The sequence below is a fragment of the Nostoc sp. NZL genome (assembly GCF_015714705.1).
In the GTDB taxonomy this organism is placed as follows: Bacteria; Cyanobacteriota; Cyanobacteriia; order Cyanobacteriales; family Nostocaceae; genus Nostoc; species Nostoc foliaceum_A.
Map to the genome: position 1 here is coordinate 1 of NZ_WBKL01000032.1, position 47,754 is coordinate 47,754.

Sequence of the window (47,754 nt, forward strand, 5' to 3'; positions counted from 1 at the left end):
GAATGGGGAATGGGGAATCGTTATTTTTGCTTGTGCCCTTACTCCCTACTCCCTACTCCCCACTAACTAAGCGAATAAATTTTAGCGTAGCTTGAGCGTAGCTAATTTTGTGGGAATACTACTTATTGTTGGTGTTTGCTGGTAGGGAACAATTAACGTATGAATTTGCTGCGACTGAGAATGCATCACTTAATCGAGCAGTTAGCCGATGAAGATTTGCAAGACATTTGGGACGTTCTCGAAGCTTTACATTGTGACTTTTATATGCTTAAAGCGATACAACAAGTTAAGCGATCGCAGCAACCGTGGGATATCTTAACCCATGAAGAAGCGGTACGACTGTTGATGTTCTTCTGATTCAGCAGCGCTTTCTTTTCTTGTGCCAGTGGCCCTGAAGTTTTGGTTAAGGTAACGCCTAGTGAGTCTGGAAATGCGCTATGCAAGGTCTTTTTTGTTAGACCTGAAGAATTTAGAACCTGCCGCCTACGAGCGGGTGCATGATTTTGTCTTTATTGAGTTAGCCCAAAAGTGGCAACTGACTGATTTAAAAGAACTGCGACAGCTTGATAGTGAAGGCATTTTTCACCGCTTCACCCTGGATAATTACCTAATTGGTATAGAAATTAGGGGGGAAATTGTGAAATTTCTGCGTGTCATCCCTATGCCAGATGTTTAAAGTGAAGAGTCAAGCGAACACTTAAAACTGTAAACTGTATAAGGCTAGGCAGGGATCGCTATAACCTTCCATTAAACTGGTTTTTGAAAAACACTTTATTTGAGATTTCCCTATGGATGCTAGGGCACTTTGGCAACGATACCAAAACTGGTTATATTTCCACGAGGGATTGGGATTGTACTTAGACGTAAGTCGAATGCGGTTCGATGATGCCTTTGTGGATTCGTTGCGGCCGAAGTTTGACAAGGCGTTTGCGGATATGGCTCAACTGGAGAAGGGTGCGATCGCAAATCCCGATGAGAACCGCATGGTTGGACATTACTGGCTGCGAAATCCTGATTTAGCGCCAACTCCAGAACTTACACAAGAAATTGTCCAAACCCTAGAACAAATCGAAGCCTTTGCGGAAAAAGTCCAAACAGGTGCTATTCATCCTCCCAGAGCAAGCCGCTTCACGGATATTATCTCCATTGGCATTGGTGGTTCCGCCCTCGGTCCCCAATTCGTCGCTGAAGCTCTCGCTCCTGATTTCCCGCCCCTGAAACTTCACTTTATCGATAACAACGATCCAGCAGGTATCGATCGCGTGATCAATCATCTGCGAAATAGCCTCGCCAGCACTTTGGTATTGGTGATCTCCAAATCTGGGGGAACACCGGAACCTCGCAACGGCATGATTGAAGTTAAAAAAGCTTACGCCGGACACAATTTAGAATTTGCTCAATATGCGGTAGCTATTACCAGCGTTGACAGCAACCTTGATAAACTGGCTAAAGACGAAGGTTGGCTGGCCAGATTTCCTATGTATGACTGGGTAGGAGGACGCACCTCAGAAATGTCTGCTGTGGGGCTAGTACCAGCTGCATTGCAGGGCATTGATGTTCGCGCCATGCTAGATGGTGCAAAAGAAATGGATGACGCTACCCGCGTCCCAGATGTGAAAAATAACCCCGCAGCCTTGCTTGCTTTGTCTTGGTACTTTGCTGGTAACGGAAAGGGCGAAAAAGATATGGTTGTCCTACCTTATAAGGACAGCTTATTTTTATTCAGTCGTTATTTGCAACAGCTGGTAATGGAATCCTTGGGCAAGGAAAAAGACTTAGACGGGAATGTTGTCCATCAAGGCATCGCCGTTTATGGCAACAAAGGCTCAACAGATCAACACGCTTATGTCCAGCAGTTGCGTGAGGGTGTAGCCAATTTCTTTGCTACTTTCATCGAAGTGTTGGAAGATCGTCAGGGCCCATCCACTGAAATAGATCCGGGAGTAACATCAGGCGATTATCTTTCCGGTTTTCTTCAAGGAACCCGACAAGCGCTTTATGAAAATCACCGCGATTCAATTACAGTCACGATTCCCCAAGTTAATCCCCGAACTGTAGGGGCATTAATTGCTTTGTATGAACGTGCTGTTGGTTTATATGCTAGTTTGGTTAACGTCAACGCCTACCATCAACCAGGCGTAGAAGCTGGCAAAAAAGCAGCCGCTTCCATTCTCGATTTGCAAACACGAGTGTTAGCAGTCCTACAAAAAGAAAAAACTCCCATTTCTCTTGACGAACTCGCAAAGAAGGCAGGCGCATCAGAGCAAGTTGAGGCAATTTACAAGATTTTGCGTCATATCCATGCCAATCAGCGAGGTGTAGTTTTGCAAGGTGATCTTCAGAAACCCGGCAGTTTAACCGTTTCTGCTAGCTGATAACTCTAGTCTATATATCACATTTTGTCCATAATTGTTGTATCAGCAACAATTTTTTATGGTGAAGCATCCTAGATAGAAGATATATCTTCAGTCTAGGATGTTTCACTATTCTGTATCCAATTCATAATTCATGATTGATGCCACAGAGCAACTAAATTTATTTATCCACCGCTATTTCTGAATTGCAATGAGCCAAAAGTCCCAGCTGTTGTTTTGTTCTAAAAATAAATAGTTTTGGTAAATTCTGTGCTGTCGAGTATAAATAGTGGTGTTATCTGACGCATAGACGCAAAACTGTTCAAATTTTAGGGTGGGTGATGTGTGTTTAAATCTTTCACGAAACTTGACTACCTGCTGAAAGAAACTTTCCTCGGGTTACTACGGGGAGGTTGGATGAATTGGGCAGCAGTAAGTACTGTTACGGTGTTACTGTTTTTATTTGGCTTGAGTTTGCAAACCTCTTGGCAAGTCGAAAAACTTCTCTATCAGTTCGGTAGCCAGCTAGAAGTTTCAGTTTATCTCGAACCAGATACACAAGCCGAAAGCATTGAGTCATTGATCGCAAAAATGCCAGAGGTAGCGGCGATGCAAACCATTACCAAAGAACAAGCTTGGACTAAGTTAGTTAAGGAAATGAGAATTTCTGATATTGAGGGTGCTACCCAGCAGCTAGGTGAGAACCCTTTAGTTGATGAGATGAAGGTAAAAGCGCGTAATTCTCAAGTTGTACCAACCTTAGCAACGCAATTGGCCAAGTTACCGGGAGTTGATACGGTGCAGTATGTGGATGAAGCAGTTAAACGTATTGCCCAATTGCACCAAGGTTTGAACTGGATTACTTTAACAATTACGATTATTTTGACCTTAACAGCGATCGCAGTCACTACTACGACAATTCGCCTGATTGTCATGGCACGACGCCAGGAAATTGAAATTATGCAACTAGTGGGAGCAACGTCTGCTTGGATTTACCTGCCATTTATTTTACAAGGAATTGCTTTTGGTTTAGTTGGTGGTGCGATCGCTTGGAGTTTCATTTCTGTGATTCAACAGTTTCTCGGTAAGTTGCTAGCCAATCAACCCGAGTTTATTCAAGTTATCACCAACGGGGTGCAACTCACTCCAGCCCAAATTTTACTATTACCCCTGATTCTTTTAAGTTTCGGTGCAGGTGTAGGATTAATGGGAAGCTTATTTGCTGTCCGACGTTTTGCTAAAGGTTAGTCATTGGGCATGGGGGAAATGACAAAGGACGAAATCGCAATGAAATCGCAATGGGAATGTTTTCTGCAAAATCTCGGTGTATGGGAAGGTTCATTCACCAATTTTTCTCCCGAAGGTACACTTCTGAACGATACTCCTAGCCATCTTTCCCTAGAAGGTTTGAACAATAACCAGACAGTGCGCCTAACCCTAAGCCGTTCAGGACGAGATGATTTAGTCAAAGAATATAGTTCTGTGGGAGGGGGTCTCCTATTTTTTGAAAATGGTTCATTTTCTGAAGGTGTAATTCAGCTAGGCCCATTTTCCGAATTTGGGGCAGAACTTGCTTTTGTTTATGGAAATCGCCGCTTACGTCTGGTGCAAGTATTTGATAAGACTAGTCAGCTAAGTAGACTAGTTCTAATTCGAGAACATCTAGCTGGAACCGCAGCAGCAGAACGTCCACCCTTGCAGATAAATGACTTGTTGGGAGAATGGCAAGGAAAAGCAGTGACAATATATCGAGATTTGCGATCGCCTGATATTTACTCTACAACTTTGAAAATACAACTTGATGATACTGGGCGATTAATTCAAAGTACCTCTTTTGGGGAACGCACAATTACCTCAACTGCTACCATCAAAGGTTCCATCATTCTCTTCGACCAAGATTCCCAAAAGCAAGTACAAGTATTATTGTTACCTGATGGCGCTTCTGCAACTTCTCCTCTAAAGGTGCAATTATGTCAACCCTTATTTTTGGAAGCGGGTTGGTTAATCCAGCCAAATCTGCGCCAGCGGATGATTCGCAGCTATAACGATAAAGGTGAATGGGTTAATCTGACATTAGTTACTGAAGAAAAGGTGTAAGGAATTTGTTAGACTGCGATCGCTTATCCCCGGTAATTCAGAGTAACTCTTTGCAAAACCCAACCTTTTTGCTCCAAAATCTTACACAGTTTTTTGCCAGAAACGGATTTCATACAGCAATTTCAACAACCTGATCGGTTGAATTAACTGCATTACTGCTGTTGGCACCGTCGAGCCAACCTTTAATGGCATCCTTCAAATTAGCCATAACTTCTTCCATCGTGTCACCTTAAGTAATGCAACCGGGAAGTGCAGGAACCTCTGCCCAATAGCCGCCTTTTTCTGCTGAATGAATGATTGCTCTAAGTTTCATACGCCTATTGAGCTATTTGTTGACATTATGCTAACAACCATAACTAGTTGCTCTCGACTATGACTGATGAAATCAATAAGGCAACTGAACGTTGAAAACTGCTGCTCTCATCAAAAACTTAAACAGGTTAACGGCAAAGTTCGACCGCGCCAACTGATTGATCCATCTGTAAAATAACAAATAGCAGTAGTACAACTTACCCCTAGTAAGAAAACCTTAAATGGTACAGACCCCTGCTAAACCCCTGACTCTAAGTGAATTCCTGGATCTGCCAGAGACAGAACCTGCTAGTGAATACATTGATGGGCGTATCATCCAAAAACCGATGCCGCAAGGAGAACACAGCGCAATTCAGACCGAGTTAGCACCTGCAATTAACTTGGTGGTAAAACCCAAACAAATTGCGCGGGCTTTCTGTGAGCTTCGCTGTAGCTTTGGCAATCGCTCAATCGTACCTGACATTTCTGTGTTTATGTGGGACAGAATTCCCCGCAAAGAAAATGGTGGGGTTGCTAATGTCTTCTCTATTCCCCCAGATTGGACAATTGAAATTCTATCTCCTGATCAAAGTCAAACTAAAGTTACCAAGAATATTCTGCATTGCCTGAAGCATGGAACTCAGATGGGATGGCTGATTGATCCTGAAGAACAATCTGTGTTTGTCTACTTGCCAGATCAACCAACCAGTTTTTACGAAGAACTAGGAGCACATTTACCAGTGCCAGAATTTGCTAAAGATTTCAGCCTGACAGTAGAAGGTTTATTTAGCTGGTTGCTGGAGTGATTGTAGTTTCGCCATTTCTTCACGAATAATCTCAAGGTATCGTCTCACAGATAACCTAGCGATCGCACTTCTCCTACTGAAAGTGTTTAAGATTGTGAGTGGAAAAACATGTTGGGTTTCCTAGCGTTAACCGAACCTACAATATTAGCGATCGCACTAACGCTTCAGCAGATATTGCAAAAGCTCTAATTAATATACTAAGGAACAACGGCGTTGCAACGCTTGCTTAAGTAGCATTTGATATTCTTTATCCCCAACCCGATAAGCACCAAACCTTTCCAAATGCGGATTCATCATTTGGGCATCGAAAAACACAAATTCGTTCTGGCGCAATCTTTCCACCAACTTTACCATCGCTACCTTCGAGCCTTCAGGAATGCGATAAAACATCGACTCGCCAATGAAAGCGCCGCCAATAACAATCCCTAAAATTCCCCCAGCTAATTCGTCACCCTGCCAAGTTTCAAAACTATAAGCATAACCACTCTGGTAAAGCAGCCAGTAAATCTTTTGCAATTCCGGTGAAATCCAAGTTGTCTCTCTGTCAGCACACCCAGCCACCACAGCTTGGAAGTCCCGATTAATGTCCACTGTAAAACGCTCTTGATTCAGAACACGCTGTAAAGACTTGGGGTAGTGAAACCGTTCATCCAAAGGAATAAAAGTTCGATCGCGACTTCCGTACCAACTCAGGCGATCGCGTTCATCAGCCATGAGAAAATAGCCTTGTGCATAGCCCTCAACAATAGCGGCGATATCATATTGCATAAATAAATATAAAAAAACACTAGAGAAACGCAATTTGATGCTAACAGTCAACCTCAGCGTTCCTCTGCGTTTCCCTCCGCGTCCCTCTGCGTTAAAAAAAATGACTCAACCAATTCCACCCATCACCCTACCACCCCCTGAAAATCCGTTGCTCGAAGGTGAATGGTTACGAGAGCGTTTACAACGGTGGCTAGATACAGAATTTATCCCCGAAGCAGTAAACCAAAATATTGCCCAACGAGCAGCACAGATTTTTGTGCGTCAACGGATGGAAGGAGAAAACGACCTTGGTTCTCTGGTAATTGCCATTGTCACAGAGATGCAGTCGTATGATTTTTCCAATAGTTTCTACGGAGAGTTTGCGATCGCTAACGCCGTCAGCGATCTACTCTTAGAAAGTCTGGGGATTGATAAGTGTTGTGGTCAATAGTAGTTAGGAGTTAGGAGTTAGGAGTTAGGTTTGTCTCAATTCATAACTCATCACTCATAACTCATCACTCATAACTTTTTACCAGCTAGACTTAACAACTCCAGGCAATAGACCTTCATGCGCCCATTCCCGCAGCACGTTACGAGACAGTCCAAAATCGCGGTAAACACCTCTAGAACGACCAGTTAACCAGCAACGATTGCGGTGGCGGGTGGGCGCACTATTCCGGGGTAGCTGTTGAATCTTCCGGTGGATTTCCAACTTATCTAGGGGAGATTGTGCACTTCTGAACTCTTCCAGAAGGGCTTCCCGCTTGTCAGCATACTTTTCTATCAACCTGGTGCGCTTTTTCTCGCGCTCAATCATGCTCTTTTTTGCCATACATTTTTTAATTTGTTTAAAGACAGCATTTTCTATTCTACAGTCTCGCCATCAATTCTAGGGTTACTTGTAGCGCTTACTGGTCTGTCAAGTTGAAATTGATCGATACAGGTTAAGGCTGACAAGGGGACGCAGAGAGTTCTTTCTTTGCGTCTCCTCGTATTTGCATCGATCTTCTTGATCAAAACTACCCTACAACCACTGGCTTATTCGCAGCAGGGCACAAATCGGCAAGCTCACAAGCGACGCAAGCGGGAGAGCGGGCTTTACAAATAGCACGACCGTGATAAATCAGTCGAATTGACCAATTTTCCCAATCAGGTTGCGGCAATAAACCCATTAAATCTTGCTCAATCCGAACGGGGTCTTTTGCTTCAGTTAAACCCAAACGCTCGCTGAGGCGCTTGACGTGAGTATCTACTGTCACCCCAACATTAATGCCATAACCATGACCCAAGACGACATTTGCTGTCTTCCGCGCCACACCTGGAAGCTTTAACAACTGTTCCATTTGGTTGGGGACAACAGAGTTAAATTCGGTAACAATCATCCGACAGGCGGCTTGAATGTTTTTGGCTTTATTGCGATAAAATCCAGTTGAACGCACCAAGTTTTCTAATTCTACTAAGTCAGCGATCGCTAAACTAGCAGCATCAGGAAACCGCTCAAATAAAGCTGGTGTCACTTTATTCACCCGCTCATCAGTACACTGAGCAGAGAGAATCGTTGCCACCAACAATTGTACTGGCGTTGAGTAATTCAAAGAGCAAGTAGCATCTGGATAAAGACGCTTCAGGCGAACTAAAATTTCTATTGCCCGTTGCTTTTTAGATAACAAATTGCGAGTAATGCTCACTGGAACAATTTTTGTACCCACTCCAATTGGCTAGTTAATTGAGTAGTTTCTTTGACTATCAGGAAAATTCCTAACCCTAAGAGTAACACCAAACCGGTTTGCATTACACCTTCTTGAATCCTCGCAGGCACTGGCTTACCGCGCAAACCTTCTATCAGCAGAAAAGCAAGTTGTCCACCATCCAAAGCTGGCAAAGGCAAAATGTTAATAATAGCCAAGTTAATGCTGATGATTGCAGCAAAAGACAACAAGTTTACGGTATTGTCCTCAGCTAATTTGGCACCGATTTTGACAATATTGACTGGCCCAGAAACTTGTCCAGCAGTTTGTTGAAAGTTGGTAATCAACTGGCCAAAACCGCTGAGTGTACCAACAAATAATTGTTGAAACCTGTTAGCAGCAATGCCAAAAATTTCAAAAGGACTATTAGGACGGCGATAAGTTGCTGTAGCATTTGGACTAAGTGCTACACCAATTACACCTTTGCCGTCAGCTCCCAATTTTGGCGTTAATTTCAGGGATTGTTGTTGGTTTTCACGCTGAATTTTCAGTTCGATTTGCTGATTGGGATGAGTTTGAATTTCTTTTGTCAGCAAGGGAGTTGATTTATCAGAAGCCGGGAGTTCCTGACCGTTAACAGCCAGAATAATATCTCCTTCCCGAATTCCTGCTTGATAGGCAACAGATTCCTGATTAACAGGCTGTACGGCGACACCAGCTTTATAGTTTAATTCCTTGGGAATACCGACGATACCCAATTGCAGAGCCAACACCAAATAGGCAAATATTAAATTTGCTATCACTCCGGCACTGATGACGATCGCCCGGTCTAAAATTGGACGGTTACGCAGCAGATTTGGGTCATTGGGTGGAATATCGCTATCGGGGTCATCATCGGGAAAGCCCACAAAGCCACCTAAGGGAAAAGCACGGACAGCATATTCGGTTTGTGAACCTTGGTACTTAAAAAGAACTGGGCCAAAACCCAAAGAAAAACGGTTAACGAGAATGCCTTGAGAACGTGCTGCAACAAAATGTCCCAACTCGTGTACTAAGATCAAAACAGCCAAGACTGCGATCGCTGCTAAAACTGACATAGAGCAAATTAGTGAAAATATTAAGCTATAGTTATCTCCATTCTAATTGGGCATTGGGTATTGGGTATGGAGTATTGGGCATTAGTCATTAGTAAAAGACAAAGTACTAATGACTACTTGCTAATAACTAATTACAAAATTTCACGTCCCAAATAAGGTTGCAACACTTCTGGTATCTTCACCGTCCCATCAGGTTGTTGATAATTCTCCAAAATTGCTGCCATCGTTCTTCCCACCGCCAAACCCGAACCATTCAGAGTATGTACAAACTGAGTACCTTTCTTCCCAGCCTCTTTGAAGCGAATATCAGCCCGTCGCGCCTGGAAATCTATAGTATTGGAACAGCTAGAAATTTCGCGGTATTTGCCAGAAGAGGGCAACCAAACCTCTAAATCATAAGTTTTGGTAGAGGCAAATCCCAAATCTCCAGTGCTTAAATTTACTACTCGGTAAGGCAACTGCAACGCCTGTAAAATTGCTTCTGCATTCGCTACCAATTTCTCCAGTTCATCAAAAGAGGTACTGGGTTCGACAAACTTCACCATTTCTACCTTGTTAAATTGATGCAGGCGAATTAATCCCCGCATATCGCGCCCATAACTACCAGCTTCGCGGCGAAAACAGGGAGTAAAAGCACAATGGTAGATAGGTAAGTCTTCAGCAGCGAGAATTTCACCACGGTAGAGATTTGTAACTGGAACTTCAGCCGTAGGAATCAGCCATAAGTCATCCTCAGCACATTTAAAGCTTTCTTCCGCAAACTTAGGTAACTGACCGGTCGCCGTCAAAGACTCGGTATTCACTAATAGTGGCGGACTAACTTCCACATACCCAGCTTGAGTATGAAGAGCCAGCATAAATTGAATTAATGCCCTTTCCAATGCCGCACCAGCGCCTATCAATGTCACAAAGCGACTTTGGGAAACTTTCACAGCCCGCTCAACATTGAGAATACCTAGCTTTTCGCCAATTTCCCAGTGAGGGACAATATTGGGATTTTGGGGAATGTACTCATCACCCCAACGGCGCATTTCTACGTTATCTTCCTCATTCTTTCCAAGGGGTGTAGAGTCGCTTGGCAAGTTTGGAAGTGCCAACACAAGTTGGGCAATTTCAGCTTTGAGGTTTTTTTCTTGGGGTTCCAGTTCGCTCAACGTAGTTTTAACAGAGTTACCCTCATCCCGCAAAGCTTGAATTTCTGGGTCTTGAGGATTAACCCCAGATTTAATCTTCTGCCCGACAATTTTACCGATTTCGTTGCTCCGGGCTTGGAGTTGGCTGCGCGTTCCCTCAAGTTCCCGTTGTTGCCGATCTAACTGTAATATCGGTTCGATGTCGTATTGACCACTACGACTATTCAATCGTTCTTGAACTAATTGCGGATTTTCCCGTATTTGCTTGATATCCAGCACAGATTTTTCTCAGTTTTTAGCCTATTATCTACCTGCCAACACATCAGCATATACTGATTTTGGCTTGCCATGAGCAGAAAAGCAAACATAAAAATTTTGATCTGCCAATCTTGGTAGGGCTAGAAAAATTTAAAATCCAAAATCCAAAATTCAAAATTTGCTATTACTCCTCTGATTTTCCAGACCCCTGAGTATTCGCAGGTGAGGGTAGCCAGTAGGCAAGTAGACCTCATAAACCACTCCAGTAGACTGCCTGGTTTTGGCTATTATCACGTTCCATAAAGATTAAGGAACTACACAATCCAATCATTAAAGTACTAAAAAGCACTTGTATGGCAAATTTCCAGATTTCTAGTTTTTTCATAGTGTAAGACCTCCAATAAAGATTAATTCACCCTTGTAAGGTTCTAATATCACTCTGTAGAAGGGTGCTAATAATAAGTAGCTGGTTTAGTTTTCACACTGTAATTTGATAATTTCGGAAAAGTACAATGAACATATTTGAATTATTCGCTATACGGACTATGAAAACGAGAAAAAAGTAAGCAAGAAAAGAAGTCAAAAGAATTGCTGATTTTTGACTTTTACCTTTTCTTCCGACTCCGCTTTCTAAGGTCGGTTAATGCGATTGAGCAACCAAAGCGATGCCACAAGCCCTGCAAAGTGCGCTGAGACAGTGTTGGTGTTTGCCTGTACCACAAGCATATCTAGACCGCTGATAATTCGGGTGGGGTCAAAAAATTGGGTAGTTATAGCTTGAGGAGATATGGATCTTGCTACTAATGTTCCAACGATCGCTTGCGCCCCCAAAAGAGTCACTAGCGTCCCCCCTAAATTCACCCAAAGTCCTAAGCGTAATACTTGCACTGTCTCGCTTTTCCGAGGGCGGTTGCTGGGATTAGAGGATTCCAATTGCTTGCCAATTCTAGTGTAACGGTAAGCTAAATAAATGCCTACGGCTAAAACAACCAGTCCACAAATTGCTAAAAATACGCCAAAGCCAGTCCCAGGATTATTACTAGGACTGCCAGTTCTTTGATTAAAGATGGCGAACAGCAGCACAATTATGCTAGAAACAACGCCTAGTACTAGCTGAATCCAGAAACTAATCCAACCTGTAAGGCGAAAGGTTTGGGCAATTGCCCGGAGAGTTGAGGAAGATGATGGAGCATCGGGAGTCTGTGACATAATTGATCACCAATGTGCTGGGTGCTTTCAAAAGACATGGAAAACCTTGTTGAGAGGTATCGCACTTTGCGTCTCTCCCTTTCCTAGTCTTTGCGTCTTCTTTGATAAATTTACTATCACACTTGCCAAATGGGGCAAGAGATTCTCTTATCCAGAAAATCAGTAATGGTTACTACTTAGGTGTGTCTACAGGCGTAGCAGCTTTAACCCAGACATATCCCTTAGCTTAAGGTTTGAGAATCGGCATTGGGAAAATCACTGTAAAACAAAGTGTTTATTAAGTTTTACAGACAAAATTGCATTTTACCTGTAAAATTTCTTCGATAGCATTTTATTGCTTAAGCAGTTCTAACCAGCTCGGCATCACTTAACACCAAGATAGTGACTTCGCCACGCTCTGTTCGCTCCTCACCACACTGTATCGAGCTTGGGTAGGGGTACAGTATTTTGTGCCTCTAAAACTCGCAAACTCGTCCCACAACTTCACAGGCGTGGGTAATTATTTGGTATTTACGCAATGGATATCTATTCTAAGTAGCTTTATATACGTTATTCACTTAGCGGTAGCACTGTATACTGACTACAAGGATTGTAGACCGTACCCTAAGGCATTTTTTTAGCCATTCACTAACCATGAAACTTGAGGATATATATCAATTCTTTGAGAATCCTCCGCCAACTTACCTTTGTCAGGAAGTAGCAGTTTGTTACATACTGTCTGTTTTGTTACAAGGTGAATCTTACGGAACCGAGTTGATTGAGCAATTAGAAACTGAATATCCCACCTCTAGGCTTTCGGATACCGTACTTTATAGTGCAATCAAATTTCTGGAAGACCAAAAGGCAATCACTGGATATTGGAAGAAACTGGAAGGACGAGGACGCCCCAGGCGGATGTACCAAGTTTCTCCAGAGTGGCAAGTTCAAGCGCAGGATTTAGCTTTTCTTTGGCAAGATTACATCAACAGGAGGACAAAGTAACGAATAATTGATATTGATAATGAATAAGTCTCCTCCAGTCAAACAGTAACAATTAGTTATGGATACTGCTATTCTGCCATCTACGTTCCTGCTAACCTTGTTGTTATCGGTTGGGCTGTTTTTCTTTATTCGTGCCTCGACTAAAGACCGCATAGAAACAGCGCAAATGGTATCTGAGCAAGACGAAGCTGCTTTAATGTCTCAATTAAAAGATTATTTTCGCTCGCGATCTTACCGAGTGGCAGCGGTAGACCGAGAACAAAACAAAGTGACTTTTGAAGGTAATGTTCGCCCCAGTTGGTTCTTAGCTATATTTTTAACTCTGCTGGCAGCTACTGGTATTATTTGTCTATCTCTGGTCGTATACCTGCTTTTTCCTAAGCTCAGTAGCTTTGTTTTGGCTATGGTACTGCTGTCGCCTTTAAGTGGTCTATTTTATTGGAAAAAATCTGGAAGACTTGAGAAGGTGTCGCTCAAAGTAGAAACAACTCAGAGCGAACAAACCTCCTCAAGTAAGATCACTGTAGTTGGCCATCGAGATGAACTTAGTGAGTTACAGAGGACTCTACATCTCAAGGCTGTTGAATAATTGTTGGTTTTTATGACCATCTATTAACTATGATATGCAGACTTCTGACCTGACCTACTCTTTAGGCAATGGAAAGTAGGAAGGAGGAAATCAAGACTTCTGCTTTGTCAGTTTTCCCCACAACTTTTGTCGTGGGGAAAAATTTAAATTCATTAACTTAAATTCGTTGACAGAGCTTGGTTAACAATTTACGGCATAAGAGCGCAACTTCACTAGCGCTTTTGGATGCGCTTGGCTCTATACCCACTCCCTTCTGCATCATCAAAATAGTATCAACCCATGCAACATAGCGTGGTTTGAGACAAGTTGACTTTCCAACTACCTGGACTAGCCTTAAAAAGCAAATCAGCTCCAAACTAAAAAAAAATTAAATTCTGCATAAACTTAGCAATTTTGCCAGTTAATGTTAGTCAGGAGCCACATTCAATGCGTAAGATGACCATTTATAGTTCACCGACTAGCTAAAGCAAGAGGTTCTTGACCTGGCGAAGGTTCTAACACCCTCAAGCTAGGAAACAAGAAATGATTTTCCTCTACGTATTGAGCACCAAACAGTCCCTTTTCTGCCCAGAAATAACGGTCTGTGGTGTGTTCGTTTCGCTTTACGAGTAGCAAAGCCGGTGGCAAAATACCTTCAGCTTGAATGAATCTTCTCGCTGCTGTCACAGGCTTTTCTTCGCCACTTTCGATGCTATATTGAGGCACATGTTCCAAAATGCGTCGTCCTTCCTGACGACGACGACTCTTCCTTTTGCGTCTCCTTGCCAATCTATTGTCCTCCTCTTTCAAGCTATAGATTGTAGTGATAGCTACAAAATCCGTCGTCATTATATAAGTTCTAGTTCAAAATATCAATAGTTTTTAAGCTTTTAATGTAAGAAAATTAATATCTTTGGAGATAGGGAAAAGAAAATCACCAAAGGATATAATCCCTTGGTACAAACCATCGCTAAGAAAATTTTAGTTAAGCTTTATTAAATGAGTGAGGTAAAAATTAAGTATCCTCTCTTACATCATGCCTCAAAATCTGTAATCTTGAGCAAGAGCTAAAAAATGTTAATGTCTGCCAGTTCCGATTTTCTTGCTCTATGTCGAGAGCAAATAGCGCTGCTAACCCAAGGGCTGGGAGCAACTTTAAGTATTGTGTACCTGACACAAGAATTGGTAGAGACTCCCTCAGGTGAGGCAAAACTGATTCCTGTAGTGATTTACCCGGAAACAGCATTATTACCGCCAGGGAAGGAGACTGCTGAAGCGACTGTACACAATCAACTTCAAGTTGGAAATGTGTTTATATTACCTAATCATCAGAGAAGGTTATTGACAACAGGATCAGAATCTCCAACCTCGTCACCGGAGTCTGAGATCCCAGATGCGTCTCAACCCCATCTAAAAGAGGAATATTTATTTAGTGGTAATCAAATTGTTTTACCTCTGGTTTATGAGGGTGTAATGATGGGGTTACTAGTGACGGGTAGAGAAGATCGGGTATGGAATGAACACGAGGAAAGTCAGATTCAACGGATAGCCCAAACACTGGCGATCGCTTGTATTTTAGATCAGCGGCGAGCATGGTTTGAGCAGCAGTTGCATGAACAACAAATTCTCCAAGAAAAACAACGGGATTTGCTGGATAACCTGTTGCATCAGTTTCGTAACCCATTAACAGCGTTGCGGACTTTTGGCAAACTGCTATTGAAACGACTCAGCCCAGCAGACGCTAACCGGGATGTGGCAACTAGTATTGTGCGGGAAAGCGATCGCCTCCAAGAATTGCTGCAACAATTTGATCAAGTAATTGACTTGACAGAGGCAGATTTAGCACCACTACATCTCCCCGAACATGAAGTATTCGTGGAAGCAACTATCCAAAAAGACGCTAAACCGCCGCTATTATTACCGGGAACGGGAGATAAAGCAGTTGACTGCTCGTTAGCAGATATATTAGAACCATTATTAATATCAGCCAAAGCGATCGCCCAAGAGCGAAAGCTAAAACTAATAACTGAAATTCAACAGAATTCACCCCTAGTACGTGCCAACGTCAAAGCATTACGAGAGGTCTTAACTAACATCATCGATAATGCTTTGAAATACACTCCCACTGGGGGCAAAATTTTGATTCAGGCGGGGCAAGAAAAGGCTAATTTTCAGGGAATTGTTATTAGTGACAACGGCCCTGGCATTCCACCCCAGGATTTAGAGCATCTTGGAGAACGACATTATCGGGGTGTACAAGCGCAAACAGAAATCCCTGGCACTGGTTTGGGGTTAGCGATCGCAAAACAATTAATAGAGCAAATGCAGGGCGAAATCGAGGTTTTCAGCCCTGCAATCAACTCTAAGCTAACTTCACCCGATGCGCCGGGAACTACGTTTATTATTTGGTTACCGGAAGTTGAGAATTAGTCATTAGTATTTACAAATGACCAATAACTATCTTACTGAAACCAACAAGTTTTGATTGATTGTCATTTGCAAATCGGTATCTGGGTCAATTGCTACTAAATCAACACTATTTCTGCCGAAGAACAGACCAATTAACGCACCGATACCAGCGCCACCCAAGACCTCTTCTGTGGCAATGGCGCGATCGCCTGTGACAGCAGATACCGCAGCGGCTGCACCTGCGCCCAATACAGTATTCTTGATAATTGAACCAGTACTAGTACCTTTGTTGACGGTTTCAGTTTTGGTAATCACTTCAGAGCTAGCGTTAAGCTGATACTCTTGACCACTCGTCAAAACTAGTTTCTCGGCAACGAATTGAGAACCGCCTGTAGCAGGTTTGAGTTGACCAATAACTTGACTACCAGCAGGAATCACTACAGATCCTTCTTGCGTAACCACGTTTTGGGATACTGTCAATGTCAAGGGCGCTGTTTCATCCTTTGTAACCAGAATTTTTTCTGCCTTGTCATACTTCACAGGGATAGCAGTCCCTTGGGGAATTGTCACAGCTACAGGTATTGGGGTAGTAGACCCAACAGCCACGACATAGGGCGAGTTAATTGCTGAGGCTTGATTAGAACTAACCAATGCTTGGTAGATAAAAGCTGCTACCTGGGCGCGAGTGGCGGTTGCGGTTGGATTCAGGAACTTCACATTAGGATAGTTCACCACAATTTGCTTCTCAGTTGCTGCTGCGATCGGGCTACGGGCATAGCTAGCGATGTTAGAGGCATCGTTGAAGTATTGCAGAGTGCTTTCGGTATTACCGCTGGGACTATATTCCAGCCCGTTAGCGAGGGAAACTAAAACCTGCTGGCGTGGAATAGCTTGGTTAGGCTCAAAGCGATTACCAGGATAACCAGATAAGAAACCAATGGTATAGGCTTGTTGAATAGCACTAGATGCCCAATAGTTGCTTGGCACATCAGTAAAATTGATTGCCTGCCGTTGCTGTGCTTTTTGGAAAGCTTTGTTGACCATAGCGGCAAATTGAGCGCGTGTCACCGCTTCTTCAGGGCGGAAAGTACCATCAGGAAATCCGGCAATTACACCTCGTTGAGACAATTGTTGAATAAATTGTGCTGCCCAATAGTTAGATGAAACATCAGAAAAAGTAGTTTGAGCAAAAGATGGTGAAGCTGTAATGAAGGGCGCTACAGTACCTACTGTGACGCTTAAAGCCATGAGTGCAGCTGTTCCAGATTGCAAACGATTTAAGTTAAACATTATTTTTACTCCAGTACAATTATTTTTTTTACTGTTAATTAATTAGACATCTTCTGAAGTATGAGGTTCCCATTAATTCATGTTTTTTGTAAAAAGCATTACTTTAGTCATACAGTCAAATGAGATGAACAAAATCAGAAATTACTTGTCAACAGAGCTAGCAATAGGTAAATAGTGTAATTAGTCTCTTTCCGATTAATGCTATTAAATAAGTATTGAAAAAATATGAGTACTGAGTAAGACGATACAGAGATAGGATAGTTGCTGAAAAATAGATTTTTAGGGTTAAAAAATGAAGGCGATCGCCCACTATAGTTAAAGTGGCGATCGCCTATCAGAGGTGATTAAAGTCACGACTTGAATTCAGTTAAATCTAGTAGCGGGATGGTGGTACTAAATTCAAGTTAGAATTCAGTGTGAGCCTTAAATCCTGTGCTGGTCTGAGAACAAAAACATTTGCTTCTTTTTTCCGCAATAGTACACTTGCTCCTGCACCCGCAGCCCCACCAATAACAGGTTTTAAATCATCAATTCTGCGGTTACCAGTCACTAGTGAACCTAAAAGACCAGCACCCGCACCGATAGCTGCATCAGTTAAAACCTGACCTGTGCTGGGACCCTGTGAAACTTTTTGAGTTGTGGTGTATGTCCGAGAAGTTGCATTAATGGTTTGACGCCGACCATTAGAAAATTCTAATTCTTGAGCTACAAACCGCACACCTTTTCCTTTATTATCATCTGTATCTCTTGAATAACTATCTAGGTCAACAGATTCTAGTCGTCCATTTACTTTAGTACCGGCAGGAATCAAGACATTTCTATTTCTGTCGATAATGTCATTCGCTATTCTCAGCGTTAAAGATTGACTTTCCCCAGGAGCAATAGTAATTGTCTCCTTATCATAGGTAACAGGAAAAGCAACCCCAGAAGGAATGGTAACGTTTCCATATTGCCCAGTTCTGTCTTGCCCAATTCTGTATTGTGCATTAGCAGGAGCTAAAGTTAACAGTGGGGCAGTGACGCTTGCGGTAACGGCTATTGCCATGAGTGCAGCAGTTCCAGATTTCCATTGATGTAGGCGAGTCATAAGTGGGTAAACCTTTGTGTATGTTATGTATCTAATGACGTGGATTCACTGAGTTTGTTTCTGAAATTTATAAAACCTGTTTATAGGCGCATTCCGAATATTAAGGTGCTTATATAACGTGGAGTTTGTGTTGCAGCTACGCCTATCGAAGATATCGCTCCTCAGAATTTGTATCCTGCTAATGTGCGTTACCAAATAGGAAGTGAGATACTCTCAACATGACGCAAAATAGGTCTAATTGTTTCCTGAGTTGTTTCATTGTTTACGTCCACATATCTACAGCACTGAATAGAGGCGAATGGGCTGACTGCGAACTCTTACTTCCATTGTAGATTTATTTGCTAGGACTTGGGAAAGATCTTCGCTTTCTTTGTCAATCAGAAGCAAAGCCAGAAACGCTCCGCCTTTGCTCAGAAGACCTCAGCACGGCTATCCAATAATGAAATGTATCATTAACCTGAGTTCGGGATAAGAAATCCTCAAAACCCCTGATTTATCATTGTTTGGTTTGAAGCTCTGTTTTAATCTATTCTCAATAAGGCATATTATTGAGGTTAGTCTCTTTTGTGAACCTTATTGACAAAATGATTCTACTTCAATAGCTTCTTTTATCACTTAGAGTTTTGCTCAATCCTTGGAGAATAAGCTTTTTAGCTTTTGGCTTAACCCGAACTCAGGTTATCATTAGCTATTTTTCTTTTCATAAGTTAATATTTCGGATAATTCTAATGGTTTTCGGCATATGCTTTATAACTTTGACAAAATCTCTGGCAATAATTGACTAGGAACTTTAGATAAAGCCAAATTTTGTCCTTGTATCCCTAATTCATCATGAAAAGCACGAATAGTTTTTACCACATAAGTGAAAGTTGTTTGATAAGCCTCTGGTTGTTTGCTCAATCCGTTTAAAGCTTGCAAATGGTTATCTAATGCTACTTCTAGGTGTTGAGAACGTGTTGCTTTGTCACCATTAAACGACTTATCTATTACTAGCTGATAATGTGCTAGCCCCAGGTTATTATAAGAGGCAAGCAAATCAAAACTTAAAGCAGTACCGCTAAGTGAGTGAGCCAAAGCTATAGCTTCTTCGTAAGCACTGATGCATAGTTGCAGATACTTTTGCCGTGCCTCTTTAGTTGTCTGAGATAGGTTGGCGAGATGCCAGTAGGCAGTACCCAGATTATTTTGTGTAGCGGCGCAGGCACTGGGAACATTAGCTGGAGTGCGATACTTAAGAGCTTCGCTGTAGACATCTATAGCTAACTGGAGATTTTGGGCAGGTTGTTCGTATTGTGCCAGATTCCAATAGGCAGTGCCGATATTGTTTTGAATCATGCCATATTTGAGCGGTTCCTGTTTGGGGTTGTAGTGGACAAGTGCTTCGTTGTAAGCTGCGATCGCTTTCTTTAAATGCACAATCGGTTGATTATATTGCCCTAGATGCCAGTAAGCAGTACCCAAATTGTTCTGGCAAGCCGCATACTTTAATGAGTCCATATCGGCTGTACGGTAGCTGAGTGCTTGACTGTAAGCTAAGATTGCTTGCTGCCAATTTTCAGATGGGTGAGAAAAACGAGCCAAATCACCATAAGCCGTCCCCAAGTTATTTTGTACACGAGCGTAAGTTTCTGGATGTTTCTGGGGCGAGATCATCTTTAACGCCAACTGATAAAATTCTATTGCCTGCTCTATATAAGTTTGTCCTTCCTCAGAATTGGGTGGTGTGCGGTATAGCATCCAGTAGAGTGTACCCAAATCATTCAAGATATCTGGGAGTTGCGGTGAGGTTTCGTCATAGCTAATTGCCTCCTGATAGGCAATAATTGCCACCATCAGGTTTTCTAGAGTTGACTCTCCTTGCTCAATGCGAAGGCGATATAAGGTACCCAAGCGATGATAAGCTTCTGCCAGTATCTCCCCTGAAACTTGCTTTTCGTGTAATTCTTCAATATCCAACAAAATCTGCTGGGGTTGTAAGAAATCCTCTGTATCTTGAGCAATGTTTGTATTGATTGTTGCTATTACTAGCTCCGTTAACTCATTACTAATATGAGATAAAGACGACAGCGATTGATTATTACTCCTACTCGCATATCTAGTAGTAGATTCCTGCTGTTGTGGCGCAGCCTTCAATAAATCCGCTGTTGACGGCGAAACTTCCTGGGTTTTATGTACGCCATTCCCTTGTGTTTCTGCCGGAAAATCGGAATTATTCTGAAAATTTAACTCGGTTGCTGCGGTTTTGAGTTCTGCTTGGTTAGCCGATTCATCTAAAATCGACTGCTCAAGATTCCCTAAATCCAAGCTTCTAGAACTAGAAAAACGTTCTGGATAACCCGAATTCTGAGTTGCTGGCGTGGGTTCTCCAGCAAAAACAAATACGCCAGTCCGACAACGCCAAAACTGTGGCGCGGATTGCTTGATAGCAGATAACCAAGGACGCGGTATCCACAACAGCAAGTTAGATTCTAGGAATCGGCTGGATTCTTGTGTAGAGAAATATTGTTCGCTTAAGCGGAGATAGTGCAAAAATAACCGTTGTGTAGCGACTGGTTGCTTGGTGAGATGCTCCACGCCGACAATCTGAAATGCTGGTACTGGAAAAGGTCTTCCAGGGGTATCTTTTGATGCCCCAACAATTGGCGGTGGATAATTGGCCAACCATTGATTTATCTGAACTATGGGATTAGGATCGTTTAAATTTAAACGCAACGTAACTAATCGCGGATAAGCTGGAGTGCTATTCTCCGGGGCATTTGATGGCTGATATAGCACTTGTCCAATAGGATAAGCCAATGTAGAGTGTAAACGGGCGGCTACTTGATTTCTTAAGTGTAAATCATCACATACTGCTAAAAAAAGTTGTCGTCGTAAACCAAGACTTAGGGCAAGTTTCAGCCGATGGTATACTTGCCGATTCCAAGTAGAATTATCATTGTGTGTAGTATCATTCACGCTCATGGCGGCTAAAGAGCCAAAAAACAGTACATATCACCTTTCTGGGCGCATCCAAGTGGACTAATTTCATAATGGAAATGATTTTTAAGCTAACGTTATGCTGCTCAGTATAAATCGAGCTTTTCAGGTATAATTAAATAAAACAGTATATAATTATACTTTCATTGTTAACTCGATTTTAACAAAAAATAAAAAAGCAGGCCCCTCTTAAAATCGGAACCTGAAAAACTGTAAAGAAGATGAAATTTTATTAAAGTCTTTTATGATCAACTGCTCTGAGAAACAAAGAAGGCGACTAAAATCAAACCGCCAACCAAAACTGTAGCGGCGATTCCTAGGAAGAGATAAGTTCGCTTTTGCCCTTCCGTGGGAGGTTCTGCTTGATAAATCTTTGGTTCGCGGGCAAAATTATTCAGAAGACCGCCTTCTTCGTTTGTATAGGGCATGAATCAATTCCTTTATCTTTATTCTTCATTTAATGTTACATAAATGCTAGATCCGCTCTGAAACTGCTAGACAAATCGTTACATTAGGGATGAAATATTGAGTATTGGGGACTGGGTATTGGGTATAAAATACTTAAAACTCCCTAGCCCCCAATCCCTAACTAGTAATCGTCCCAGTTAGAGGTGAACTAGGACTGGCGTAGTCTTTGATAGGCATTCTGCCAGCAAGGTATGCTAGACGACCGGCAACTGTTGCTAAATTCATAGCACGAGCCATTGCTGCTGGGTTTGGAGAAAGTGCGATCGCACTATTAATCAACAAGGCATCGGCTCCCAATTCCATTGCCTGGGCGGCTTCTGAGGGTGAGCCAATACCAGCATCTACCACCACTGGCACACCCGCATTTTCGATGATGATTTGGATGTTGGCGGTTGTTTTCAGCCCTTGTCCAGAACCAATTGGCGATGCTAAAGGCATCACCGTAGCACAGCCTACTTCTTCTAAACGCTTGGCTAACATGGGGTCAGCGTTAATATAGGGCAATACTGCAAAACCTTCTTTAACTAATTGTTCTGCGGCTTGCAGCGTCCCAATTGGATCCGGGAGTAAATACTTAAGATCAGGTATTACTTCTAACTTTACAAAATTATTATCTTCCTGCCCTAACAATTTCGCCATTTCTCGCCCCAAACGCGCCACCCGAATCGCCTCTTCAGCAGTTTGGCAACCTGCGGTATTGGGTAACATCCAGATTTTCGTCCAATCCAAGGCTTCAGCTAAACCTTCATGTCCGGGAGCCTTGGTTTGTACCCGTCGTACTGCCACGGTGACAATTTGGCAATCGCTGGCGGCGACGCTTTGCTGCATTTCCTCAATGCTGCGATACTTACCAGTTCCTGTCATCAAGCGGGATTGAAAGGTTTTGCCAGCAATAATTAGTGGTGAGTCTTGAATGGAAAGTGATGGCTGCTGTGGCGATATGGCAGGACGATGCCCGTTGGAGAAATTGGCAGAGTGAGTCAGCATTGGGGTAGAGGTGGATGGCTTGGACTGGAAGCGCGAATAGTGAAAATCAGCAAGTAGAGGGTCAGACTTTTGTTCCAAGATTAAATCGGCAATTAATGCAGCTGTTACGGGTGCAAGTAGAATCCCGTTACGGTAATGACCGGTAGCAAGGGTTAAATTTTGACAGTAGCTAGTGCCAAGAATGGGCAATTCATCAGGGGTGGCTGGACGAAATCCCCACCAAAATTCTTGTATGGGATAATGCTTTAGTTGGGGATATAGCCGGATGGCAGCTTGTAGTAACTTTTGAATGCCTTCTGGGGTATTGTCAGGGATGAAGCCAACGTCTTCGCTCGTTGCCCCAATAACGAGGCGATCGCGCCTTGGTACGATGTAAATATCCTGCCCAAACAAAACCCGCTTCAAGGGCAATTCCGGCACAAATTCTGGTATCCGCACACTCAGCATTTGTCCTTTTCTGGGGCGCACGGGTAGTGGTAACAATTCATTTGACCAAGCACCTGAAGCTAAAACATAGTGCGCGGCGCGAATTATTCCAGCGTTGGTTTGCACGCCAACCACTTTTCCTTGCTGCTGTAAAAATGCTTCTACTGTAATACCGTCTTTGAGTTCAACACCAACAGACTCAGCCGCCGCCCACAATACGTGAGCTAGAGCTTTATTATCAACTTGTGCGTCTTCAGGATACCACCAGCCACCAACTACCTCTGCTCCCAATCCTGGCTGATATTGATGAATTGCCTCTTTGTTTAACCAGTAAGCCGGGGAAGAGGCGGGGGGGCAGGGGGAACGGTGCAGAGGAGAGAGATTTTGCCCATGCTCCCTGCTCCCTACTCCCTGCTCCCTACCCCCCTGCCCCTCTGCCTCTTCAAAGACGGGTGCAAGGATACCGCAGGGTCGGTAGCCAGTATTTAAGCCGGTTAGTTCTTCTAATTTGCGCGTCCAGTCGGGATATAAAGCACGCGATCGCCAGCATAAGGAGCGCATTGCCTCATTAGAGATGTTTTCCGCATCTGGTGCTAACATCCCGGCGGCGGCGTGGGTAGCAGCAGCCTGAAAGTCACGACAAAGCACGGTGACACGTGTCCCGCGCAGTTTTAGTTCAATGGCGATCGCTAAACCAATAACGCCGCCACCAATAATTACAGTCTCACTAGTCATTAGTCATTAGTCATTAGTCATTTATCATTAGCCATTTATCATTAGTACATAACTAATAACTCATAACTAATAACTCATACCTTATAACTTATAACTCGTAACTAAAGACGGATCTATCGTTACCACAAGGCGCGAATTGGTTCGTTGCCTTGATTAACATCGGTGGATGGGGTGTCTGTCTCTGAAGTATCTGTATTACTGTCTATTGTACTGTCAGGATTCTGGGCAACGCTGCTCCTGTTGTCAGGTCTTGGGGCTACAATACCGCGTCTGTTTTCGTTTGTTTCAGTTGTTTCAGTTCCTTCTGTTGCAGTTTCTTCATTCTTGCTACCAGCACTGCTATTAACATTGATATTAGCTGGGAGGACTTGTGATTTCTTGTCACTGGGATTGTTAGCGCTTTGTACGCCCATAGGAAAGTTGATGCCCAGTAATGTACCAAGCAGAATGGCTAAACCTCCAGCCATTAAAATTAAGGGTGTCCATCTACCCATCTTGTCTTACTCCTTTTTAACCTTTTGGTGTCCACACTATTCGAGAACCTTGTCCCCAAAATCCATCAAACTTTGTCACTTTCACATCGCCTAAAACCTGAGTTTGACAGGCTAAACGCAAGTCTGTTGTAGGAGAATGGGGAGGAAGCGAACGCCGTGCTCGATCACGCCAATTCGCTGTTGATAGTTTGCCCTCTACCTTAACCGCGCAGGTACCGCAACTGCCAATGCCCCGACAGTTTATTACCTTAGCACCGTCATTGTAGAGGTCAATACCATTTTGCAACAAAATTTTTCGGAGATTGCTTCCCTGCTCGCACTCAATTGTTTTACCTTGAGCTAGTATTTTAGGCATTTTTAAATTGCCAAACTGGCGTTTTGTTGTATATTGACACATTGCCTCGAAAGTTGTCTCGTCGGTCCCAGTTTTATGACCACAAATTCCTCACCTCAACTTTGGCTCTATGACACTACATTACGGGATGGCACTCAGCGCGAGGGGCTATCAGTATCGATAGAAGATAAGTTACGCATTGCCAAGAGACTCGATCAACTGGGAATTCCCTTCATTGAAGGCGGTTGGCCTGGTGCCAATCCTAAAGATGTACAATTTTTCTGGCAACTCCAGGAAGATCCGCTAAAACTTGCTGAAATTGTGGCTTTTTGTTCGACTCGACGCCCCAACTCCACTGCCGCCACCGAACCGATGCTACAGGATATTTTGGCTGCGGGGACTCGCTGGGTAACGATTTTTGGTAAGTCTTGGGATTTACATGTCACAACAGGACTCAAGACGACATTAGAAGAAAATTTGGCGATGATTGGCGACACAATTGAGTACCTCCGTTCTCAAGGGCGTCGGATTATCTACGATGCCGAACATTGGTTTGATGGTTACAAGCACAATCCAGATTATGCTTTACAGACATTAGATGCTGCGATCGCATCTGGTGCTGAATGGCTAGTTCTTTGTGATACCAATGGTGGCACTTTACCCCACGAAATTACCCAAATTGTTCAAGATGTCAGTAGTCATTTGTCATTAGTCATTAGTCAAGAACCAATGACCAAGGATAAAGGACAAAGGACAATTCCTCAAATTGGAATTCATACTCATAACGATTCGGAAATGGCGGTTGCTAACGCTTTAGCCGCCGTTATGGCAGGGGCAAAGATGGTACAGGGCACAATTAATGGTTACGGTGAACGTTGCGGTAATGCTAACCTCTGTTCGTTAATTCCCAATTTACAACTGAAGGCGGGTTACAGTTGTATCACAGAAGACCAGCTCACACAACTTACAGAAGCTAGTCGTTTTGTTAGTGAGGTGGTCAACCTCGCGCCAGATGAACATGCTCCTTTTGTGGGACGTTCGGCTTTTGCCCATAAGGGCGGTATTCATGTATCAGCCGTAGAACGTAATCCCCTAACTTACGAACACATTCAACCGGAACAAGTCGGAAATCGTCGCCGCATCGTGATTTCTGAACAGTCTGGACTCAGCAATGTTTTAGCCAAAGCCCGCAGTTTTGGGATTGAATTGGATCAGCAAAAGGCAGAGGCCAGGGAAATTCTCCAGCGCCTCAAAGATTTGGAGAGTGAAGGATTTCAATTTGAAGCAGCAGAGGCCAGTTTTGTCCTGTTGATGCACGAAGCTTTGGGAGGTCGCCAGAAGTTTTTTGAAGTCAAAGGTTTTCAAGTCCACTGTGACTTGATTGAGGGGAAAGAAACTAGCAATGCTTTAGCTACAGTTAAACTCGCTGTTGACGGGAAAAATATTTTGGAGGCGGCGGAAGGTAACGGCCCCGTGGCAGCTTTGGATGCGGCTTTACGTAAGGCTTTGGTGAATTTTTATCCCCAAATAGCAACTTTTGATTTGACAGATTACAAAGTGCGGATTCTCAACGGACATACGGGCACTGCGGCAAAAACTCGTGTGTTGGTAGAATCAGGTAATGGTCGTCAACGCTGGACGACGGTAGGGGTTTCTACGAATATTTTGGAGGCTTCTTATCAAGCGGTGGTAGAGGGCTTGGAATACGGTTTATTGTTGCACTCTCAAGCGGAGGCAGCCGTGAAAGCTTCTAGTTGACAAACAACACTATGTAGTGTTTAAACATTTTACATTCAATGAAAATGGGAGGCGATCGCCTCCCATTCTCGTGCAACCCTAAAAGAACTAATATCAATTCTTGGAAAAACCGCAAATTTCAATTTCTTCTTGACTAAAAGTATCCTTTAATATCTTGCGGAGAACACGCTGAATATGAAGGTGTTTTCCAGGCTTGACTTTTGTCAGCGTCAGCAGCGATAGGTTATTTTCGCCAAAGTTTTCTATTCCAGCTACCCGCGTGGGTTCTATAACATCTTGTTCATCAGCCTTTAACTGCTGTCCTACCTTTTCAACCACCCTATACACATGATCTAAATTGGAGTCATAGGAAACGCTAACTTCCACCCTTGCATATATATACTGCTTAGAAAAATTGACAATTGATCCAATATCCCCATTCCGAATAATCTGCAATTGACCATCGGGATGGCGGATGTGAGTCGTTCTCAATTCAATCGCCTCTACCACCCCCTCAATACTTCTCTCTTCCATTTTTCCGGCTTCAACATAATCACCCACCAAGTAATAGTTTTCAAACAAAATCAAAAATCCACAAACAACATCATTAATCAGGTTTTGCGCCCCAAGACCAACTGCTATACCCACAATTCCTGCACCTGCTAAGATAGGCGCAGGATCAATGCCGATAAGCTTGAGTATGGTAACTGCGGCAGTGAAGTAGATAAAATATTTGGCAAAACTCCGCATTAAGGGAATCAGCGTCAGCCGTTTCTGTTGCTGTGAGTCATTTACATTTGTAGTTTTTAAGTAGACTTCATCAAGAATGAAGTAAGCGACTTCAATCAAAACATTGCTAATAAAATAAACCCCAATAATCTGCACAATTTTAGGGGTATAAGCACTTATCCAAGCGATAAATTCTATTTCTGGAACAACAAGATTTACTATGCCAACATAGAGGACGTATTCTAAAGATTTTTTGAAGAGGGGAATTAAATGACGTAAACGCTCGTATAAACGCAGTAGATTGTCAGAACTGGAGTATTTAAGACTCAGTGCATCGAGAGTATCAACGATAGTAGCAACAGCTTTGACAATGAGTAAACCAACTGTGACAATAATGTATATTTTTAAGGCAATGTAAATATATCTGGGAACGACTTCTGGGAGGTAAAAAAATTTAGCGCACAGGATAGCAGATGATGTCCAAAGACTATGAATAATAATTCTTTTTAATATTCTAAAAAAAGCTTCGATACTTTCATCATTAGCCTTGATTTGATCGGCATTCTTAGCATAATCACAAACCCAATCTATAGCCCGGCATAATGGTGATATACTAAATTTAACTAGCATTAGCAAGCTAACAGTTTTCAAGCTCGCCGTCAAGAAATTGAGCCAAAATTGAGTAGGAAGACCGCGAATAAGATTAAGTTGAAATTCTTGAATGTTTCCGCCTCGATAAATCACCATCCCATTCACACCAATCAGCACAAGACACAGAATCACAGAAATTAAAATTAAAACTCTGCTGATACTCCGGCGCAGGAAAGTGATATTTGCAGTTCTCCCTTGAAGCCAAGAAAGTTTAGCGACCTGCTTGAAGCTTATGCCAATCAACCAGTTAAACAGCGAGAAAATGACTATTAAAAATATGACTTCAACCAGGATAATTAGTATATTCATTTTTTGAGTATAAATAATAGAGAAAAGGCAGATATATCCCCGACTTCTTGAAGAAGTCGGGGATATAGTAGCCCAGAAACCACAATTAATTTACTAGATTTCTCTTTTGTAAAGGAAGTGTTGATTTATGAAAGTGAACCGTTAGTGTACATCGTTGCTAGACGTTTTTCACGTAGTTTGACTGTCTCTAAATAGATTTATTCAATCTTTTTAAACTTGTCTTCAGAAATCGACACCCAATAAGCAAACTGAAATTGCGAAATAACCAAGGTTTTTAAGTAAGACAAAGCCCTTAATTTAAGCTAAAACTTCAGTTTGTAGTAGCGCTTTACGTAATGCAGTTACTGCTTCTTCTGTTTCTATCAACCTATTGAGAGCAAGTGCAATATCATCTTCAACCTTCAGCAGTTTAGCTGCTTTTTTTACAGCTTTTTGCTCTTCAACTGAGTAATCTTGATCGGCACGAGACATTTGAATTGCATGATACAATAATGACCTGTATTTCGACCAAGTAGAAACATCAACTGTAATTTTACTCAGCAAATTTTCTAAGTCAGCATTTTTGTATTCAAATGTTTTGTATTTTTCTATTACTTCTTCAGGAGCGCCAGCCATACGCTGATGATTTAGCAACCAATTAAGTTCGGGTTCTGAAACCTCTCCATCAGCTCCTGCAATAGCGAGCAGTGCATATCCATAGTTAAGGTATGCTTCAAGGGGAATTTCGGAAATACCTAAGTTCTTTTTCAGAAATTCTGAAGCAGGTAGTACTTCTTTAATATTGCTCATCAATAGACCTCTTTGATTTTTTTGAGAATTTACTACTTACTTCTCATACCTAATTGCAGCAAGTGGAACTAATAAAGACTTACTCAAGCTTCACAGGTGCTTGCTGCCACTTGTAAGTAGACTTTCGTTTACTAGTTGTTATGGTTGTCATTGTTTAAGCTCTCCAAATCACTTGGAATGCATAACACCAGACTTCATGCTTCTTAAAATCTCAGACTTTTAATCAGAATGCAAAGACAGTTAAGACAGTTAATACATTTAGGCTAAATCAATAAAGGATATAAATTAATTACTGTTTTTACATAAGTTTTACTTAACAAACTCTCAATGATTCGTGAAAAAGAATCTTACCTAAACAACTTAGAAAAAGAAAAAATCTGATATGCGTTAAGAACTTGAATATAACTTTTGGCGTTTAACCACCCTTTAGCCCAATACGGTTCAGTTAAGGAAATTGGTAAGGGGTGCAGGGGTGAAAAAAAGGCTTATCTGAACCGTATTGTCCTTTAGCCTACATTCCGCAGGCCTCTTAAGTAGATAATATTTTTGGCAAGGAACACCAAGAAACTGAAGAATACATCGTCGTTCATCAGTAAGATTAGCAATGTGTTTAGCGCCGACGATCGCTAGCAGATGAATCGATATGAAACATTGAAATTCCAACCCTCCGATTTACTCAAAAAAACTAGCTGATCTGACAACTCATCCAGAAGGCTGACCGTTTTGAGTAATTCATCCTTAGGCTGGTTTTGACGTATCTGATTGAGTTTCTAGTGCCCAGTGCTGATATGGTTAAGTTAGTGGCTTCTCTGCCGTAAATGCAAAAATAGCAACCCAATTGTCAATTCCAGACATGTTACTCCTATACCTAAAATGCGTAGGCGCAGCCCGCCGCAGGCATCGCCAACATTTAGGTGCAGACCTAGAAATATAATGCTGCGACAAAAACTTCATCTTATGCAAGGTTTTAGGAGAACTTTTCCCAAGATTGGGCAACTAATTGGCTTAACCAGCGACGTTGTTGCTGATCCAGTAGTAGATCATCTGCTAACAACTGAGCGGTTAGTTCTTCCAAAGATTGACCCTGAGCGCGGACAATTTTAATAACTCCAGCGATCGCACTGGCAACTAATTCTTCATCAATCGGCTGTTGTCGCAGGGCAACAATTTCCTGGGGGCTGTCTGGAATGGGATAATTCATGGCGTGGGTTTACAGAAATACAAAATGAACAATAAATTTGACAAATTCTTAAAATTTCTTCACTGAATCTTTACGAAAGTAATAGGGCGGAGTTTACCTTACTTTGTGCCTTCATAAAATCTGTCTTAGTGAGTAGATTGATCGGAGATGTCAGGAAACGATGAGAGAAATCCTTTATTTAGAAGTTCCAACTCCAGATATAGCAACTGTGCGTAGCTGGCTACAAACAGATTTTGAACCCGGAAATGGAGAAAAAGTGCTTACTTCGGAAGGCTTTCGCCTCAAAATGCCCAGTGCTACTACATCGGGTGGGGTGGCTCTTTCCGAAAACTTGCCTGCGGAACTTTCTGTATTTGTCTGGTCGGTGCAACGAACTACCTATCTGAAAGTGTTTCGTTGGGCAGAACAACCCTTTCCCAATGAAAGACAAATCCTGCAACGCCTAACCAAGGAAATCAGAAGCCGTTTTCCGCATCATTACCCAGAACCGCCAGCGATTGATTTATCTAAGCAATCAATTTTTGCAGCGCTAGGTTCTGCTTACCCCCTGACCGTCAAGTATTTTCAGAAAATGCCTAACGGTGAATATGACCTAACGCGTGCCTACTGGTGGGAACAACGATGGCGCGAAGGAGTACGGAATCCGCAGCAGCCCCGGCAGGTTGTGTTTTCCACTCAAGGGGATAAGGGAAGAGGTAGGGAAGCAGGGGAAGATAAGACTCCGACTTACGACATCATCTACATTGGTGGCGCACTAGGTGTGATCCATGCGGCAGTGATGGCAAAACTCGGATATAAAGTCTTGCTGGTAGAACGAATGCCCTTTGGGCGGATGAACCGGGAGTGGAATATTTCCCGCGATGAGATTCAAAGCTTGGTTAACCTGGGTTTAGTTACCCCCGCTGAGTTAGAAACCATCATTGCCAGGGAATACAAAGACGGATTCAATAAGTTTTTCGATGCTAATAATCCATCCAAACTGCGATCGCCCGTCCTCCACACACCTACAGTGCTAAATTTAGGCTTAGATTCCGAAAAATGGCTTCAAATGTGTGGGCAAAAACTGCAAGCGGCAGGCGGTGATATCTGGGATGAAACAGAGTTTATCCGTGCAGATATTGATATATCACAAGTTTTGTTGAAAGTCAAGCACTTACCCAGCCAGGTTGAAAAGGAAGTAAGTGGACGGCTGCTAATAGATGCAATGGGAACTGCGTCCCCCATCGCTTGGCAATTAAATGGTGGTCGTGCTTTTGATAGTGTATGTCCGACAGTGGGAGCGGCAATTGAGAGCGGATTTGAGCCGGAGGTATGGGACTCCCATTATGGGGACGTTCTTTACAGTCATGGGGATATTTCGCGGGGAAGGCAGTTGATTTGGGAATTGTTTCCTGGAGCAGATGATGAACTGACAATTTATTTATTTCACTACCACGAAGTCAATGCTGAAAATCCCGGTTCCTTGCTAGAGATGTACGAGGACTTTTTCACAATTTTGCCAGAGTATCGCAGGTGCGATATGGACAAATTGGTGTGGAAGAAGCCGACATTTGGGTATATACCGGGGCATTTTAGTATGGGAAGTCGCGATCGCACAGTTGCCTTTGATCGATTGATTGCGATCGGTGATGCCGCATCACTCCAGTCTCCCCTTGTCTTCACCGGTTTTGGTTCGCTAGTTCGCAACTTAGAGCGCTTAACAACGCTGTTGGATACTGCTCTCAAACATGACTTGTTAAGTTTCCGACACTTGAACCAAATTCGCGCCTACCAAAGCAACGTTTCCGTCACTTGGCTATTTTCCAAAGGCATGATGGTACCCACTGGGAAATTTTTACCACCCCAGCGGATTAACTCCATGCTCAACACCTTCTTTGGGCTGTTAGCAGACGAACCCCAAGAAGTAGCAGATAACTTCATCAAAGATAGGTGTGATTGGTTTACCTTTAACCGCCTAGCACTCAAAGCAGCTAGAAAAAATCCTGCCTTGCTTTTGTGGATTTGGGAACTTGCTGGGCCTAGAGATTTAGGGCGATGGCTTGGTAGTTATATCAACTTCGGTCGTCATGCTCTGATTAGTGCTTTGCTGAGTCCGTGGTTCGGGCGTTTCTTGAACCGGGTAGGTTTTTGGCTCGAACCCCGGAATCCAGGCTTGTGGCTGTGGCTATTGGCAATTAATTATGCGATCGCCACAGGCAAACCGCGATCGCGCGCTCAAGTAGTAAAAGCCAACCCAGAAGCCATAATTCCGAAGTCAGAAGCAAGGATTCTTAATTAGTCATTGGTCATTGGTCATTGGTCATTGGTATTTGACAAATGACTAATGACAACTAACTATTGACTCTTGGGGCGAAAATTCGGCAGTTCCACAGATGCCAATGATTTACGCCCCTTGGGTGGACGCTGGGGATAAACCACAGGTGAAGGTGAACTTGTATCATTGGTGTTGTCACCCAATGACTCTGGGGAGAAATCAGTAGCTGACAATTCTAACTGTGACAATTGGGAAACTTCTGACCAGTAGTCTTCAGTTTGTCCAACAGGCATCTCAGTATGAGGTGAAGTAGAGGAAACTGGTAAGTCATTGGTTGATGAAACCACAGAATCTGTCGTCCAAGAAGTGGAGATAGTTACAGAGGGATTAATTTCTGCTTCCAACTGCTCCCCCTGTGGATTTTCTAATTCCTCATCGTCTTCTAGGATTGTTGCTAAAGTCTCCCAGATAGGCGCATCACCCTGATTACTATCCACATCCATTTTCGCCGCAGGTGGTGGTGATACAGATGCAGACTGAGAGGTAAAGAACATTTGGATTAGACTATCTAATTGCTGATCTAAATTTGATGACTCAGAAGTTGAAACAGCTTCTGGTGTATCTGGGGAATCATCAACTTTTGGAGATGGGCTGGGTTCTGCTGGTGTTGGGGTATTTTGCTTAACTGACCAGTTCCAGGAAGATGATGGTGTCGGAGTCGGTTCATTTCTTTGGAATGGGATTGGTGCTGACGGTTCGCCCCAAGAATTATCTAGATTATCCAAGGATTCTGGTTCTGCTGACCAAGGTTGAATTGGCTGGGCGTTAGGAAATAAAGACCGAGCTTTTCTAGAAAATCTTCCTTGTCCACTAGTTATGTCTTTAGGATGTTTTGCAGTATCGTCTAGGGAATCATAGCTAGGAACTGATGTATCCAAACATTTTTCTAGAGCTGCTTTAAATTGCAGCGTCTGGCGTTGTTGTCGCATCAGTCTAGTACGTAACTCCCGACAAACAGTTTCTGATTGCAATAGCTGCTGGGACTGTTCGCTGTTGTTAGTGTGTAACAACGTACATTCTCGCTCTAACTGGGCTAGACGTTGTTGGCTAATTTGTAGCTGTGCTTTATAAGTTTCAGTGAAAATTTCCTGGTGTTGAACAGTTTGTACAGCAGTTTCTAATTGTTGAAATAGGGACTTTATCTGTTCTTGAGCCGCAGCCAGTTCTTGAGCGTGTTGGTTGAGCATCGACTCAGTAACGCTGGAACGCGTTTTCTGCCACTGCAAAACCTTTTCTGACTCAGCTAGGTTGTCTTTTAGCTGCTCCACTTGCTCATACAAGTTATTGTTAGCCGCACGCAATTCTTCGTTCAATGCCAGCAGGTTCTGAAATTCTGAGTCAATAAGTGCTTGCTTGCCGCTTTCAGGCTCTGCAACCCAGTCCTGCTGGGTGGTATCTTTTGAAAATTGTGTGTCTTCAGCTGGCATGAGGAGTGGCAGTTTTTTTACTGCCATATTGTCATTAGGCACAACTGAGTAAAAGGGACAACTCGCCTGATCTAATTGTGGCGAATTAGCAGAATTTAGGGATTCCATCACAGCCCCCTTGTTTGAGGTGTCAGCTTCATTCATCACTCTTGACCCACCTGCTTAAAAATATTCAGCAGTGCTGGCATTAGCATTGCTTATGAACTCTGTCTAATCAGGGTTTGCTCTAGAAGCTAAGTTTAACTCTCTCTAAGCACCAGCAATTAATCATCAATTGGTGTTACCCATTTTGTATCTAGACTGATGCCGTTATAACACTATGATGCTCTTCCCCGTCAAGACGAGGCGGAAGGGGAACTCGAACCGCCTCTGGTGATAGGCGGGAGAAAAGAGAAACTTGATACTTAAAAACTAAACTGTATTGGCTGATGAAATTTTTCTATATGAAAAAACTGTCCTACAGTATACTTTTTTATTTATAAAAGCATCTGTCCTAGGGACTAAATAAAAATGTATTGAATAATACATTTTTATACTGCCTCATTTATTACTTAGGGCTGATGTCAGTACAAGTATCTACTTATTTGATGATAAATCTGTCATTTTAGCGATCGCTATTTAATGTCGGCAAACAACTAAGAACTTCTGCTAGAACTTTAATGTTAGGAAATAATGACAAATCCGTGTAAAGACGCATGAATTTGTAATTTTGATGTAATAAATACTCTAAGTATAATCATAAAACTTTTTTAAAGAGTAATCTCAACTTAGTGTGGGCTTTTTTCTCAGTAAATACAGTCCTAGTAAGCAATTTTAGGCTTAGTTAGCGAGAGGCTTTTTTTAACAAGCTGCGTTCAATTCATCAAGTTTGTTTAATGTCTAGAAGAAAATTGTTTAAAGTATACTTGACTACTTATCAATCTTTATTACATTGTGCTTTGTATTACTGCAATATTATCGTAATTAAGTATTGCTTCGGATACACTTTTTAATTGATCTATTCAAGAATAATTGGAATAACCGAGTTTTCTACTAGCGGCAAAGTAATTATAAAGACCAGGATTACTACTGATTAATGTGATTATTGCGTTAGATAAGGCGTTGTAGCAGTTAGGTTTGTCTAAAAAGTAAAATTTTAAAATAGGGTGCTAAAGATGACTGACGTACTTGCAATGGGTGCAAACATAAAGCAGGAAGCTGCCCAATTACCGCTAGTTGCAGAAAATTTTGACAGTTTTTGGGACAAAGAAATTAGACCTTTATTTACAGATGAGTCTCTATCTTTCAGAGTGAAAACTCTTAACGGAAAATATGTCAAGTACGTCAACTTGGATAATGGAGCTACAACCACTCCCTTTGCAAACCTCAAGCAGCATGTGGACGAGATGCTTGACACATATGGTAGTGTGCATCGAGGTTCTGGGCAAAAGTCCATCATCACTACACGAGAATATGACGCTAGCCGGAACATCATTCGGGACTTTGTGGGATCATCTTTAGACAACTATGTAATCTTTGCGAAGAATACAACAGAAGCAATTAATGGAGCTGCTACACTTTGGGCAAAAAAACCTGGGAAAATCTTAGTTTCTGATATTGAGCATTCGTCCAACCTGCTGCCTTGGGTTACTAGAGACGAAGTTGTGCAGTACAGAACCCAGCCGGATGGAAGTGTAAGTGTTACAGAAATTGAAGATATCTTCAAGGCACACCAAAATCTCCCCGAAGCCGAACAAATTAAGTTGGTAACTATTACAGGTGCTTCGACAATTACAGGTTACAGACCCCCGATTTACGAAATTGCAGCTTTAGCACATCGGTATGGTGCTAAAATATTTGCCGACGTGTGTCAGTTAATTCAGCATGAACGAGTCGATATGCGTGCAGATGATGACCCATGTCATTTAGATTTTGTGGCTTTCTCTGGACACAAGATGTATGCACCCTACGGAACTGGGGTTCTGCTGGGGCCAAAAGAATTTTTTGATAGTTCTTACCCTTATCAAATCGGCGGTGGAAATCTGCCTTATATCACTAGAAACCTAGAGATCAAGCGTTTTTATACAGAACGGGCCCATGACCCTGGAACACCAAACGCTATGGGTGCGATCGCTATTGCTAAGGCGATTGAAATTATCGAAGCCCTTGGACGCGATCGCATTGCTCAGTATGAACACTCTCTAGTTGAATTCACATATACACGGCTTCGGCTGGTTCCTGGAGTTAAATTACATATCCCAGGAGATAATTTAGCCCATGTTATTCCCTTTGATATTGATGAGTTTGATGGACGCTTAGTGGCAGAAATTCTGGCACAAGAATACGGCATTGGGGTTCGGGCTGGGGCTTTCTGCACTTATGAATATATTCGCAAACTCAAGAATGTTTCGGATGAGCAAGACTACGAGATTGCTCAGGAAGTAGACAGAGGAATTACGCGTAACATTCCTAGTATTATCCGAGCTAGCTTTGCTGTATATAATACATTTGAAGATTGCGATCGCTTTATAGATGCGATCGCTCAAATAGCTAAAAACGGATTGGCTTACTATTTGCCCAACTACACACAAGATGAAATAACTGGTGTTTGGACAGCGATAAACAGCTAGTCTTTTCAGGGCATGGAAAGACGCAGAGGGGCAGGGAGCAGAGGAGAAAAATTTTCTGCTTGCTCTGACTCCCTCATCTCTGTGTCTTAAATTACGAATTACGAATTACGAATTACGAATTAAAAGGGGGTAATAGCTTGAGCGATGAAAACCTCTTTGACCAGGAGGATTATCTACAGGAACGGGTTGAGCAGTGCATCTGGCAAAAAAGTACAGATGCAGGTATTTCGCGCCAGCGCTTTTTGCAAATACTAGCCACTATGGTTGGTGCAACAGCCATTGGAGGATTAGTTAAACCTGCGCCTGCTCATAGTCAGGCAGCTGTTAAAACCAAGGGCAGCAAAATACTTAAGCCATTGCCACCAGGGTATATCTCTCATAGCAGAGGCACATTAGAGATGAACTGGGAAGCGATGTATGGGCGTGGTTATTTAGTACCAAATGATTGGTTCTATGTTCATAACCGCAGTACACCTCCGACCTTTGACCCATCTACATGGCGTTTGCAAATTCATGGAACTGGCGTTTCTGCCCCGTGCGAGTTTACTTACGATGAAATCATCGCTATGCCCTCCATCTCAGTCACTTGTGCCATTGAGTGCGCTGCTAATGGTCGGCGCTTCTTTGAAGAGGCTTACAACACACCACTCTCTGGCGCACGATGGAGGCTTGGGGCTATTGGTGTGGCTGAGTGGACTGGTGTACCACTTGGCATATTATTAGAGCGAGCTGGACTGAAATCCACAGCAAAAGACGTACTCGTTGAGGGCGCAGATGTGGATTCGCTGGACTCAAAGGGGACGAATAAATCCAAGTTCAACAATGTAGTTCCGATTAGCAAGGCATTAGCAGATAACTCGCTTCTCGTCTATGCAATGAATGGAGAACCATTACCTCCAGATCACGGTCAGCCATGCCGTGCCTTATTTCCTGGTTGGGGAGGAAACGCCAACGTTAAATGGATTGAGCGGATTGAGGTTTCTGAAACACCGATATATACCCAGTGGGTAACGGAACAGATGGTGCTGGTTGGTGCAGACTACCCAGCGATCGCTCCGTATAAAGGTAAGCTGATTACCTACCAAAATGTTAAGAGCGCCTTTGAGTTGGCTTGGCCAGCTACGCTTTCTGCTAGAAGTCACTTACTACGTGGACGTTCTTGGTCTGGGAAAGGAAAGATTGTCCGTGTAGAAGTTAGCCTGGATGGTGGTAAAACTTGGCAACTTGCACGACTGAGAGAACCAAACTTTCCATTTGCATGGGTACGGTGGGACATTGAGTGGAACCCACTTCCTGGGGAATATTTTCTCCAAGCTATTGCTACTGACAATTTAGGTAATACACAACCGAGTACAGTTCCGTGGAATGATTCTGGATTACTCTACGGAGGCGTTGTTAGTCATCCGGTGACAGTGCAAGGTTAATCACAGCAAATCAGTTCTCTAGAAAAAGACCTATTTATGATTGATTTTAGTTGGTTGATTTTAGTAACTGGAGGCCTAATATCTGGAGTCATAGCTGGACTTTTAGGAATAGGTGGCGGTATTATCACAATTCCTCTTTTAGTCACACTAGGTTATACTCCCATTCAGGCGATCGCTACTAGTAGCCTTGCTATTGTGATTACTTCAATTTCTGGAAGTTTGCAGAATTGGTGGATGGGTTACTTTGACTTTAAACGAGTAACTTATTTAGGAATTCCAGCTTTCCTGACTACTGGAATAGGTGTCTATTTTGCTAATAAAATTCCATCCTATATAATACTATTTACATTTGGTATCATACTACTTGCTAATATCTATTTGATTGAGCTTCGCAAGCAACTGGCTTTCAAGGAAATAGAGAATACAACCCTAGTATTTAACCCATTAGTTTCTAAAATTGGCACAGGGGGAGCAGCCGGAATTTTAGCAGGTTTGTTTGGCTTAGGTGGCGGTACGATTATGGTGCCACTGCAAATGTTACTACTGGGAGAAGAAATTAAAGTAGCAATTCAGACTAGTTTGGGCGTGATTGTCATCACTGCTTTAGCTGCCTGTACAGGCCACACATTAGAGGGAAATATTCTATTTGCTCAAGGTATCGTTTTGGGATGTGGTGGTCTTTTAGGTGTTCAAATGAGTACTCGCGCATTACCAAAACTACCAGATTCTACTGTAAGCTTAGTGCTTCGTATCTTCTTAGGAATACTATCAATCTATATTTTTTGGGAAGCTTGGATAAATTATCAACAAATAATTACTAATTCGTAATTCGTAATTCGTAATTCGTAATTCGTAATTACAGGAATTCATTTATTTTAACCACATACAGCAGTTTGCAAGTAAATAAGGTACAGAATGCAGGACTCCAAATCAGATATAAACAGTTTCGACCTCCTGCCTCAAAATCCGTAGCTTTGGACTTCATCCAAAAGAAAACTGCTGTAATTTATAGGAAAACCAGGGAGAGGTCTTGCTACTCACAATTACGAATTACGAATTACGAATTACGAATTATTTCAAGGTAGCCATCGGGGACGAAATCCAGCTAAGGGGAGTTGTTCTGGTCTAATTTCAACAGTCGCAGCATCGGCGATGGGCAACAAAGGCATTAACCACAGACTACTGGTTGCGATCGCATCTCCATCATCAGTTTTCAAAGTGTTTGGGGGTAATGATGCTGTCGTATTTGTTTGCGGTACTACTTGGTCAAATAACAAGCCTAAACCATCGGCAGATAAACTCATTTGCACATTCCGTTGAGCGGGAGGCAGTACTAGCAGTGGCTTCTGTTGCCCGGTTTTCAGATCGATTGCCACCACATAAGGCTGTTCTATGTATTGTTCTTTGGATACTAGCTGTGTCAACAAGCAGTAGATGGTAGGTGAGGCAATATCAAATTGGCAGCTGAGAATTGAGCCTGTTGTTTTTAATAGTTGTTTCTGCACACCTTGGTTTGTCACCAAAAACAAATCTCGCGTGTAATCTGTATTAAACTTTACCATCGCTGCTTGAGAGCCATCTTTGGAGAAAGCCTGTACCAAACCAAACTGCGGTAGAAAATCTAGGGGTTTACTGGCATCACCTTGCAGTGGTAGGATGGCTGCTCCCTGTCCTTGGGCAACTGCTACGGCTTTACTATCTGGGGTGATCATAAAGTCTCCCCCAGGTTGGCTTTCCAGACGTTTAGGGGTGGGTTTTTCTGCTGAAGCGTCGCTGGTTGCTGGCATAAACCATAGTCCAAAGTCGCCGGGATTAGTTTTGTTTCCCCGCTGGATCACAATAGTTTGCCCATCAGGTGATAAGTCAAATTTCAGGTTTTGATAATCTTTGCTATCTAAAATCAGGTCAACTCTACCTGCTGGTTCTACTTCTTGTCCAGATTTACCAGAAACGCCTGTTGTCACTGTGTAAAGTTGGGCTGATAGTAAGTCTTGGTTATTGGTGGTACGAGCAGAAAATAAAATTTTCTCCCCATCAGGAAACGACTCAAAGTCCATTACTATCAGGTCTTTGGGGGTAAGTAGCCTTTTTTGTTCTTCGGTTAAGTTGTAAAGAACTAATCGTCCTTGTTCTTCTTGATCGGTTCCTATGTAAAGAATGACGCGATCGCGTGTGCGGAAGCTACCTGTAAAGGGCTGTATTACCCGATTTTTGCCTTCTTGCTCTGCAAACTGATCTTTGGCTCCCTGTAACTGCACTTTATAATTCGTGCCATAGGGTGCCGGTGTCACCAGTGTATAAACCATTCGCCGCCCTGCCCAACTGAATTTACCTGCTAGAGGTGGCTCGATTTTCAAGTTCTCCTCTACACTTTTTACTTCCATTGGGCGACTGAAGGTGAGGGTGAAGGAGTTATCTTCTGCCCCAATTTGTTGATTTTGCCAAGTAAATTCCCGGACACGAGCAGTTATTACATCACCTTGCAATATAAGTAACCCAATCAGCACACTCAGCAGTAGCATCAGTGCGATCGCTATGCGATCCAGTGGTTGGATAAATGCTTTAGATTTAGTCATTTGTCATTAAACGTTGGGCATTGGGAATTGGGCATTAGGCATTGGTCATCAACAAATGACTAATGACTAATAACTATAAGGATTCTGTGGTTGAGGAATTTTTTTGAAAGAGGTAGCGGCAATGGTAAGTTGGCGTTTACCTGCCAAATTTTCTGTCACCATTTGTCCTTCAACTTCCAGCCAGGTATCAGGGGAGTAACGCTCTTGATTATTTTGTAGTTTGACAGGCAATCCCACAGGGTAAGCATCTGCTGCACAGCAAGTTAAGACAAATCGTGCTAAAAACAAATATTCTTTTCCTATATCCGGCGGGTGGATCACAAATCCCTGTACCTTGACTTTTTGCCCTGTATATGCGTCTGGCTCTGGATAGACATTGACGGTACGTACCCAGTCTACAAGCGATCGCTCTTCTGGACGAACAGTAACCCGAAAGGCTTGGGGTTTAACACGTGTGCTTCCCAATAAATCAGATGTCACACCCCTTTGGAGTGCTTTGTCACTAGCAAAAACTTGCGGTGTAATGATAAAACCCAGAATTGCCGTAGTCAACAACAAAGCACTGCCCCAACCAGGGGGAAATAAACTAATATGCTGGGCGTTTGGCGTAACATCACGGCGACGCCTTTGCCAAAGTTCCTGCATCTTGAAGAAACCAATAATGATGAAACTGATACCAGCCACAATCACTAACCAAAAGTAATTTGGGTGAATCAACAGGTTCAGCTTGTTAGTTAACCAATATCTCAACATCAAAACGCCCCAAGCTGTAATTGCTAAAGCATCCAGCCAAGGGAGTAACTGATTTGGAATTTTAGATTTGGGATTTTTGTTAGCCATTTCTCATTAGTCATTAGTCATTAGTCATTGGTCATTAGTCATAAGAAAGGAGAAATGACAAATGACAAATATTTTTTTAAAAGACGTGCAAGTTCAGGAAAAGAGTGAACAAAAATGTCAGTTGTGCTGCTAAAGCAAATAAGTAAAAGATAGTTTTGGGTTTAAAAATAGATAACATCAAACCAACGCTTTTGATGTCAATCATTGGCCCAAACACCAGAAATGCCAACAATGAACCGCTGCTAAAGGTTGAGGCAAAAGATAAGGCGAAGAAAGAATCGACTGTAGAACAAATTGACACCACTACTGCTAATATCAGCATGACCACAATTGAGCTAATGGGGCCAGCCCCCAAACTGAGAATTAATTCGCGGGGAGCTAGGACTTGAATAGCAGCAGCGATCGCACTTCCTAAAATCATTACTCCGCCCAATTCCCGCAATTCTTGGATGCTATTATCCACCACTAAGCGCAGTTTGTCTGCAAGCGGTTTACTGGCAGTAGAAATTATGGTAGGCGGTACCACATTAGGATCTATCCGCAGAGGTATACCTGCTTTTCCTCCTAAGATATAAGTCCCCGATTGCAAGAGATTCGGTACTGTTGCTTCCTGTTGTACTTGGTAACGCTTACCACGGCGTTTGGTTTCAGGTTGTGCGGGTGGATTATACTTCAAATAACGAGCGATCGCAGGTTGGACTATGGGATTTAAGTCCTTTTGAAAACTGAAAACAAAACCGATAATTGTGGCAATGGATAAAGAAAATACGACTCGTAAGACCACTATTTCTGGCTGATCTCGAAATGCTGTCCAAGTTGCCCAAATTACAATTGGGTTAATTGTTGGTGCTGCTAGCAAAAAACCAATTGCGACTGGTGTGGGTACTCCCTGAATTAGGAACCGCCGCGCTACCGGTACATTCCCGCACTCACACACCGGAAATAAAAAGCCGATCATGCTGCCAACTAAAGCACCCAGCAGCGGATTTGTGGGCATTTTTTCTACTAATTTGCGCTCATCAACAAAAAATAGCAACAAACTGGAGAATAAAACCCCAAGAAGCAAAAAAGGCATCGCCTCGACTAGCAGACTTAGAAATAGCGTAAAACCATTGTTCAATTGATTCATGTGCGTCGCAGTCAAAAGCGGTTTTGAGTTTTAGGGTTCTGCCTAGTCATTCTATCGAAATGGGGATCAAAAGCAGTTCGGGAAAATTAAACATTATTTAAGTAGCAAGTTGTTCTACATTGGAACTAACGCTTAAGCGCTACAAACCTTTGCTTCAGCCAAGATAGTGATATTTACCTGAGTGCATTTACTGACGATGACCATTTCTAAGATTGTCTAAGTTCAGAAATTGTTCCGTTCTAGAGGGCAAGTAGCTGCATAGATGATTTTGAATTACCTATGTTTATACTTACAGTAATTTGCTGGATAAGATATTAGCTTGGCTGTATTTTCATCAAGTATTTACAGTTATTGAACATTTGGGGATCGCTCTTGGTTGTTACCTTCATTGATTTTGGATAGTTCTGGCAAAATGTGATCTGAGCTTTGGTTGATTTTTTACTATAAAAACTCTAAAAATGCAAGACCAAAGTTTAACAAACATGGTAAATTCTGATAACTCTTTTGTCTAAAAATCACCATTAGGGTATAAACCTGGACGGTAGCCACTACAACGGAGAATCCGCGGGGTGAGCTAGCACGATTGGGGAAACCCCTATGAGTGACTGACTTCGCGTCTTCCAATGGTGTTAGTCCAAGTCCCTAAGCCTCAGAAGGACTATGAAAACCTATATCCCCGACTTCTTTAAGAAGTCGGGGATATAGTTCACTAGTTCATGATTACTTTGTGCAATCGCTGTTAATTACGTTTTGGTGGAATTCCCCAAATCTTGATTTGTTGATCAAATCCGCCACTGGCAAGAATTTTACCATTTGGACTAAAAGCGATCGCACTCACCCAGTCTGTATGCCCACTTAGTGTATTTATTAACTCGCCTGTAGTTAAATCCCACAACTTAATCCCATCTCTGCCGGCACTAGCAAGGGTTTGTCCATCGGGGTTAATAGTGATCGCATTTACCCAGTTATTATGTCCTGTGAGGGTGCGGACTAATTCTCCAGTATTAATATTCCACAGTTTGACTGTGCGATCGCGGCTAGCACTAACTAATGTTTGTCCATCTGGTGTAAAGATAACAGCGCTAACACCATTAGAATGAGCTGCCAATTCACTGATTAATTTACCAGTACTCAAATTCCACAGCTTGATTACACCCTTATTGTCACCACTAGCTAATGTCTGTCCATCAGGACTAATGGCTAGGGTATAAATCAAATTATCAAAGCGTACTAGAGTCCCTAGAGGGCGTTGCTGTAGCAAATCCCATATCCGAATCCCATCCAAAGCTCCACTGATGAGAACTTTACTATCAGGAGATACTGCTAAAGATAATACGTTACTGGTATGTCCTACAAAAGAGCGGCTAAATTTAAAATTCTTCAGACTCCAGAGGTTAATCGTATTGTCATTACTACAGCTAACGAGGGTTTGCCCATCTGGCGAAATCACTAAAGATTCTACGGCTGTTTTGTGTGCTTTATTAATATCTGCCAACTTTTTGCCATTGGCTGGATTCCAGAGGCGAATTATACCTTCATTTTCTGCACCTCCACTCACCAGAATTCTGCTATCTGGACTGAAAGCGAGAGATTTAACAGTTCCGTTATGTCCTCTGAGTGTGTAAAGTAGTTGGGCATTACCAAAGCTGCTGGTAGTTTGGGAGTTTGGCGTTACTTCGATGGCAGCATGAGCTTGATGAATGTAAAACCCTTCCCATGTAGTCACTGGAAGGGCAACAGCTGCCATAAATGCCAGGATAATATCCGGCCGCAGAAAATTAGGCCCACCTCTTCCCTCACTCCTCACACTTTTTCCTCACTTTTTATAGATACGGTTACCCCAATCAATTTTGCAGAGTTATTTAAGTAATAACTCTGCACTTCCTAAAGAGGTGGTTTTTTCTTAGAAACGCTTAACATTGGTAAAGGCGCACTAGAAGAACGAGTGGGCAAATAATGTTGCACTACAGGCTCCTCTGGTAGAGGACGACGCTGCTGGAAACGCCACAATTTAAAGGCTAGCGCTATTCCTGCCGTTCCCAAACCAAAAGCGAACAACGACCAGCTATCATTCAGTCCGCCAATCAGGGCATCCATAACCCCCATCGTCATCAATACACTGATTAGTGGCTCTTTTCGGTAGGTTGACTTCAAAAAACGAGGTAATACAGCATTCATCACAGCTTGGTTGGTTCCAGTTCACCTTTTGTGTATATTTACCAAGAATACCTCACCCGTAATTTGCCTTTCTCATCCAAGGCAGACACTAATTATGATTTTCTTTAGTAGGGGAGGAAGTTTACTCATTAATCGCCTTGCACATACTAGTTGCAAGTCTATGATATTTCAATCACTAATAAATATTTCGATTCCTCTCTTGCTTACATTCTAGGGCAATTATTTATGAATAAGTCTAATTAAAGTATCTAGGGCGAAGGACTTCGCTATTAATTGTTAAAGTCAAAACCAACTGGTGGTTCCAGCTGGTTGAAACTCTTTTAAGTACTAGCTTACAACTTCTACCTTGTGCTGGTTAGTCGCACTACTTCAGACCCAGCCATGATAGCACCCCTTGATTAGTGACATATTCAATCACTAGCATCAAAGCGAAGCCAATCATTGCAGCTCGACCATTCAAGCGTTCAGCATATTCGTTAAAGCCAAACTTAGGCTCCTCTAGTTTAGGTGTAATTGTCGGTTGTGTTTGTGTCATTTTTAAAAAACCTTTTTTTCGGCAAACGGGACTTGATATCAGACTTCACAGCAGAAGTCGGTGATCAGCGGTAAAAGTTAAAGGAATAGACTTATTCTTTTCCCCTTAACTTTTACCCTACAGTTGGTAACTTATCTGACTTTTCACGCTGGAAAACCTCGCTCTCAATCTCTCTCCTAAAAAGACAGAGACTTTGAATTTTTCCCCTTCCCACATTGCTAAGGGGGTTAGAGGATTAGGATTTTCGTGGGCTTTTCCAGGTGACGTGAAAAGTTAGGGTAGCTTAAAAGCTAATTGCAGTGCTTGGATGCCAAGATGACTTGGTAAATTCAGCAAAAGCTTCCTAGTAGGGAGCTATACAATCGCTCTTTTAATAAATTGTTACTATTCTTTATATATTGTATAAATACTGGGGCAATAGTCAAGCGTAAGAGTTTGGGGCTACTCAGATTAAATAGAGAAACTTAGAACACAGATTAACGATCTCTAATACAGCTATTTGTAATAGGTCAGTAGCAAGCTTCAGATTGGCAGGCTACAGTTAAACAAAAAAATTATCAGAGGCAGTATATGGAAATCGGTGTTCCAAAGGAAAATAAAGATCAAGAATTTCGTGTAGGGTTAAGTCCTTCTAGTGTGCGAGTGCTGCGGGAAAATAATCATAGCATTTTCGTCCAGACGCAAGCAGGTCATGGTGCTGGATTCTCAGATGACGACTACAGGAGTGCTGGAGCCGAAATTGTCCCCACATCAGAAATGGCTTGGAATCGAGAATTGGTTGTTAAAGTCAAAGAACCGTTAACATCTGAGTATAAATTTTTGCAGAAAGGACAGATATTATTTACTTATTTACATTTAGCAGCCGATCGCAAATTGACAGAGCATTTAATTGATTGTGGCACTTGTGCGATCGCTTACGAAACTGTAGAACAACCTGGTGCTAACAAACTACCCTTGCTCACCCCCATGAGCGTGATTGCCGGTCGGCTAGCAGTACAATTTGGGGCCAGATTTTTAGAGCGTCAACAAGGTGGTAGAGGAGTCCTTTTGGGCGGTGTACCTGGAGTCAAACCGGGCAAAGTAGTAATTTTAGGTGGCGGCGTTGTTGGCACAGAAGCAGCTAAAATTGCCGTGGGCCTAGGTGCTAGCGTCCAGATTTTAGATGTGAGTGTCGAGCGCTTATCTTACTTAGAAACCCTCTTTGGCTCTAGAGTTGAATTGCTTTACAGCAACTCTGCTCATATTGAAGCCGCAGTCATTGAAGCCGATTTGCTGATCGGTGCAGTGTTAGTGTTAGGACGTAGAGCACCAATACTAGTATCTCGCGAATTGGTTAAACAAATGCGTCCTGGTTCTGTAATAGTTGATGTTGCTGTTGACCAAGGCGGTTGTATAGAAACTTTACACCCCACATCCCACACCAATCCGGTATACATTGAAGAGGGTGTGGTACATTATGGCGTTCCTAACATGCCAGGAGCAGTACCTTGGACAGCAACCCAGGCACTCAACAACAGTACATTACCTTATGTCATCCAATTAGCGAATTTGGGAATTAAGGCACTGGAAGTTAACCCAGCATTAGCTAAGGGTGTGAACGTGCAGAATCATCACTTAGTGCATCCTGCTGTACAAGAGGTATTCCCTGATTTGGTAAATTAAGGTGTGCAAGTATTAGGCGATCGCTTATTTTAATAAAGCTAGTTCTCAAGAATCAGACTAATTTTCTTGCCAAATGCGCGGATGGGTAGGTGTACAAAATGAGAAGGAGCAAAAAAGGCTGCACGCTCCATCTATACAAGACTTTCAGAGAATTGTACTTTTAATCCATCCGCGCACCTTATGGGGAAAGGTTTTCAGCGATTTGCATCTGGTGCTATGACTATTCCCTATGTTATGATTCAATGGTTCGCGCAACTGCACCTTGAAAACCAAATACAGCAGCACTTTCAGATGCCAGCGATTGCAATTCATCAAAATCCCTATTAGGGATTGAAACGTAGAGAAAATCGTCAATGTGTGCAAAACCTTCGATATATTGCAATTCATCAAAATCCCTATTAGGGATTGAAACTTATTGATTCAATTCCCCCGATAAGTCTGAATCCACATTAGGGAATTGCAATTCATCAAAATCCCTATTAGGGATTGAAACTTATTGATTCATGGCAAACACAAGCCAGCACACAATTGCAATTCATCAAAATCCCTATTAGGGATTGAAACTAGTGATAAAGAGGAAACAAAGCAAACAGTGCTTTATATTGCAATTCATCAAAATCCCTATTAGGGATTGAAACGTGATTTTAAGGTATTAACACCACCCAATGTACCATTGCAATTCATCAAAATCCCTATTAGGGATTGAAACTCAGCACATAAAATCTAGTACCAAGAACGTGACAGAAATTGCAATTCATCAAAATCCCTATTAGGGATTGAAACTTCGTGATGCTTGCCGATAGACCTAAGATTACACCATTGCAATTCATCAAAATCCCTATTAGGGATTGAAACTCAGCACATAAAATCTAGTACCAAGAACGTGACAGAAATTGCAATTCATCAAAATCCCTATTAGGGATTGAAACTTCGTGATGCTTGCCGATAGACCTAAGATTACACCATTGCAATTCATCAAAATCCCTATTAGGGATTGAAACATTAATCTTGGGGAATCGCTATTGTAAAGATGGGCATTGCAATTCATCAAAATCCCTATTAGGGATTGAAACCGGCTTGCCAGGGGTGACACCTCAACAACTACAAGATTGCAATTCATCAAAATCCCTATTAGGGATTGAAACAAAATACCCCAAAAATCAAAAGACGCTAGTAATATTGCAATTCATCAAAATCCCTATTAGGGAT

Annotated in this window: 41 protein-coding genes and 1 CRISPR repeat array; of the genes, 16 read left to right on the forward strand and 25 right to left on the reverse strand. The window is 42.4% G+C overall.

Translation table 11 applies throughout. The annotated features are described in order from the left end of the window. Positions 1-159: 159 nt before the first annotated feature. From F8R90_RS04090 to F8R90_RS04120, 6 genes are all read left to right on the forward strand, one after another. Complete coding sequence (locus tag F8R90_RS04090) at positions 160-357, forward strand: hypothetical protein (protein ID WP_196509674.1); 198 nt, start codon at positions 160-162, stop codon at positions 355-357. Positions 358-418: 61 nt separating this feature from the next. Beyond that, positions 419-676 (forward strand): cytotoxic translational repressor of toxin-antitoxin stability system, encoded by a 258-nt coding sequence (locus F8R90_RS04095; RefSeq protein ID WP_099102182.1) that lies wholly within the window; start codon positions 419-421, stop codon positions 674-676. A 112-nt stretch (positions 677-788) separates the two neighbouring features. Further along, on the forward strand, positions 789-2,375 hold the full coding sequence (locus tag F8R90_RS04100; protein WP_196509675.1) for a glucose-6-phosphate isomerase: 1,587 nt from the start codon (positions 789-791) through the stop codon (positions 2,373-2,375). A gap of 324 nt (positions 2,376-2,699) precedes the next feature. After that, on the forward strand, positions 2,700-3,602 hold the full coding sequence (locus F8R90_RS04105; RefSeq protein WP_196509676.1) for a cell division protein FtsX: 903 nt from the start codon (positions 2,700-2,702) through the stop codon (positions 3,600-3,602). Positions 3,603-3,641: 39 nt separating this feature from the next. Continuing rightward, entirely contained in the window at positions 3,642-4,451 is an 810-nt protein-coding gene (locus F8R90_RS04110; protein ID WP_196509677.1) for a DUF3598 family protein, read from the forward strand. Positions 4,452-4,984: 533 nt separating this feature from the next. Beyond that, the gene (locus F8R90_RS04120) at positions 4,985-5,548 is read left to right on the forward strand and encodes a Uma2 family endonuclease (protein WP_196509678.1); all 564 of its coding nucleotides are present in this window, start codon (positions 4,985-4,987) and stop codon (positions 5,546-5,548) included. 189 nt (positions 5,549-5,737) lie between these two features. Here the strand turns inward: F8R90_RS04120 and aat are convergent, their stop codons facing one another. Further along, positions 5,738-6,316 carry a leucyl/phenylalanyl-tRNA--protein transferase gene (gene aat / locus F8R90_RS04125; RefSeq protein ID WP_196509679.1) on the reverse strand — a complete coding sequence of 193 codons (579 nt, stop codon included), beginning with the start codon at positions 6,314-6,316 and terminating at the stop codon, positions 5,738-5,740. A 100-nt stretch (positions 6,317-6,416) separates the two neighbouring features. On the opposite strand from aat, the gene F8R90_RS04130 reads away from it, so the two are divergent. Then, entirely contained in the window at positions 6,417-6,746 is a 330-nt protein-coding gene (locus F8R90_RS04130; RefSeq protein WP_012410384.1) for a hypothetical protein, read from the forward strand. A 78-nt stretch (positions 6,747-6,824) separates the two neighbouring features. Here the strand turns inward: F8R90_RS04130 and rpsN are convergent, their stop codons facing one another. The 6 genes from rpsN to F8R90_RS04155 form a co-directional block, all read right to left on the reverse strand. Beyond that, complete coding sequence (rpsN, locus tag F8R90_RS04135) at positions 6,825-7,127, reverse strand: 30S ribosomal protein S14 (RefSeq protein WP_196509680.1); 303 nt, start codon at positions 7,125-7,127, stop codon at positions 6,825-6,827. Positions 7,128-7,314: 187 nt separating this feature from the next. After that, positions 7,315-8,004 carry an endonuclease III gene (gene nth / locus F8R90_RS04140; protein WP_196509681.1) on the reverse strand — a complete coding sequence of 230 codons (690 nt, stop codon included), beginning with the start codon at positions 8,002-8,004 and terminating at the stop codon, positions 7,315-7,317. Then, complete coding sequence (gene rseP, locus F8R90_RS04145) at positions 7,980-9,080, reverse strand: RIP metalloprotease RseP (RefSeq protein WP_196509682.1); 1,101 nt, start codon at positions 9,078-9,080, stop codon at positions 7,980-7,982. The genes nth and rseP overlap by 25 nt, the downstream gene beginning before the upstream one ends. 131 nt (positions 9,081-9,211) lie before the next feature. Next, entirely contained in the window at positions 9,212-10,492 is a 1,281-nt protein-coding gene (gene serS, locus F8R90_RS04150; protein WP_196509683.1) for a serine--tRNA ligase, read from the reverse strand. 229 nt (positions 10,493-10,721) lie between these two features. Then, positions 10,722-10,856 carry a hypothetical protein gene (locus F8R90_RS33335; protein WP_269141726.1) on the reverse strand — a complete coding sequence of 45 codons (135 nt, stop codon included), beginning with the start codon at positions 10,854-10,856 and terminating at the stop codon, positions 10,722-10,724. Between the two features lie 245 nt (positions 10,857-11,101). Beyond that, positions 11,102-11,680, reverse strand: coding sequence for a DUF3611 family protein (locus tag F8R90_RS04155; protein WP_190892930.1), 579 nt, complete (start codon positions 11,678-11,680; stop codon positions 11,102-11,104). A gap of 633 nt (positions 11,681-12,313) precedes the next feature. Between F8R90_RS04155 and F8R90_RS04160 the strand changes: the two genes are divergently transcribed. Further along, entirely contained in the window at positions 12,314-12,661 is a 348-nt protein-coding gene (locus F8R90_RS04160; RefSeq protein ID WP_190892932.1) for a PadR family transcriptional regulator, read from the forward strand. A 58-nt stretch (positions 12,662-12,719) separates the two neighbouring features. Continuing rightward, positions 12,720-13,250 (forward strand): cofactor assembly of complex C subunit B, encoded by a 531-nt coding sequence (locus F8R90_RS04165; protein ID WP_196509684.1) that lies wholly within the window; start codon positions 12,720-12,722, stop codon positions 13,248-13,250. A 450-nt stretch (positions 13,251-13,700) separates the two neighbouring features. On the opposite strand, the gene F8R90_RS04170 is transcribed toward F8R90_RS04165, so the two are convergent. Next, positions 13,701-14,018 (reverse strand): DUF3155 domain-containing protein, encoded by a 318-nt coding sequence (locus F8R90_RS04170; protein WP_041566316.1) that lies wholly within the window; start codon positions 14,016-14,018, stop codon positions 13,701-13,703. Positions 14,019-14,303: 285 nt separating this feature from the next. On the opposite strand from F8R90_RS04170, the gene F8R90_RS04175 reads away from it, so the two are divergent. Next, positions 14,304-15,659, forward strand: coding sequence for a GAF domain-containing sensor histidine kinase (locus F8R90_RS04175; RefSeq protein WP_196509685.1), 1,356 nt, complete (start codon positions 14,304-14,306; stop codon positions 15,657-15,659). A gap of 27 nt (positions 15,660-15,686) precedes the next feature. Here the strand turns inward: F8R90_RS04175 and F8R90_RS04180 are convergent, their stop codons facing one another. The 7 genes from F8R90_RS04180 to F8R90_RS04210 all read right to left on the reverse strand — a co-directional run bounded on the left by F8R90_RS04180 (position 15,687) and on the right by F8R90_RS04210 (position 24,456). Then, positions 15,687-16,928 carry an S-layer homology domain-containing protein gene (locus F8R90_RS04180; RefSeq protein ID WP_196509686.1) on the reverse strand — a complete coding sequence of 414 codons (1,242 nt, stop codon included), beginning with the start codon at positions 16,926-16,928 and terminating at the stop codon, positions 15,687-15,689. A gap of 373 nt (positions 16,929-17,301) precedes the next feature. Next, positions 17,302-18,015 (reverse strand): conjugal transfer protein TrbI, encoded by a 714-nt coding sequence (locus tag F8R90_RS04185; protein ID WP_196509687.1) that lies wholly within the window; start codon positions 18,013-18,015, stop codon positions 17,302-17,304. Positions 18,016-18,762: 747 nt separating this feature from the next. Next, positions 18,763-20,976: a tetratricopeptide repeat protein gene (locus F8R90_RS04190; RefSeq protein WP_196509688.1), complete on the reverse strand. Its 2,214-nt coding sequence runs from the start codon at positions 20,974-20,976 to the stop codon at positions 18,763-18,765. Positions 20,977-21,239: 263 nt separating this feature from the next. Further along, a complete protein-coding gene (psb34, locus tag F8R90_RS04195) occupies positions 21,240-21,419 on the reverse strand; it encodes a photosystem II assembly protein Psb34 (protein ID WP_196509689.1) in 180 nt (59 codons plus the stop codon). A 157-nt stretch (positions 21,420-21,576) separates the two neighbouring features. Continuing rightward, complete coding sequence (gene thiO / locus F8R90_RS04200; RefSeq protein WP_196509690.1) at positions 21,577-23,607, reverse strand: glycine oxidase ThiO; 2,031 nt, start codon at positions 23,605-23,607, stop codon at positions 21,577-21,579. A 119-nt stretch (positions 23,608-23,726) separates the two neighbouring features. Beyond that, positions 23,727-24,101 carry a hypothetical protein gene (locus tag F8R90_RS04205; protein ID WP_190892950.1) on the reverse strand — a complete coding sequence of 125 codons (375 nt, stop codon included), beginning with the start codon at positions 24,099-24,101 and terminating at the stop codon, positions 23,727-23,729. A gap of 16 nt (positions 24,102-24,117) precedes the next feature. Further along, the gene (locus F8R90_RS04210) at positions 24,118-24,456 is read right to left on the reverse strand and encodes a 2Fe-2S iron-sulfur cluster-binding protein (RefSeq protein ID WP_196509691.1); all 339 of its coding nucleotides are present in this window, start codon (positions 24,454-24,456) and stop codon (positions 24,118-24,120) included. Positions 24,457-24,531: 75 nt separating this feature from the next. Here F8R90_RS04210 and cimA point away from each other — a divergent pair, with 75 nt between their 5' ends. Beyond that, positions 24,532-26,193, forward strand: coding sequence for a citramalate synthase (cimA, locus tag F8R90_RS04215; RefSeq protein ID WP_196509692.1), 1,662 nt, complete (start codon positions 24,532-24,534; stop codon positions 26,191-26,193). 93 nt (positions 26,194-26,286) lie between these two features. On the opposite strand, the gene F8R90_RS04220 is transcribed toward cimA, so the two are convergent. The 3 genes from F8R90_RS04220 to F8R90_RS04230 all read right to left on the reverse strand — a co-directional run bounded on the left by F8R90_RS04220 (position 26,287) and on the right by F8R90_RS04230 (position 29,851). Further along, positions 26,287-27,861 (reverse strand): mechanosensitive ion channel family protein, encoded by a 1,575-nt coding sequence (locus F8R90_RS04220; RefSeq protein ID WP_196509693.1) that lies wholly within the window; start codon positions 27,859-27,861, stop codon positions 26,287-26,289. Between the two features lie 297 nt (positions 27,862-28,158). Beyond that, entirely contained in the window at positions 28,159-28,650 is a 492-nt protein-coding gene (locus F8R90_RS04225; RefSeq protein ID WP_196509694.1) for a TerB family tellurite resistance protein, read from the reverse strand. A gap of 967 nt (positions 28,651-29,617) precedes the next feature. Then, positions 29,618-29,851, reverse strand: a complete 234-nt coding sequence (locus F8R90_RS04230; RefSeq protein WP_190892964.1) for a hypothetical protein — start codon at positions 29,849-29,851, stop codon at positions 29,618-29,620. A gap of 160 nt (positions 29,852-30,011) precedes the next feature. Between F8R90_RS04230 and F8R90_RS04235 the strand changes: the two genes are divergently transcribed. Next, positions 30,012-32,129 carry an NAD(P)/FAD-dependent oxidoreductase gene (locus F8R90_RS04235; RefSeq protein ID WP_196509695.1) on the forward strand — a complete coding sequence of 706 codons (2,118 nt, stop codon included), beginning with the start codon at positions 30,012-30,014 and terminating at the stop codon, positions 32,127-32,129. 56 nt (positions 32,130-32,185) lie between these two features. On the opposite strand, the gene F8R90_RS04240 is transcribed toward F8R90_RS04235, so the two are convergent. After that, on the reverse strand, positions 32,186-33,736 hold the full coding sequence (locus F8R90_RS04240; protein WP_196509696.1) for a hypothetical protein: 1,551 nt from the start codon (positions 33,734-33,736) through the stop codon (positions 32,186-32,188). Positions 33,737-34,746: 1,010 nt separating this feature from the next. Between F8R90_RS04240 and F8R90_RS04245 the strand changes: the two genes are divergently transcribed. The 3 genes from F8R90_RS04245 (at position 34,747) to F8R90_RS04255 (ending at position 38,453) form a co-directional block, all read left to right on the forward strand. Further along, a complete protein-coding gene (locus tag F8R90_RS04245) occupies positions 34,747-36,201 on the forward strand; it encodes an aminotransferase class V-fold PLP-dependent enzyme (protein ID WP_196509697.1) in 1,455 nt (484 codons plus the stop codon). 137 nt (positions 36,202-36,338) lie between these two features. Further along, on the forward strand, positions 36,339-37,625 hold the full coding sequence (locus F8R90_RS04250) for a sulfite oxidase (protein ID WP_196509698.1): 1,287 nt from the start codon (positions 36,339-36,341) through the stop codon (positions 37,623-37,625). A gap of 36 nt (positions 37,626-37,661) precedes the next feature. Next, entirely contained in the window at positions 37,662-38,453 is a 792-nt protein-coding gene (locus F8R90_RS04255) for a sulfite exporter TauE/SafE family protein (protein WP_196509699.1), read from the forward strand. Between the two features lie 248 nt (positions 38,454-38,701). Here F8R90_RS04255 and F8R90_RS04260 read toward each other — a convergent pair whose 3' ends face one another. From F8R90_RS04260 to F8R90_RS04285, 6 genes are all read right to left on the reverse strand, one after another. Continuing rightward, the gene (locus tag F8R90_RS04260; RefSeq protein ID WP_196509700.1) at positions 38,702-40,201 is read right to left on the reverse strand and encodes an Ig-like domain-containing protein; all 1,500 of its coding nucleotides are present in this window, start codon (positions 40,199-40,201) and stop codon (positions 38,702-38,704) included. A gap of 66 nt (positions 40,202-40,267) precedes the next feature. Further along, the gene (locus F8R90_RS04265) at positions 40,268-41,041 is read right to left on the reverse strand and encodes a TIGR03943 family putative permease subunit (protein WP_196509701.1); all 774 of its coding nucleotides are present in this window, start codon (positions 41,039-41,041) and stop codon (positions 40,268-40,270) included. A gap of 76 nt (positions 41,042-41,117) precedes the next feature. Then, a complete protein-coding gene (locus F8R90_RS04270) occupies positions 41,118-42,170 on the reverse strand; it encodes a permease (RefSeq protein ID WP_196509702.1) in 1,053 nt (350 codons plus the stop codon). Positions 42,171-42,909: 739 nt separating this feature from the next. After that, entirely contained in the window at positions 42,910-43,917 is a 1,008-nt protein-coding gene (locus F8R90_RS04275) for a WD40 repeat domain-containing protein (protein ID WP_196509705.1), read from the reverse strand. Positions 43,918-44,054: 137 nt separating this feature from the next. After that, entirely contained in the window at positions 44,055-44,348 is a 294-nt protein-coding gene (locus tag F8R90_RS04280; RefSeq protein WP_196509703.1) for a hypothetical protein, read from the reverse strand. A gap of 364 nt (positions 44,349-44,712) precedes the next feature. Then, complete coding sequence (locus tag F8R90_RS04285) at positions 44,713-44,883, reverse strand: chlorophyll a/b-binding protein (protein ID WP_012410338.1); 171 nt, start codon at positions 44,881-44,883, stop codon at positions 44,713-44,715. A 570-nt stretch (positions 44,884-45,453) separates the two neighbouring features. Between F8R90_RS04285 and ald the strand changes: the two genes are divergently transcribed. Then, complete coding sequence (ald, locus tag F8R90_RS04290) at positions 45,454-46,545, forward strand: alanine dehydrogenase (protein WP_196509704.1); 1,092 nt, start codon at positions 45,454-45,456, stop codon at positions 46,543-46,545. A gap of 300 nt (positions 46,546-46,845) precedes the next feature. Next, a CRISPR array of direct repeats spans positions 46,846-47,690; the repeat unit is 37 nt; unit sequence ATTGCAATTCATCAAAATCCCTATTAGGGATTGAAAC. Positions 47,691-47,754 lie beyond the last annotated feature (64 nt).

What these genes read in the sequence shown, in the direction of transcription:
- F8R90_RS04130 (WP_012410384.1), top strand. Translation starts at nt 6,417, where the DNA reads ATGACTCAACCAATTCCACCCATCACCCTACCACCCCCTGAAAATCCG.
- F8R90_RS04285 (WP_012410338.1), bottom strand. Translation starts at nt 44,883, where the DNA reads ATGACACAAACACAACCGACAATTACACCTAAACTAGAGGAGCCTAAG.
- F8R90_RS04220 (WP_196509693.1), bottom strand. Translation starts at nt 27,861, where the DNA reads ATGAATATACTAATTATCCTGGTTGAAGTCATATTTTTAATAGTCATT.
- psb34 (WP_196509689.1), bottom strand. Translation starts at nt 21,419, where the DNA reads ATGCCCTATACAAACGAAGAAGGCGGTCTTCTGAATAATTTTGCCCGC.
- F8R90_RS04175 (WP_196509685.1), top strand. Translation starts at nt 14,304, where the DNA reads ATGTTAATGTCTGCCAGTTCCGATTTTCTTGCTCTATGTCGAGAGCAA.
- F8R90_RS04155 (WP_190892930.1), bottom strand. Translation starts at nt 11,680, where the DNA reads ATGTCACAGACTCCCGATGCTCCATCATCTTCCTCAACTCTCCGGGCA.
- F8R90_RS04210 (WP_196509691.1), bottom strand. Translation starts at nt 24,456, where the DNA reads ATGCCTAAAATACTAGCTCAAGGTAAAACAATTGAGTGCGAGCAGGGA.
- F8R90_RS04160 (WP_190892932.1), top strand. Translation starts at nt 12,314, where the DNA reads ATGAAACTTGAGGATATATATCAATTCTTTGAGAATCCTCCGCCAACT.
- F8R90_RS04180 (WP_196509686.1), bottom strand. Translation starts at nt 16,928, where the DNA reads ATGTTTAACTTAAATCGTTTGCAATCTGGAACAGCTGCACTCATGGCT.
- F8R90_RS04100 (WP_196509675.1), top strand. Translation starts at nt 789, where the DNA reads ATGGATGCTAGGGCACTTTGGCAACGATACCAAAACTGGTTATATTTC.
- ald (WP_196509704.1), top strand. Translation starts at nt 45,454, where the DNA reads ATGGAAATCGGTGTTCCAAAGGAAAATAAAGATCAAGAATTTCGTGTA.
- F8R90_RS04265 (WP_196509701.1), bottom strand. Translation starts at nt 41,041, where the DNA reads ATGGCTAACAAAAATCCCAAATCTAAAATTCCAAATCAGTTACTCCCT.
- rseP (WP_196509682.1), bottom strand. Translation starts at nt 9,080, where the DNA reads ATGTCAGTTTTAGCAGCGATCGCAGTCTTGGCTGTTTTGATCTTAGTA.
- F8R90_RS04090 (WP_196509674.1), top strand. Translation starts at nt 160, where the DNA reads ATGAATTTGCTGCGACTGAGAATGCATCACTTAATCGAGCAGTTAGCC.
- F8R90_RS04235 (WP_196509695.1), top strand. Translation starts at nt 30,012, where the DNA reads ATGAGAGAAATCCTTTATTTAGAAGTTCCAACTCCAGATATAGCAACT.
- thiO (WP_196509690.1), bottom strand. Translation starts at nt 23,607, where the DNA reads ATGACTAGTGAGACTGTAATTATTGGTGGCGGCGTTATTGGTTTAGCG.
- F8R90_RS04280 (WP_196509703.1), bottom strand. Translation starts at nt 44,348, where the DNA reads ATGAATGCTGTATTACCTCGTTTTTTGAAGTCAACCTACCGAAAAGAG.
- F8R90_RS04255 (WP_196509699.1), top strand. Translation starts at nt 37,662, where the DNA reads ATGATTGATTTTAGTTGGTTGATTTTAGTAACTGGAGGCCTAATATCT.
- aat (WP_196509679.1), bottom strand. Translation starts at nt 6,316, where the DNA reads ATGCAATATGATATCGCCGCTATTGTTGAGGGCTATGCACAAGGCTAT.
- F8R90_RS04205 (WP_190892950.1), bottom strand. Translation starts at nt 24,101, where the DNA reads ATGGGTAGATGGACACCCTTAATTTTAATGGCTGGAGGTTTAGCCATT.
- F8R90_RS04275 (WP_196509705.1), bottom strand. Translation starts at nt 43,917, where the DNA reads ATGGCAGCTGTTGCCCTTCCAGTGACTACATGGGAAGGGTTTTACATT.
- F8R90_RS04245 (WP_196509697.1), top strand. Translation starts at nt 34,747, where the DNA reads ATGACTGACGTACTTGCAATGGGTGCAAACATAAAGCAGGAAGCTGCC.
- F8R90_RS04165 (WP_196509684.1), top strand. Translation starts at nt 12,720, where the DNA reads ATGGATACTGCTATTCTGCCATCTACGTTCCTGCTAACCTTGTTGTTA.
- F8R90_RS04185 (WP_196509687.1), bottom strand. Translation starts at nt 18,015, where the DNA reads ATGACTCGCCTACATCAATGGAAATCTGGAACTGCTGCACTCATGGCA.
- rpsN (WP_196509680.1), bottom strand. Translation starts at nt 7,127, where the DNA reads ATGGCAAAAAAGAGCATGATTGAGCGCGAGAAAAAGCGCACCAGGTTG.
- cimA (WP_196509692.1), top strand. Translation starts at nt 24,532, where the DNA reads ATGACCACAAATTCCTCACCTCAACTTTGGCTCTATGACACTACATTA.
- F8R90_RS33335 (WP_269141726.1), bottom strand. Translation starts at nt 10,856, where the DNA reads ATGAAAAAACTAGAAATCTGGAAATTTGCCATACAAGTGCTTTTTAGT.
- F8R90_RS04225 (WP_196509694.1), bottom strand. Translation starts at nt 28,650, where the DNA reads ATGAGCAATATTAAAGAAGTACTACCTGCTTCAGAATTTCTGAAAAAG.
- F8R90_RS04270 (WP_196509702.1), bottom strand. Translation starts at nt 42,170, where the DNA reads ATGAATCAATTGAACAATGGTTTTACGCTATTTCTAAGTCTGCTAGTC.
- F8R90_RS04120 (WP_196509678.1), top strand. Translation starts at nt 4,985, where the DNA reads ATGGTACAGACCCCTGCTAAACCCCTGACTCTAAGTGAATTCCTGGAT.
- F8R90_RS04190 (WP_196509688.1), bottom strand. Translation starts at nt 20,976, where the DNA reads ATGAGCGTGAATGATACTACACACAATGATAATTCTACTTGGAATCGG.
- F8R90_RS04230 (WP_190892964.1), bottom strand. Translation starts at nt 29,851, where the DNA reads ATGAATTATCCCATTCCAGACAGCCCCCAGGAAATTGTTGCCCTGCGA.
- F8R90_RS04110 (WP_196509677.1), top strand. Translation starts at nt 3,642, where the DNA reads ATGAAATCGCAATGGGAATGTTTTCTGCAAAATCTCGGTGTATGGGAA.
- F8R90_RS04260 (WP_196509700.1), bottom strand. Translation starts at nt 40,201, where the DNA reads ATGACTAAATCTAAAGCATTTATCCAACCACTGGATCGCATAGCGATC.
- F8R90_RS04240 (WP_196509696.1), bottom strand. Translation starts at nt 33,736, where the DNA reads ATGAATGAAGCTGACACCTCAAACAAGGGGGCTGTGATGGAATCCCTA.